This window comes from Bradyrhizobium sp. MI1.10, assembly GCF_055811035.1.
In genome coordinates this window covers 1-55,343 of the sequence record NZ_JBVVPN010000010.1, presented here as the reverse complement: position 1 = coordinate 55,343, position 55,343 = coordinate 1, and the positions used below count along the sequence as shown (strand labels likewise).

Below are 55,343 nucleotides of genomic sequence, written 5' to 3'. Positions count from 1 at the left end.
TCGCGCGATAGCTGCCCCCGCGCCGGCCGACATCGGCCGGATTGACGCCGGAGGCTTCCAGGCGAACACGAACTTCGCCTGGACCTGCGACCGGCGTCGCCATCTCACCATAGGTGAGGACGTCCGCCGCCGGTCCTGTCTCCTCGTACCAGACTGCTCTCACAGCGTTCCTGGGAATGCACCGCCATCGAGCAGAAGGTTCTGCCCGGTGATGAAGCCCGCCTTGGCGCCGCACAGGAAGGCGCAGGCGTAGCCGAACTCGTCGGGGTCGCCGAAGCGGCCCGCGGGATTGAGCTTGGCGCGCTCGGCCAGAACCTGGTCCGGCGTGATGCCGCGCTTCTCGGATTCGCCTTTCGCGGTGCTGCGCAGGCGGTCGGTCTCGAACGGGCCCGGCAGCAGGCCGTTGATGGTGACGTTGTTGATCACGGTCTTGCGCGACAGGCCGGCAATGAAGCCGGTGAGGCCGGCGCGCGCTCCGTTGGAGAGACCGAGAATGTCGATCGGCGCCTTCACCGCGGCCGAGGTGATGTTGACGATGCGGCCGAATTTGCGCGTCATCATGCCGTCCACGGTCGATTTGATCAGCTCGATCGGGGTCAGCATGTTGGCGTCGATCGCCTTGATCCAGTCGTCGCGGGTCCAGTTGCGGAAATCGCCGGGCGGCGGTCCGCCGGCATTGTTGATCAGGATATCCGGCTCGGGGCAGGCCTTCAGCACCGCCTCGCGGCCCGCCGGCGTCGTGATGTCGCCGACGATCTCGGTGACGGTCACATCAGGATAGGCCTTGCGGATGTCGTCGGCCGTCTTCTTCAGGGCCTCGGCGCCGCGCGCGGTCAGCGTGACGTGAACGCCGGCCTCGGCCAGCGAGATGGCGCAGGCGCGTCCGAGGCCTTTGCTGGATGCGCAGACGATGGCGCGGCGACCTTTGATCCCAAGATCCACTGTTTCACTCCCGTAATGTCAGCTAGGTTTTTAGAGCCGCTATTCTAGCCAACCTTGGCGCCGCTGATAAGGGATTGGCTCGCATCAAAATGCATGCGCACTTGCGCGGCGATGCAAATGTGCGGGCATCATCAGATGTGCCGCTCCTGCTTGAGACGGTCGATCGCGGAGGCCGCCTCCGGCGGCAGCGACTTGAAGCCCATCCGGCCGACCGTCGAGAACAGCGGCCGCAGGTGCGAACCGGCGAGAAACGGCGGCTCGCGGTTAGCCGGCACAATCTGGTCGAACACCAGCACCAGGGTGGTGGCGACGAGGCCGACCCTGATGGCGCCGAGCGCTGCGCCGCCAAGCCGGTCGCCGATGCCGGCCTGCCGTATCGTGTCGCTCAGCGCCAGCCGGCCGAGATGTCCAAACAGCATGCCGACTACCACGAAGATGCTGAAGAACCAGAGCCAGTTCTGCAACAGCGGCGCATTCGGATTGCCCGCGACCTGAGGGACGATCAGCGGCATCAACGCGACGGCGATGGGGGCGGCGAGGAGATAGGCCAGGATCGTCATGGCGCTGCCGAGCAGGCCGGTCCTGAAACCGAAGCCGATCGCGATGACGAACGCCGCATAGACGGCGAGATCGAAACTGTTCATGCGCGTGACCCTGCCATGGAACGAGTGAACGCAGAACCGATCATTCCGGTTTCAGATCGTTAAAGTCGTCTGTATTGATGGCTGCAAAGCTCAAGGAAAGCGTCATGTCGGACCTATTCGACGTCAGTCAGGAAACCATCCTCGTCACAGGTGCGAGCCAGGGCTTGGGGCGGCAATTTGCCCGGGTGCTGGCGGCGCATGGCGCGGCCGTCGCGCTCGCGGCGCGGCAGACCGACAAGCTGAAGAGCCTGGAAGAGGAGATCCGCGGCAAGGGCGGCCGTGCCGCAGCCGTCGCGCTCGACGTCACCGACACGGCATCGATCGCCCGAGCCGTCGATGCCGCGGAAGCCGCGCTCGGCCCGGTCACGGTGCTGATCAACAACGCCGGCATCGCGATCGAAAAGCTCGCGACCGAGCAGACCGAGGCCGATTGGGACGCGGTGATCGGCGCCAATCTCAAGGGCGCCTATTTCTTAGCGACCGAGATCGCGCGCCGCATGATCGCGCGCAAGCAGGCAGGCAACATCGTCAACATCGCCTCCGTGCTCGGCACCGGCGTGCTGAAGGCGGTGTCGCCTTACGCGATCTCCAAGGCCGGCATCATCCAGGCGACCAAGGCGATGGCGCTGGAGCTCGCGGGGCAGAACATCCGCATCAACGCGCTGGCACCCGGCTACATCGACACCGAGATGAACCACGCATTCTGGTCGACGCCGTCGGGCGAGCGCCTGACCAAGCGCATCCCGCAGCGCCGCATCGGCGCCGAGTCCGATCTCGACGGCGCGATCCTGCTGCTGGCCTCGAAGGCCTCGCGGTACATGACGGGCAGCGTGGTGACGGTGGACGGCGGGTTCTTGTTGAATTGAGGAGCTGCCGCACGCTCCGCCCTCATCCTGAGGAGCCGCGAAGCGGCGTCTCGAAGGATGAAGATGAGTGCGAGGTGCGTCCTTCGAGACGCGCGCAAGAGCGCGCTCCTCAGGACGAGGTCGGAGCAAGTGGCTGCCGTAGCCCGCGCAATGCTAGTTTACCCGCATCTCGCCCCTGATCATATCGGCCGCCTTCTCTCCGATCATGATCGTCGGCGCATTGGTGTTGCCGCCGATCAGTGTCGGCATGATCGAAGCGTCGACGACGCGCAGACCCTCGACGCCGTGCACCTTCAGCGCCGGATCGACCACGGCCATCGCGTCGGTGCCCATCTTGCAGGTGCCGACGGGATGATAGACGGTGTCGACACGCGCGCGCAGGATGGCGCGGATGTCGTCGTCCGTTCTCACATCGGACGTGAACATGTCCTTCTTCTGCAACGCGCGCATCGCGGGCGTCTCCATCAGCCGCCGCGTGGTCTTGAAGCCGGCGACCATCGTCTCGAGATCCTCCGCCTCGCCCAAGAAATTCGGATCGATCATCGGCGCCGCCAGCGGATCGGCGCTTTTCAGCCAGACGCTGCCACGGCTCTTCGGCCGCAACAGGCAGACGTGGCACGAGAAGCCCGCCTCCTTGTGCTTCTTGCGGCCGTGATCGTCGAGCATCGCGATGATGAAGTGCAGCTGGATGTCGGGCACATCGAGGTCGGCTCGGGTCTTCAGGAAGCCGCCACACTCGGCGAAATTGGTGGTCATCAGGCCGCGCCGGTCCCGGCGATAGCGCTGAATGGCGCGGAGCAGGGATGGCAGCCGACCGAGCGATGAGTGGACGAAGTGCGGATAGTCGGAGGCGTAGACGAACACGAAATCCGGATGATCCTGCAGATTGCGTCCGACGCCCGGCAAATGACGCACGACGGCGATCCCGTGCGCGGCAAGCGCCTCGCCGTCGCCTATGCCTGACAGCATCATCAATTGCGGCGACTGGAAGGCGCCGGCGGCAAGGATCACCTCGCGGCGGGCACGCAGCTGCTTTGTCTGCTTGCCCTGGACATATTCGATGCCGACCGCGCGCCCACCTTCGAACAGGATGCGCGTGGCATGCGCCTGCGTCTCGAGACGCAAATTCGCGCGCTTGTCCAAGTGCGGATTCACATAGGCGCGCGCCGCGCTCCAGCGCTCGCCATTGTGCTGGGTCACCTGGTAGCTGCCGAGCCCTTCGTGGTCCTCTCCGTTGAAGTCCTCGCGGATGCGGAACTGCGCCTCGCGGGCGGCCTGATGGAAGACGTCGTGGATCGGATTGTCGGCGCGCAGTCTGTTGACATGCAGCGGGCCGCCCTTGCCGTGATATTCGCCGTCGAAATCGGCGTTGTTCTCCGAGCGCTTGAAATAGGGCAGCACGTCCGCGTACGACCAGCCGGCATTGCCGAGCGAGGCCCAGTGGTCGTAGTCCCATTTGTTGCCGCGGATATAGACCATGGCATTGATCGCCGAGGAGCCGCCGAGCCCCTTGCCGCGCGGTTGATAGCCGATACGACCGTTCAATCCGTTCTGCGGCACGGTGTCGAAGCCCCAGTTCGCGACCTTGTATGGCAAAGCGAGTCCGAACGGCGTGGTGATCCGCCAATTGTCGTTCCGTCCGCCCGCATCGAGCAGCGCCACGGATGTCCCCGCATCCTCCGACAGCCGCCCCGCAACCGCGCATCCGCCAGAGCCCGCGCCCACGACGACGAAATCGAATGTGTTGGTCACTGATGTTTCCCCCTCTTGCATTTTTTTTCTCGTCATTGCGAGCAAAGCGAAGCAATCCAGAATCCCACCGCGGAGACAGTCTGGATTGCTTCGCTGCGCTCGCAATGACGAGCAATTACGACATGAACCGCATCATCTTCTCCAGCCGCGCGATCTTGCCGCCGTAGGGCGGATAGAGGTCGGCGAGCCGGTTGAATTTCGAGCGATAGAACACCGGCTTCAGCTTGCTGAACGTGCGAAAGCCCCATTCACCGTGATAGGCGCCGGTGCCGGACGCGCCGACGCCGCCCATCGGCTGGTTGATTTGCGCGAAGTGGAACAGGCAGTCGTTGATGGTGACGCCGCCGGAGACGGTGCGCGCCAGCACCTCGTCGCGCGCAATGCGATCCTTGCCGAACCAGTACAGCGCCAGCGGCCGGTCGCGGGCGTTGACGAAGGCGATGGCATCGGCCGGTTCGCGATAGCCGAGCACGGGGAGCACCGGGCCGAAAATCTCCTCCTGCATGACCGCCATGTCTGCGGTTGCGCCCACGATCAGCGTCGGCGGGAATTTGCGGTGTGCCTTCCAGTTGGGATCGTCCGCCTTCGCCGGCTGCAGGATCTTTGCGCCGCGACGTGTCGCATCCGCGACGAGATTTTCCAGCCGCGCATAATGCCGGTCGGAGATCATGGAAGTGTAGTCCTTGTTGGCGGGATCGGTGCCGAACATGCGCCGCATCTGCGCGCGGACTTTTTCGGCGAAGGCCTGCTGCGCGCGCTCGGGCACCAGCACATAATCGGGCGCGATGCAGGTCTGCCCGGCATTGAGCTGCTTGCCGTAGGCGATGCGTTCGGCGGCCTCTTCGAGGTCGGCCGAGACGTCGATGATAACAGGCGACTTGCCGCCGAGCTCAAGCGTGACCGGCGTCAGATTGCGCCCCGCGGCTTCAGCGACCAGTCGTCCCACCCGGGTCGAGCCGGTGAACACCAGATGATCGAACGGCAGCGATGCAAAGGCTTTTGCGATCTCGTCCTCGACCCCGGTGACGAGCACTTCCGCAGCGTCGAACCGCGCGGCGACCGTCTCCTTCAGCAGGCTTGCGAAATGGGCGACGTGTTCGCTCGGCTTGATGATGACGCGGTTGCCGGCGGCAAGCGCGCCGATGGCGGGCGCGAGCGTCAGCTGCAGCGGATAATTCCACGGCGCGATGATGCCGACGACGCCGAGCGGCTGCGGCATCAGCCGGTTGCGCGCGGGCAGGAATTGCAGCGCCGTTGAAACGCGCTGCGGCGCCATCCAGCTCTTGAGGTGCTTGCTGGCATGACGGATCTCGGAGAACACCATCATAGTCTCGGCGATATTGGTCTCGACCGCGCAGCGGTGGCCGAAATCCGCCGAGATCGCCTGCCGGAAGCGCTCCTCGTTGTCGGCGACGACAGTGCGCAGCCGTGCCAGCCGGTCGAGCCGCTCGGCAAGGCCAGCCGCCGGCTCGGCCCGCGACCGCGCGACCATGGCATGGAAGGCGTCTTCGAGGGCCCCAAGCGGGGCGGTCACCGGGGGCTGGTCCAAGGCGTGGTCCATGGCGTTCTCCCCCTCGAAGTGGCGTTTCCGCCTGGTTTTGTTGCCGCAAGCTGGCCCCTTGTGGAACTTCTGGCAAGGGCGGGCCAAACAGGCCGCAAATTCGTCCACCGCGCTGTCATAAAGTCGAAAAAAACGTCCCCGCAGCCCTTTCCAAAGCCACCCCGGGTTGGTACATACCGCCCGCACCCAACGGGCTTTGCCCGGGGTTGCCTTCCAAGGAAGCCTTTGGGACGGACGAAGCAAGCCACGCGAACAGCGCCGGCCCTTCATTCACCGTCCCCGGCACTTTCACGAAGGCAAAGCAACGGTTAACGCGGGGTGGAGCAGCCCGGTAGCTCGTCAGGCTCATAACCTGAAGGTCATAGGTTCAAATCCTATCCCCGCAACCAAGTTCGGACCTTACCGGTCCCGATCCGAAAATGGCCCGCATCACGCGGGCCATTTTTGTTTTGGGGCGTCCTCGATCGTGCATGTCCTGCTTAGCTGAGCTTGGGTTCGTTCGGACCGTGCCGAAGCGCGTCCCGTCGCCGTCGGTGGAGGTGTCAAGCGTAAGAGCGATCCGTCCAGAGCATGCCGTCCGGGAAGGAACCCGGGATGGCGCCCGGCGTCAACACGAGTCACCGGTCCGGTGCTCGCTTGTTGGCTTGCCGTCGTTCGGAAGGAGAGGGCCAATGCAGTTCGAGGATTTCGACGCCGCCGATGTTCAGGCGGACGAGGCCCGGATCTTCATTCGTCGAGCCGGTTCGGGGCCGGCCGTTCTCCTGTTGCACGGATTTCCGCAGACGCATCTGATGTGGCGCGACGTTGCGCCGTTGCTCGCGCAGAACTTCACCGTGGTCTGCGCCGATCTTCGCGGATATGGCCGCAGCGATTGTCCTCCTTCCAGTCCGGACCATGCGCCATATGCAAAACGAGCGATGGCAAATGACATGGTGTCCGTCATGACGAAGCTCGGTTTCGACCGTTTCTCGGTCGCGGGCCATGATCGCGGCGGCCGTGTCGCCTATCGGCTCGCGCTTGATCACCGTGAACGTGTGCAGCGGCTTGCCGTCCTGGACGTCGTTCCGATCGCCGACGCCTGGGAGCGCGCCGACAAGGACCTGACGGTCGGCTATTGGCCGTGGTCATTGCTTGCGCAACCTGAACCTCTTCCCGAGCGGCTATTGTCGGCAGCCCCCGACGCCGTCGTCGACAATGCGCTGCATGGCTGGGGGTCTTCAGCCGGCAGTTTCAGTCCGGCGGTCAGGGCAGCCTATATCGAAGCGTTGAGCGATGAGGCGCATGTTCATGCGATCTGCGAGGAATATCGTGCGGCCGCGACACTCGATCACGCGCACGATCTGGCGGACCGTCGTTCCGGCCGCCGAATTGACTGCCCTGTGCGCGTGCTCTGGAGCGGTCGCGGCCCCCTGAACGCGTGGTATGCGAGCGAGGGCGGCCCCTTGGGGCTCTGGCGGGCGTGGGCAGATGACGTCGACGGAAAGCCGCTTGATGGCGGGCACTTCTTCCCGGAGGAGCTTCCGCAGCAGACTGCGTACGAGCTGAACCGGTTTTTCGGCGGCGGTGGATAGGATCAGCGGCTTGGCCGTGCTGCTTCCTTCGACAGCGCGGTCTTGGCGAGCGCGAGGGCCGTTCTTGGGGCGGGCGGCGATCAGAAGCAAACATTACGCCCGCGCCAGTCGCGCGGGCGTAATGCGTTTTGCGTGCTATCCGAAGATCAGGGTCTGTGCGGACACACCATCGTCAGATAGAGCAGCGTCGGCGCCTTGTCGTCGCCATCGCGATACTCCCACTCCAGCCGAATCTCATGCCGGTGCGCATAGGCGTCGCTCGCCTTGTGCGTGACGATCTTCGTCTTCATCGGGATCGGCGGCTCGGAGTTGAAGCACTTCCGGACGCAAGCATCGAGCAGATCGCATCGCGTCAAGGGGATGACGCCCGGCTCGTCTTTGGACAACGGGATCGTGTTGGGCTGGGTGCTGAGGTCGACGCGAGCCCGGCCCTTTTCCTTGTGCCAGTACGCCCCGCTCCCGGCGGGCCATTTGTCCGCCGGCGTCAGGATCAGGTGATACTGCCCGTATTCCAGGGTCGGCAAGTGGATGTCCGGGGACGCCTTGAGGATGTCCACGCTCCGCTGCATGTTTTCCAGCGGAAAATAATTGTCGTTCATCAAATCTTTGAATGGCTCTTCGCTATATACTCTCGCGCCCATTGTCTTTCCTCCAAATCTGGCGTCGCCGGGCGCAATATTTGGCTGTCCGGCAACACCGACCCACCCAATAGCCCGCCTTGCGCGGAATGAAGTTACCACCCAGCAGCGTACCCCGTCCATCCAAGGACCCTTCGTCAAGTGCGGTCTGTCGATTGTGTGCCGGTGTGCTGATTGCTTGGCAGCCGTCATCGAGTAGTCTTACATTCGTTGCTCGCGGCCTCTTGCACGAGCCAGGCCGCAACCGCTCGAAGGCGCTGGAATGCACTGCTTCACATGCCAGTCTACAATCACCCCAGGCGACAGCTGGTGCGCCAAATGCGGGGCGGCCGTGCGTCACCGCGTCGAACCGGATAGCGAGCGGCGGTTTGTGACGATCCTTCGTGCGGATGTCATCGATTCCACCGGTCTTGTTGCCGAATTGGAGCCGGAGGAAGCGGTCTCTCGCTTGGAGCCCGCACTGGCTGCCATGAGGGGCGCGGTGCGTCAGTTCGGAGGCATCGTCAGCAAGGAGCTTGGCGACGGAGTGGCAGCGGTGTTTGGTGCCCCGATCGCCGATGACAACCATGCCCCGCTGGCGTGCCATGCGGCCATCGAGCTCGTCCGGCGGGTTGCAGGCCTGGGGGATGCCGGGCTTCAGGTCAGGATCGGCCTGCATTCCGGACACGTCGTCGCCTATATGGTCGCCAGCGAATTCTCCAAAGTCTACGAGATCGGCGGCGCCGCCCAACATCTGGCCGCGCGGCTGGAAGCGGCGGCAGAAGCCAACCAGATCTACGTGTCGGAAGCTTGCCAGCAACTCGCGGACGGGCACGTCCGCTTCGATTTTCTGGGCCGCAAGGCATTGCGTGGCTTCGCGGAGCCCCTGCCGGTCTACCGGGTCATGGGCGCGAGCGATCTTTCGAGCTGGAGAGTGCGGCGGGCACGCAGTATTTCCCGATTCGTCGATCGAACTGTCGAGCGCGCCTTGTTGAGACGCACGGCGGAGAATGCTGGGGCGAGCCGACAGACCGTTCTTCTGCTGGGGGACGCTGGCATAGGAAAGTCACGACTCGCGCACGAATTTGCCCAGGACCTGAAGGCCGCGGGTTGGCGCCTGATCGATGCGGAGTGCAGCCCGAATTTGCAGGGAGCACCATTCAGCACGCTCAAACGCGTGCTGCTTTCGATTTTTGAGACGACGGCAAAGGAAATTGGCAACGCACGCGACTCTCGGTCCGATTTGCCGGTGATCGAACAATGCGCTGTCGAAGCTGTGCTGGACCTTCCGATCTCGCATCCGCAGTGGGATGAACTGGAGCCTCACGCGCGAGGACGTGCAATTTCCGACGCGAGCTGCGCCATTGTCGGGAGTGTAGCGCGTCACCAACGCACAGTACTCCTGATCGAGGACCTGCATTGGATCGATCGAGCCAGCGATACTGTGGTGGCTGCTCTGTCGTCACTACAGGCCGCCGGTCTTCTTGTGCTCCTTACAAGCAGGCCGGACGGCATGCCATTCTGGGTCGCGCGCTGCCAGGCCGAAGTCGTTGCGATGCGCCCATTGGACGATGATTCCAGTCGGGACATGCTGGGCGACATGCTCGGGTCATCGGACAATGCCGATCTGAAAGACCGGATCATTTCTCATACGGCCAACGTCCCACTCTTTATCGAAGAGGTTTGTCGTGGCCTCAAGGACAACGGCACGCTTCGGGGCCAGTGGGGCGACCTCGCTTTGGTCCGTCCGATCGACGAGCTTGGAATTCCCACGAGTATCCAAGGGGTCATTGCTGCGCGGCTTGATCGCGTGTCGAGGCCGGAACGCCAAATCTTGCAGATCGCGGCTACTCTGGGGCGACGATCCAGCGAAGCCATATTGCGGAGCGTCGCGGCGCTCCCCGAAGACGTTTTCCAGACCGCCGTGGCGGCTCTTGATCGAGTCGAACTGCTGGTCAGGATCGATAGCGAATTGGAGAGCGTTCTTGAGTTTCGGCACGACATGGTCCGGCAAGTGACCTACGAATCGATGGTCGAAAAAGTGCGTGAAAGCATTCATTCGCGCATTCTAGCGGCGCTAGAGTCTGACGAACGAAAATCCAGCGATTCTGACGAGCTTTGTTATCATGCGACTCGTGCAAAGGATTGGGACAGGTCCTTTCTCCACGGCCGGGCGGCAGCGCAAAAGTGCCTGGCTCGTTCTGCGTTTTCAGATGCTGCCACCTACTTCGAAACCGCGATGAAGTCGTTGGATATGATGCCGACGAGCCCTTCGCGTGAAGCTCGCGCGATAGATATTCGTATCGAGGCACGCTCGGCTTTCATGGCGTCTGGACTGGTGGCCGAATGGTTTGAGCTTGGAAGAGAAGCGGAACGGCGGGCTAATGTTATAGATGATACCGCAAGAAAGATCGCCGCCATGACCGTCAGAGCGGCCGCCCAGAACTTTTACGGTACGCCGATCGAGGCGGTTGCAACCGGTGAACAGATCGTCAGCCTTGCGGAGCACGGGGGAGATCTCGGATGGCTCAACGTTGCGCTGTATGGCTTGGGTCAGGCCTATTTCCTCGCCGGACGCTACCGGGAAGCAGAGCAGACGGTCGCAAGAGCCTGCTATCGACTGGAGGGGCCAAATGCCGACGCCCCCAAGAGCACCATGCCTAAATATGTGCTCCTGCTCTGCTGCATGATGAAAAGCTTCACCCACACCGTCATGGGTGAGTTCGACGCCGCCGAGCAGCTCCAGCAACAGGCTGCCGCGATCGCGGAGGAGACGGGTCGCCCCTACGACCGCGTCGCCGCCGCCTATAGCGGCGGCTGGCTGATGCTCGGCCGCGGCGAGCCGGCGGCGGCCGCGGCCATCCTCGAAGACGGTTTTGTCCTGGCGCAGAAGCACGGCATCCGGCTGTTCGTGCCGGTGCTCGCCTGCCATCTCGGCATGGCCTATCTGGAGCAGGGGCTGTTCGACCGGGCGCGCGGCATGCTGACGGAAGCGCGTGAGGAGGCGAAGGCGGTCGGCTATACCTCGGCGGTGCTGCGCAGCTCGATCTATTTGGCGCTCGCGACCCACCGTCTGGGCGACGTCCAGGCCGCGCAGAACATGCTGCGCGAAGCGCGCAACACCGCGCGGCAACAGGGGTTCTCCGGGCTGGAGGCGGAGGCCCTGTTCGGCGAGGCCGTGGTGACGCCGCCGTCGGATGCGGAGGCCAAGGCGGCCATCCTTGGCGCCCTGCGCGCGACCATCGCGATCGCCGCCGAGAGCGGCGCGCTGCCGCTGCGGCACAAGGCCGAGGCGATGCTCAACGAGATGCAGGCGACCGATGACGAGCTCAGCTGACGGCAGCGGCGGCCGGACCCCCGTCGCGGGCCAAATCTGCCCGACGCGTCAAATAAATTCAGTAGTCGTCGCAAGGACTTAGCTACTGTGCATGGGGTTGTTTTCGCTCTTTTATTTTGAAGGGCCCCCATGGTGCAGCGCGGAGGACCGCACGCTGGTGCGGCCCGCTCCGATGACTAGGCCCTTGCACGCGCAGCAAGGTCGGCTACCGTCGGCCCTGGCCACACGGCCAGGCGACTTTTGATTTCAATTTTTTAGCATCCGATTTTCCGGCGCCGCGACGGCGCGACGCCCACCGAACGAGGCGGGGCCATGATCACACGGGACCAGTCAGCGCTGCTCGCGCCGGTCGAGCGGGATTTGCGGCTCGATCTCTTCCGCGGCATCGGTCTGTGGATGATCTTCCTCGACCACATCCCGCACGACGTCGTGGCCTGGCTGACCTTGCGCAATTACGGCTTCAGCGACGCCGCCGAATTCTTCGTCTTCATCTCCGGTTATCTGGTCGGCTGGATCTACGGGCCGATCGTCGCGGGCGGCTGGTTTGCCGCAGCGCTGAAGCGGCTGTGGCGGCGCGCGGTCGAGATGTATGTCGCCCACATCATGCTGTTCCTGCTGTTCACGGCGCAGATCGCCCGCACCGCGCGCCGCTTCGACAATCCGATGTACGAGCACGAGTTCAACGTCTTCAATTTCCTGTCGCATCCGGACGAGCTGATCGGGCAGGCGATCCTGCTGAAATACAAGCCGGTCAATCTCGACGTACTGCCGCTCTACATCACGCTGGTGTTCGCCTCGCCTTTCATCGTGTGGTGCCTGGTGCGCCGGCCGAACCTGACGCTCGCCGCGTCCGTGGTGCTCTACGTGCTGGCGCGCTGGTTCGACTGGAACGTCGCCTCCTATCCGCCCGGCACGCACTGGTACTTCAACCCGTTCTGCTGGCAGCTGATGTTCGTGTTCGCGGCCTGGTGCGGCATCGGCCAGATCGACAAGATCGCGAGATGGGTGTGGTCCAAGGCGGCAATGACGTTGGCCGCGGCCTGGCTGGCGTTCGCGCTGCTGATCGTGATGACCTGGCACGTCCCCTCGCTCGATGCCCTGATCCCGAAATGGATGATCAAGGCGATCTACCCGATCGACAAGACCGACCTCGACATGCTGCGCTTCACGCATTTCCTGGCGCTGGCAATCTGGGTGACGCACCTCATCTCGCGCAAATGGCGGACCCTGCACGGGGCCTGGCTGCGCCCCGTGATCCTCTGCGGTCAGCATTCGCTGCCGATCTTCTGCCTCGGCGTCTTCCTGTCGTTCTCGGCGCACTGGATCCTGACGCAATACACCAAGGGCGTCTGGGAGCAGCTCGCGGTCTCCGCCGTCGGCATCGTCATCATGATCGCAGCCGCCTGGCTGCTCGACCGGGCCGAGCGGGTGCCGAACCTGTTCGTGAAGGTGACGGAGATCGAGGAGGCCGACACCGTCCTGGAAAGCGCGCCCGCGGACAGGTCTGCCGTGGCGCCCGCGGGTCATTGAGGATCGCCGGCCTGCATTTTCGTGGAGAGATCCAACGGAGAAGTTTATGTCCAGACTTGTGTTGACGATCGCCGGCACCCTCCTGCTTCTAATCTCGGGTGCATCGGCGCAAGCACCCTCGCCGGAGGCGATGAGCGCGGCGCGCAAGCTCGTGGTCACCCTGAAGATCGCGGATCAGTATCGCGCGCTGTTGCCGCAGCTCCTGCTCAAGCTGAGGCCCGTGGTCGCGCAGGACAGGCCGGAGATCGAACGCGACTATGACGCGGTGACGGCACCCGGCTCCGAGATCTACACTCCGGCCCTCACCTCGATGATCGACCAGGTCGCCGCTCTCTACGCCCAGAGCTTCAGCATCGACGAGCTGCGCCAGATCGAGGCCTTCTATGTCCAGCCGGCCGGGAAGAAGCTTCTGGAGAAGTCGGATGCGCTGGCGCAGGCAAGCGCGCAGATCGGCCAGGACGTCGGCCAGAAGACGGCCGACGAATTGAAGCAGCGTCTCATCGAGGCGCTGCGCCAGAAGGGGCACAAGCTCTGAGCTTGCCGCGCTCGCTGGCTGATTTGACGCGGCCAGCGCCCGCGCGGCTCGACGTGTTCTTGGGGCCGCAAATCTATCTCGGCGCCTCCGGCGTGATCACGGGCAAGCCTGCGGCCGACAACATCCTCTCATTGATCCAGGCGCACAAGGTCACGTCGTTCTTCGCGCCGCCGACGATCTGGATCGCGGGCAAGCGCGAGCTGCGCCAGCGCTTCGTCGGCGGTGAACGCTCGACAAGGCGATCCAGAAGAATTTTGGGACTTGACGCATTCCTCTTCTCGCTCTCCCGCAAGAACAGGGAGAGCGAAAAAGGACGCCTCAATACTTCTTCACGTGGGCACCGAACGCGAACCACAGCGCCATCGACGCGAGGCCAAAACCGCCGAGCAGCAGGAACGTCGGGCCGTAGCCGATCCATTGCGCGATCCAGCCACCAAGCGCGGGACTGAGGCTCGCGCCGATGCCCTGCACGGTGATCACGGCACCCTGGCCGAGATTGATGCGGCCGGTGCCGTTGAGCGCGCGCGCGACCATGCCGGGGACGGCAACCGTCTGGAGTCCCGTGCCGATGCCGTCGAGCACCTGCATCGGTACGACGCCCCACCAGCCCGTGACGAAGAAGGCGAGCACGCCGCGGATGGGCAGGAACATGAAGGAGACGAGGATGACAGGCCAGTAGTTGCGCTTGCTCGCCGCTTTCATGGCGATCAGCGACGTGATGATCATGACGCCTTGCGCGATCACCACGGTGGTCGCGACGAAGCTCGGGCCATTGGCTTGGCCTTCCGCGACCGCCGCCAGGCCATAGAGCGGAACGATGGCGGCATTGCCGAGATGAAACAGCGCGAGCGCCAATGCCAGCACCAGCAGCGCGCGGTGCTTGAGCAGCATCGTGAACGCGTCCGGCGCGCTGTCGGGATCGTCCTCCTTGCTGCCGCGCGCGGCGCGATCGTCGATCGCCTCGGCCGGGATCATCATCACGCAGGCGATCGCGATGGCGCCGAACACAGCCGCCAACACGAACACCGAGACGTAGCCGAACTTGTAACCCAGATAGCCCGACAGCGCGGCGCCGACCATGTTGCCGGCGTGGTTGAAGGCCTGGTTGCGGCCGTTGAGTGCGTTGAAGCCCTTCTGCTTGGCGATGCCGAGCGTGATGCCGGTGACCGCTGGCACGATCGCGGCGCTCGCCAGCGATTGTGCGACTTGCGAGAACGTTACTGCCCAGAAATTCTGCGAGATCAGGATGATCGCGGACGCGAGCACCACGCAAATACCGGGAATGACGACCCACATGCGCTTGTTGCGGCTGGCGTCGATGAAGCCGCCGATCGGCGTCGTGATCAGCATGCCCGCGACATTGCCGATCGTCATCGCGGTGCCGATCAAGCCGCTCGCCCAGCCGCGCTCCTGGAGGAAGACGCCGACGAAAGGGCCGATGCCCGACTGCATGTCGGCCATGAAGAAGTTGAGAGCGAACAGGGGCCAGATACGAGACGAGGAGGGGGACCGCGATGTCATCGATACCAAAAATTGGTCTCAGCCGGGATACGGCGGGTGGGACATGATCCTTTCAGCCAATCGTTCTGGCGCGGACGAGAGTTTAACGGGCGCTGATCGGGTTGGTTCCAGGTTTCGCCCGGTCGGCGGGGCTTGCGATCACGGCCAGCAATTCCCTATTGACGTTGGATCGTCTTTGTCGGGAGTACGGCATGCCCCTCTGGACCTGCGAAACCTGCGGCGCGCAATTTCCGGGCGAAAATCCGCCAACGTCCTGTCAAATTTGCGAGGACGACCGGCAATTCGTCGGCTGGAACGGACAGACTTTCCTCACGCGCGAGGCGCTCTCGGAACGTCACCGCATGGTCTGGCGCGACGACCTCGGCCTGACCGGCATCGCGCTCGAGCCAAGCTTTGCCATCGGTCAGCGCGCGCTGCTGGTGCCGCTCGCGGACGGCTGGCTGATGTGGGACTGCATCCCGCTGGCGACGCCGGAGGCGATCGCGCATGTGCGGTCGCTCGGCGGGTTGAAGGCGATTGCGATCTCGCATCCGCATTATTATGGCGCGCTCGCCGACTGGAGCGAGGCGTTCGGGGGCGTGCCGGTCTATTTGCACGCCGATGATCGCCAATGGGTGACGCGTCCGCATTCCTCGATCGTGCACTGGACCGGCGAAAGCCATCGCATCTCCGACGATGTGCTGCTGCTGCGCACCGGCGGTCATTTCGCCGGCGCCACCATGCTGCACCACGCGAGTGGTGCGGACGGCAGGGGTGCGCTGCTCACCGGCGATATCGCGCAGGTGACGATGGATCGCCGCTTCGTCAGCTTCATGTACTCCTATCCGAACTACATGCCGCTCAACGCCGCCGCGGTGCGACGGATTGCGGCTGCCGTCGAGCCGCTGGCCTTCGACCGCGTCTACGGCGCCTGGTGGGATCGCAACATCGCCGCAGGCGCCAAGGCCGCATTCGCGGCCTCTGTCGCGCGCTATCTGGCCGCCATCGCATGAGCCGGCGCGAGACCGCATTTATCTTGCTGGTCCACAATAAATGGACTATAAGTACAGTTATTAAGCGTGACGCGACGATGCGTCTGCGGGACCGGCATGATCGATGCATCGCTGTTTCCGCGGCGCGCTTGCCGCGTGAGCGGGAGTTCGGTCCATGACGGCAGGGCGCGACTACGAGATCTTCGAGGCCGGCGACGTCGCGCTCCGGTCCGGGGTCGTCGTCCCTTCGCTCAAGCTCGCCTACAAGACCTACGGCACGCTCAGTCCGGACAAGGACAACGTGATTCTCTATCCGACCTCGTTCAGCGCGCAGCACGCCGACACCGAGTGGCTGATTGGCCCCGACGGGATGCTCGACCCTACGCGGTACTTCATCATCATCCCGAATCTGTTCGGTAACGGGCTGTCGTCCTCGCCGTCGAATACCGCCGCGCCGTTCCCGATCCTGACCTATCACGATGCCATCGCGGTCCAGCACCGGCTGCTCACCGAGCGGTTCGGCATCTCGAAGCTTGCCCTGGTCTATGGCTGGTCGATGGGCGGCATGCAGGCCTATCACTGGGCGGCGCTGCATCCCGATATGGTCGAGCGGGCGGCCGTCGTCTGCGGCAGTGCCCGCTGCGCGGCCTATAATTACGTCTTCCTGGAAAGCGTGAAGGCCGCGCTGACCGCCGACCCCGCCTTCCGCGACGGCCGCTTCGCCGAGAAGCCCGTCGCAGGCTATCGCGCCATGGGGCGCGTCTACGCGGGTTGGGCGATGTCGCACGGTTTCTATCGCGACGAGATCTGGCGCGAAGCGGGCTTCACCTCGCTGGACGACTATCTCGCCCGCAGCTGGGACGCGGCGTTTGCCCGGCGCGATGCCAACGATCTCCTGGCGCAGATTGGGATCTGGCAGAACGGCGATATCAGTCGCTGCGCCACATTCGACGGCGATTTCGATCGCGCGCTCGGTGCGATCACGGCCCACATGCTGCTGATGCCCGGTGCGACCGACCGCTATTTCGACGTGCGCGACAACGAGGACGAACTCGGCCGGCTGGTCAATGCGCGCTCTGCGGTGCTGCATCCGATCCCGTCGCTGCACGGCCATCGCGCCGGCAACCCCGTCAACAATCCGCGCGATCAGGCCTTCATCAAGGCCGAGATCGCGGAGCTCCTCAGCAAGTAGGACAGGCATCCGATCATGAGCGACGCAACGATTTCAGAGTCCGGCCATCGCTTGAAGCCGCTGGCGCCGACGATGCTGCGGGAATTGTCGGTGCGCTCCAATCTCAGAGGTGCCGCGCAAAGCCTCAGCCATTACGGCCTCGTCGTACTAGTCGGCGCGCTGATCTGGAGGGTCTCTTCGACCTGGGGTGTCTTTTGGGCGCTGCCGCTGATAGCGGTGCAGGGCTATCTCGTCGCCTTCCTGTTCATGGCCGTGCACGAGACCGCGCACAAGACGGCGTTCAAGAGCCGCGGTCTCAACCTCGTGGTCGGATACCTCTCGGGTTTCATCATCGGATTGCCTTACGAATATTATTGCCTGTTTCACTGGGACCATCACCGCTACACCCAGGATCCGGACAAGGACCCTGAACTGGTCGTCGGCGTGAAACCGAAATCCGACACGCAGCTCGCGCTCGCCTATAGCGGCGTGCTTCAGGTCGCCGGACGCCTGCGGCTGATGCTCGGCCATGCCGTCACCGGCAAGGTCGTCGTGCCCTGGATTCCCGAGAACAGGCGCGCCATCATCGTCACCGAGGCGCGCGCTTATGCCGCGCTCTATGCGTTGCTGCTCGTTCTGTCCTTGTGGTTCTCGTCGGCGCTGCTGCTCTGGGTCTGGATCGTCCCGCTGATCATTGGGCAGTTCTTCCTGCGGCCCTATCTCTACGCCGAGCACACCGGCTGCGAGCGTACCCGCAGCGCATTCCAGAACACTCGCACGACCTACACCGGCGCGATCGTCAAATGGATCGCGTGGAACATGCCCTATCATGTCGAGCACCACGCTTATCCCTCGATCCCGTTCCACGCGCTGCCGAAGCTGAACGGGATCGTCGACGGCGAGATCGTCCATCGTGGCCGCGGCTACATCAGGACGACGCGCGAGACGTGGGCCTGGTTTCGGCGACATAGACAGGCCGGCTAGCCGAAGAAAGTTGACGCGCAAAGGCCCCGATCGCGGTGCGATCGGGGCTTTGTCGTGAATACGAGATATCAGTAGATCCCGTACGCGCACACGTTGACGACGCGGACGCGCAGGCCGTGGCGGGTCTGGACGACGCGCTCCTGATAGCAATTGTTGACGCCGCTGTTGACGTAGACGCCGCCAAAGCCCCAGCCGGGACCCCAGTGATGGTGAAAGCCGTGGGCCGACGCGGCAGTGGGGGCGAGAGCGGCAACGCCGAGCGAGCCGGCGGCGATCAGACCAAGTGCAAGCTTACGAAACATCTTCATTCTCCAGTATGGCGCAAAGGGCCGTTGTTGTGTCCCTGCATCTCGGTCGAGCTGAAACGCGGATGCGTTCATGAAGGGAGGGGAGAATCGTGTTTCAGGAGTGTTTCGTCGGTCGCGGCGCATTGCGCCGCCGTCCTGTTTTCCGCGCCGCGCGATAGCGCACGGCCATTGCCTCTGTCAGCTCGGCCATCTTCTCGCGCAGATCGGCCGGGTCCAGTACTTCGGCCTCGGGCCCGAGCCGCAACAATTCGGCGGCGGCATGCCATGACGTCTTGCCGGTCGGCACTCTGGCAATGCGCCAGCCGTCCGCATCCGAGGTCTCTTCGAGCTGCGTACGCGCCCTGACGTAAGGCTGGCTCAGCGCGTCGAGCAGTTTCACGCCGAAGGGCGACAGCCGAACGACCGCGACATTGGGATGCATCTCGGCCTCGAGACGCAGCGTTGCGTCCCGCCAATAGGCGGCGAGATCGAAGCCGGCGGGCCGCTCACAGCGATCGTCAAGCGCGGTGCAATCGAGCACGCGCGCGACGCGATAGGTCCGCACGCTGCCGTCGACCAGACCTGCGAGATACCAACTGCCACCTTTCAGCACGAGACCGAGCGGCGCGACGCGGCGGTGCTTCTCGGCGCGCCAGCTCTGGTAGCGGATCTTGATCAGTGTCCCGCGCAGGGTCGCGGCGGCGATGGTGCGCAGATGCTTGGGTTCTTCCGCCTCGCCGAACCAGCCCGGCGCGTCGAGATGAAAACGCTCCTGCATCCGTCCGGCGTCTTCGCGCAAATTGGCGGGCAGGGCGGCCATCAGCTTATTCTGTGCGGCGATCATCGCCGCATCCAGCCCGAACGCCGCCGCCGGGCCCGGCAATCCCGCCAGGAACAGCGCTTCCGCCTCGCTTTGCGACAAACCGTTCAGCCGCACGCGATAACCGTCGAGCAGGCGATAGCCGCCCTCCGCACCGCGGTCGGCATAGACAGGGACGCCGGACGCCGCGAGCGCGTCGATGTCGCGGTAAATCGTGCGCACCGAGACTTCGCAGGCCTCCGCGAGCTCGGGCGCGGTGACCTGCCCCTTGGCCTGCAGGGTGGTGAGGATCGACAGCATCCGGCTCGCGCGCATGATCCTTTAAACCATACCTGACACAGGATGTCAGGTATGGTCCGCTACAACGCCATCGCCAGCCTGCCAGATGGAGACCGCTATGACCGATCCGAACCGCATCACGTTATATTATTCGCCGCAAACCCGGGCCACCGGCACGCGGGTGCTGCTGGAGGAGCTGGGAGCGCCCTATGATCTTCATGTCCTCAACATGAAGGCCGGCGAGCAGCGCCAGCCGGCCTATCTCGCCATCAACCCGCTCGGCAAGGTGCCGGCGATCCGCCACCACGGGCAGCTTGTGACCGAGCAGGTCGCGATCACCATCTACCTCGCCGATCTGTTTCCGGAGGCGGGGCTGACGCCTGCGCTGAACGATCCGCTGCGCGGCCCCTATCTGCGCTGGATCGCCTATTACGGCTCATCCTTCGAGCCGGCCCTGATCGACAAGTTCATGCAGCGCGAGCCGGCACCGATCACGCAATCGCCGTATGCCGACTATGACATCATGCTCGGCGCGCTCGAGGCGCAGCTGTCGAAGGGACCGTATCTGCTCGGCGAGCGCATGACGGCCGCGGATGTGCTGTGGGGCGTCGCGTTCAGCTGGACCATGATGTTCGGCATCGTGCCGAAGAAGGATGTGTTCGTCCGCTATGCCGAACGGATGACGGCGCGGCCGGCGTTCCAGCGTATCACTGCGGCCGATGCCGAGATGGCTGCGCATCATGCTGCGGCTGCTGGAGCGTGAGCGGCATGCATCGGTGAACGACGGCGCGCACCTCAAATCCGGTGTCGTCCCGGCGAAGGCCGGGACCCATAAGCACAGGATTACGTTTTGCGAAGACCCGGAGTTACCAGTTCGCCCTACAACTCCTTCCTGGGAGTATGGGTCCCGGCCCCCGTGCGCAATTGCGCACTAGGCCGGGACGACACTGAGGGTGTGGCGCGCTGTTGCGAAATAATGTCCATCTCACTCAAAACCGAGGCAGTCGTTTTTCCGCGAACGCCTTGATGCCTTCCTTGATCTCGTCGCCGCGCATGCTGTCGCGGTGACGGTGGTCGGCGGCTTGCTGGTCGAGTTCGCCGCGGGCAAATTCGTTGATCGCGCGCTTCATGCCGCGCATCGCCTGCGGAGCGTTGCCGGCGAGGATGTTGGCGAGCTTGTCGACCTCCTCGTCCAGAAACTCGACCGCCACCATATCGGTGAGGTAGCCGATCCGCAGCATCTCCGGCGCGCTGATCTTTTGCGCGGTCAGGAACAGCTTCTTCGCATTGTCGACGCCGAGCCGCGTCACATAGCGTTTGATGCCGCTGCTGTAATAGTGCAGCCCGAGCCGGGCCGCGGGCATGAACATCTCTGCGGTGTCGACGCCGATGCGGAAGTCGCAAGCGAGCGCGAGGTCGGTCGCGCCGCCATAGACGCCGCCGTTGAGCCGGCAGATCGTGGGCACGCCGAGATCCTCCAGCCGGTTGACGACGACCTCGAACGCCGAGCCCGCGCTCTGCTGCTCGTTGGCACTGACGGCACGCTCGGCAACGGAATTGAGATCGTAGCCCGCGGAGAAGGCCCGTCCCGTGCCGGTCAGCACCAGCACGCGGATGGCGGGATCGGCCTCGACCCGGTCGAACAGTCTGACCAGCTCGCCGAGATCCTCGGCCTGGAGCCGGTTGAGATGTTGGGGCCTGTTGAGGCGAATGGTGGCGCGTGCGCCGGTGATTTCGAGCACGGGGCCAGAGGCCGCGTCGGTGATATCCGACATTCTTGTCTCCATTTATTTGTTTTCGAGCGTGCGCCGCTTCGCCTCTGCATCGATGGTCTCGGCGAGATCGGGATGCCGTGCCATCAGCACGCGGAAGTCGACGAGGTCGAGCACAAGGAGCCGCGACACCTTGGTGGTCGAGACATTGGCGCCGCGCAAATTGTTGCCGAGCAAGGCCATCTCGCCGAAGAAGGCGCCGTCGCCGAGCTGCACCTTCTTGCCGGGCAGGTCGACCTCGACCTCGCCGGCGGCGATGAAATACATGCAGTCGCCCTGCGTACCCTTGCGGATGATCATGGTGCGCGCCGGCAGCTCCATGGTGCGCAGCATGTGGGTGACGTCGGCGATGGCGGCCGGCCCAAGCGCCGCGAAGAACGGCACCTTGCTGACGGATTCCCAGGTCTTGAGGAAGTTGTCACGCCGGGTCTCGGCGGCAAAGCCGGTCGCCAGGATGCCGGTCCAGAGGCCGAACACACCGAGGCCGGAGATCATCACCAGCGCGGCCACCATGCGGCCCAGCGGCGTCACCGGCACGACGTCGCCATAGCCCGTCGTCGTCAGGGTTGCGACGGCCCACCACAGTGCGGCGGGGACGCTGCCGAAAGTCTGGGGCTGCACGTCCCGCTCCAGGAAATATTCCGCGACCGAGGCCAGGAAGACCACCATCAGGAAGATCACGAGCACGCTGACCAGCGGTCCCGATTCCAGCACCAGCACGCGGCGGAGCTGCCGCAGGCCGGGAATGCCGGGCACCACCTTCAGCACCCAGAGCACGCTGAGCAGCCACGCCGTCCTGGGCTCGATCCCGAGAATCAACGCGGCCGGCACAGCCAACGCTCCGACCGTGTCGACCAGCCCGGCGGAGGAGGACATGTAGAGTGCAAGGCGCCCCTGTCGCGCCATATGGCGTAGCCGGACCACCCATTCGAACACGAAGTAGACGAGGCAGGTCCAAAGCAGGGCATCGACCCAGCGATGCGCTGTCTCATAGGCCGGGTTGACCGTCAGCAGCACCATGGCGAGCACGCCGACGGCGACGGCCACGTAGGCCGCCCTGGTCATGTTGCGGCCGGCTGTGGCGGCCGCGAACTGGGCCATAGCGGAGATCAGCGGCTTGGACATGCGGGACGGCGGCTCGGTTTTGTCTTTGCGGTCCCCGGCTGGAACCTCGGTGCCAAAGTGCCTGCCCGGGCCGAGGTCGTCAACGACGGGCGCGTCCGCCGGCCACGCGCCGCTACTTGAAATGCGGCGGTTCGTCGTAGCCGCGACGGCTGCTGAAGAACAGCAGCACCATCAAGCCGATGCCGACAACAACGGAAAACCCGGCCCCCAGCGCCAGCGCCACATAGCCTTCCGTCGGGATCGGCTCGCCCTCGACCGTCATCGCGGAATAAGCGAAATAGCCAACCGCCGCCAACATTCCCAGCAGGAAGATGATGAGGAGTGCACGCATGGCGCGGTCTCCGGTTGATCCGAGAACAAACGGTTGTGGACGGGGACGGTTCCCCGGACTAGGGCCCCCCGGTCGCTCGGCCCGCCGCAGGCGGGCGTCTCGAAGGATGGCCGCAGTCGAGCTTCGATAGGTCAGGCACTCTGAGCTGTCTTCACCACCACGACATTGCTCTCGTCGTGGTGGGGAGGGGCCACATCCTGAGCTGCCTTCTCGCTCTCGCCGGCATGGCGCTTGAGGTAGTCGCGGCGCATGCCGATCTCGTCGCGGACGAATTCGTAGCCGAGCTTGAACGTGTCGAGCCCGTCGGTACTGATCGTGCCGTCTCTGAGGCCGATGACGGCGCCGCGTAAAATGCCTTCCAGCTCGTCCTGGAGACATTCGAGCTGGTCCAGCGAATGAGCGTGTTCGATCCGCTCACCGATGTCGAGAATGGCGGTGGAGAGCTCGCTCGCCTTCTCCGGCGCGATCCGGGTGATCTTGGCGTAGATCGCGGCGAAGATCGAGCCGATGACGCTGAGCGCGGCAGCGCCCAGATACATCAGGTCGCTGTACTTATCCATGAACGACTTGGTGTCGTCGTTGATGTAGTCGGCCGCCCCTTGATGCGCCATCACGAAGGCGTCCTTCTCGACGGAGGCGGGCTCGATTCTGCTGGCAAAGCCGCTGTCGAGCCCGAGCGCGGACTTGTTCTCGTAGACGGTGCGCGCGAGTTCCCCGGCCGCCGTCGGCGACATCCTGGATTGGGCGACCAGCAACCATTCGAGACCGATCGTGTCGAGATCGTCGTCGGGAATTTCCGGCGATGCAGACAGCGTCCCCGCCGTCAGCGTCTCGCTGGAAATGCCGGGGATCCTGCGCGCCAGCGCTTTCGCCTCGTCGATCGCGTTCAGTGTGAAGCCGCCACGCCTGGCGACCTGCTCATACGCCTTGTCCCGCACCGCCCGCGAGGCGTGAACGATGGCGACGACCGCGCCAAAGCCGCTCGCCGGCGCGAACAGCTTGTCGAGCGTTGCGCCCTGCGGCGCCATCTGGATCTTCGCCGCGTCCGGACCGTCGGGAATGTCGAGGATGCCGCGGACGAAGGCGAGCGAGGATTCGCTGTCAGCGAGGACGGCGACCTTCTTCTTCTTCAGCTCGGCGAGCGACTTGATCTTTTTGTTGCCGGGCCCGAGCAGCAGCACGAGATCGTGCTCGAGGATCGCGAGCGTGCGTGCCCGCAGCGGCACCTTGGCGTCGGTGCGGAGCACCGCGAGGTCGGCCTGCTTGCGGTCGAACTGGGCGATCGCCTTGGCGTTGTCGGCGTTGTTGACGATCTTGATCCGGAAGCGCGAGGCGTTGTTCTTCAGGACGGCGGCGAGCTTGGCTGCGAACAGCGCCTCATCGCTGTTGGGCGCGCCGACGGCAAAGGTCAGCGTTTCCGAATTGTGCACCAGCATGCGGCCGCCCCAGACGGTGGCAAGCGACAACAGCAGGGTCAGCACGACGTAGAGGAAGACCTGCTGCTGGTTGGTCTTGATCACCTTGGGTCGCCGGGGCGGTGGCTCGATCGGCGATGAGGTCGGGCCCTCAGTACTCATGGCAGCACTCTGGCCTTATGCTTCCGGTGGCGGGCGGCTCGCGGATGTGATCGCTGCGGTCGCCCTGCAATTCGTAAACGTCTGAAAAAAGAACGATATTCTCTACCGGCGATGATAGCGCGCAGCCCGCGGAATGCAAATTCCGAGCCGAAGGTAACCTTACTCAAGTCGGCCGCGGCGATTGGCCATCCTATCACCAGTTAGCCACAGTTGGCGATTTTCCGGTTCCCCCCGGCTGCATTCCGCCGCGGGAGGTGTCATAAATCGCAAGTCCCGGCGATTTGACCGGTCCAGGAAGAGATTGCGCTGAACGCTCCAATTCTTCTTGTCACGTCAACGAGGGCGCCTTGTCGTTTCCACCCCTGTCATCGGCGGTTCCGGTCGAAGCCCTCATTGGCTGGATGTTGCTGCTGACGTTCAAGCACATCATCGCCGATTTCGTCCTCCAGACCGCCTGGATGGCGCACGGCAAGGACCAGAAGCACGGCTGGGCCCTGCCGCTCCTGGTACACTGCCTGGTTCACCTCGCGGTTGCGCTGCCGCTGATCCTGATCGTGGCGCCGAAATTCTGGTTCGTGGCGTTGATCGACTTCGTGATCCACATCACGATCGACCGCGCCAAGGGCCTCGTCTCGGCCAATTTCGGCGTCGACCTTGCGCATCCCTGGTTCTGGACCCTGATCGGTGTCGACCAGGCCCTGCACCATCTGACCGGCTTCGGCCTCTCCATCTTCATGGCGGCGAACTGACGGACGATGGCCCTCTGAAGTGGCTGTCGGGCCTGCATGGTTCGAGACGGCGCTTCGCGCCTCCTCACCATGAGGGTGAGAATCTTTCAGCAGAAAACAGACCTCACCCTGAGGGCACGCCGAAGGCGGGCGTCTCGAAGGATGGCCACAGAGAAACCCTTTCCAGCCCATTGATTCGCTGCCCACGCGCAAGCACCCCGGGCGACTACCGGGCAGCGTGGTTAACCTTTCATTAGAGAATTGCACTGCATCTTCGCCCACGAGGGAGAACTGCAATGTTTTCAAGCCGCGATACCTTTGAAGGCGATTCGTGCCCGGTCCGCGACGAGCTCCTTGGCGAGATGTACCGCGCCAGCGAGAGTGGCCTGCCGAGGTTGGTTGAAAGTGTTTCCCCAGACGCGCGCGCCAGGCTGGCGCTGTTCTGCTATCGCCGCAGCCATTTGCACTCGCTGGCGGTCGCGATCGCCGGCAGCTGTAACGAGCGCGACCTGATCGAGAACGGCGGCCGTGTCGGTTCGACGCTCTACGCGCTCGCGCGCGAAGGCGCGGCGAAATCCTCGCCGTCGCTGTCCGGTGGCCGCAAGCCGATCACGCTGTCGACCAAGCCGCTCTCGGTGCTCGCGCCGCTGGACGACGAGATCGACGACGAGATCAGTGAAGCCGTCCCGGCCTAAACGCTCGCGATAATTGGCAGCCCGAATTTCCGTCGCGCCATCGCGCATTCGGCATCACCCGGCATGCATGTGCGGCACACCTCCGGCCGCACTGCGTAGATGCCGCACGCGGTCGCTTTTCCAATTTCTCCCTGCAACGCCGAACAGCGATCGCCTTCGCAGCGCATGCCGGATTGACGCGCGTTGACGAGCGCTTCGGGAATCGCGGCGAGCTCCTCGTCGCTCTCGATCGAGAAGCGAGGCCAGTTCGCCGAATAGCCGCAGCAGGCGCCGCAACTCTGGCAACAGCTCGACAGGTCGACGGGGGCGTTCTCGTCCATCGTCACGTGTCCTTCACGTATCCTTGGGCGGGCCCCAGACCAGGCTTTGCCGCCATTTCGCGCGCAGCACGTCGCGCCTTTCAGGATATCTCTCGTCGGGATAGCTCGCATCCACCACGCGGTCAGTGCGGAAGCTGCGGAAGTCGCCGCGCAGCTCGCACCAGGCCGCGAGCAGGCGCACGGCTTCGAGATAGCCGATCGAAATCGGCCAGATCATGCGCTCGCTGGCGCGGCCCTGCTCGTCGCGATAGCGCAGCATGATCTTCTTGCCTTCGTGGATCTGGGTGCGCGTGCGTGCCATGTCGAGGCGGTCCGGCTCCCTGTTCCAGCTCGGCCGGGCCCGGCTTGCCGGCTCCAGCACGAAGGGGCGCAGGCGCTCGGGGACAGTGTCGGCGATCTTGGCCATCAAATCTTCAGCCGCGCGCGCCAGCGCGGGATCGGCATGGCCGGCGACCCATTGCGCGCCCAGCACCGCCGCCTCGATTTCGTCGGGTGTCAGCATCAAAGGCGGCAGGTCAAAACCCTTTTCCAGGATGTAGCCCATGCCGGCTTCACCGCGGATCGGCACGCGCTGGCCGATCAGCGTCGCGATGTCGCGATAGATCGTGCGCTTCGAGGTCTCGAGCTCGGCCGCGATGGCGTCCGCCGTCAACGGCTTACGCGTGCGCCTCAGCACCTGGATGATTTGAAACAGCCGGTCGGCGCGTCTCATGACGGGTCTCTTGTCGGTGGTTTTTCAGAAGGTGGCGCGCGGCTGCTGACAGGATGTTGGCAGCAGGGGAGTTCTATACCGGGACAACACGTCGACTGAAGAGGATTTGTCCATGATCATTCCAACTCATTTCGGCCCGGCCGCTGCGCTGTGGCGGACCCAGCCTCTACGGGTCCAGCTTTTGCAAGTCCTGCGTTTGCAAGTCCGAGCCTGGTACGCATGGGCGTTCGGCCGCCTCGTATCGCTTGATCTCATGGTCCTCGACCTCCGCCTTGCGCTCGCGACCGTGGTGGCTCGCTTCCTGGTCCAGGCCGCGGACGCGCTGGTCCGTCATGTCATGGCCCGCGCCTGGCGGGGGGCCCGTTTCGCAGAAGATATCACGGCTGCTGCCACCATGGTGGCAGCAGCCCGCGGCTAAGTTCCCTCAACTCTTTCGGTCGTTTCAGGAGAGCCTTCATGATCACGCTTTACGGCTTTGGCGCCGGTTTCGGCCTGCCGGAAATCAGCCCCTTCGTCACCAAGACGGAGGTGCAGCTCAAGATGGCGGGACTGCCCTACCGGAAGGAGCGGGCGATGCCGCCCGCCTCTCCCAAGGGGCAGCTGCCTTTCATCGACGATGGCGGCGAGGCGGTGGCCGATTCCACCTTCATCTGCGCCCATATCGAGCGCCGCTACGGCTTCGATTTCGACGCCGGGCTGTCGCTTGCCGAGCGCGCACAGGCTTGGGCATTCGAGCGCATGATCGAGCATCACGTTTATTTTGCGCTGGTCGGGGCGCGCTGGGTCGACCCAGTCAATTTCGCCAAGGGGCCTGCGCATTTCTTCGACGGCGCGCCGGAGCACAATCGCGAGAAGTTGCGCGAGGACGCGCAATTCCGTGTCGCCGAGAACTATTTGCTCTCCGGATTAGGCCGTCACGCGCCCGATGACGACGTCGATCTCGCCGTGCGCTCGCTGTTTGCGCTCTCGGTGCAGCTCGGCGACAAGTCCTATCTGATGGGCAACAAGCCCTGCGGCGTCGATGCCACCGCCTTCGGTGCACTCGCCGGGATCCTGACGCCGTTCTTCGAATCCGCCCTACGCCGTCGCGCCGAAGGATTTCCGAACCTCACCGCTTATGTCGACCGGATGATGGACACTTACTATCCGGAGTTCGCCTGGACCCCGCTGCGGCAGGCGGCTTAAGCACGCGCCCTCTCCGCGCGCTCGCTGCAACCTCGCCCGCTTGCGGGAGAGGTCGGCGCGAAGCGCCGAGTGAGGGTTCTCTCCTCTAGGGGATTTTTCCGCGAGCTTCGGACTGTCCCTCTGCGGAGGCACCCTCTCCCCCAAGCGGGAGAGGGGGCGCAGCGACACCGGAGGTGCAGCTCGCCCATGCAGCCAAAAGAAAAAGCCGGCCTATTGGGCCGGCTCTCGTCGTATCAATCCTGCCGCTGCGTCTATTTCACCAGCATGTACTTGCCATTCTTCACCGTGAGCAAAATCCGCGAACGGTCGTCGAGGCCGTAGCGGTCCTTTTCGGTGAAATTGTAGACGCCCTGACTTGCGGCCAGCTCCTTCTCCGACAGCAAGGCCTGGCGAATCGCTTCGCGGAATTCCGGCGTGCCGGGTTTCGCCGTCTTGAGTGCCGCCGGGATTATGCGCTTGAGAATCTCGAACGCATCGTAAGAGTGACCGGCGAACTGGCTGCGGCTGTTCGGGCCGTACTTGGCTTCATAGGCCGAGTTGAGCGCGAGGCCCGGCTTCTTGGTGGCGGCCTCGTCAGGTTGATCTTCCGGGTCCATCACTGGGCCGGAAGCCATCAGAACGCCTTCCGCCGCTTTGCCGGCGATGCGGATGAAGTCCATGCTGGCGGCACCATGGGTCTGGTAGATCAGGCCCTGATAGCCACGCTCGCGCAGCTCGGTCTGCGGCAGCGCGGCTGCGGTGCCGGAAGCGCCGACCAGAATGGCGTCGGGATTCGCAGCCACGAGCTTCAGCACCTGTCCGGTCACCGAGGTGTCGGGGCGAGCGAAGCGCTCCTCGTCGGCGATGGTTATGCCCATTGGCACGGCCTGCGCCTTCAAATCGTTGAACCAGAGGTCACCATAGGAGTCGGAATAGCCGATATAGCCGATGGTCTTCACGCCCTTGGCCTTCATGTGATCGTACAACACCTTGCCCACGATCGGGATCGGCTGCGGCATCGCGACCGACCACTTCATGCGCTCCGGCGTGATCGGGAACGGCGCCAGGCCGAAATGCGGAATGCCGGCTTCGTTGGCGACGTTCGACACCGCGATGGTCGGCGGCGTCAGCGCCGAGCCCATGATGATATCGGCCTTGGATTCGGTCACGAAGCGGCGGGCGTTGGTGGTCGCGGTGGTGGGATCGCCGCCGTCGTCGAGTACGATCACCTTCAGCGGCACGCCGCCGATCTCCTTCGGCACGAACTCCAGCGCATTGCGCTCGGGAATGCCCAGCGCTGCGCCCGGGCCGGTCGTGGTGGTGGTGATGCCGATGGTGACCTCGGCGGTCTGGGCCAGCGCGGGCACGGCCGGCAGCGCAAGCGCGGCCGCGGTGACGGCGGCGGTCAGGTAAAAGCGTTTCATCTATTCCTCCCTTTATGTGTTTCTTTGAAAGCAGAAATCGGGGGGTAATTCAGCCCCCTCTTTTGGTGATGTGGCGATTTAGCTCCGGGCCTCGCTCCCCGTGAATTTGGCTACCATTTCCGCGGGAAACGGTGCCGATTTCAGTTTGTCGGGGTTAACGGGGTCGCGGCCGACCAGCACGCGCGTCTCGAAACCTTCGATCGCCAGAGCTTCGCCCTTGAAGACGCTGTGCTTCACCTCGAAGCTCGAGCGCTTGATGCTCTCGACCTTGGTTTCGATGGTGATCCAGTCACCATAAGTCGAGGGGATGTAGAACTTGGCGCGGGTGTCGACCATGGGAATGCCCACCAGGCCGTATTTGCGGACCAGGTCCTGCTTGGAGAACCCGGCGACTTCGAACAGGGTCGAGGTCGAATCGTCGAACATCGCGAAATAGCGCGGGTAATAGACGATGTTGGCGGGGTCGCAATCACCCCACTGGATCTGGACGTCGCGCCGGTTCACGAACATATGTCGCGCCCTATTTCGGTGCCATGCGCAGCGAGCCGTCGAGGCGTACGACTTCGCCGTTCAGGTACGAATTCTCGACCATGTGCAGGGCGAGCGCCGCGAACTCGTCGGCGTGGCCGAGCCGGCGCGGGAACGGGATTGCGGCGGCGAGTGAGTCCTGGGCTTCCTGCGGCAGGTTGGCGAGCAGCGGCGTGAGGAACAGGCCGGGCGCGATCGTCAGCACGCGGACACCGAACTGCGCCAGCTCGCGCGCGATCGGCAGCGTCATGCCGACGATGCCGCCTTTCGATGCCGAATAGGCCGATTGCCCGATCTGGCCGTCATAAGCGGCAACCGACGCCGTGTTGATGATGACGCCGCGCTCGCCGGTTGCCTGCGGCTCGAGCTTGGACATCTCGTTCGCGGCAAGGCGAAGCATGTTGAAGGTGCCGATCAGGTTGACCTTGATCACCTTGTCGAAATCCGCGAGCGCCATCGGGCCGTCGCGGCCGACGACGCGCTTGGCAACGCCGATGCCGGCGCAATTGACCAGCACGCGCGCGGGTCCATGGGCCTTGGTCGCCTGGGCGATCGCAGCTTCCGCGGAGGCCGCATCGGAAACATCGCAGGTCACCGCGACGCCCTTGATCTCGGCGGCCACGGTTTCCGCGAGCTTGGCATTGAGGTCGCACACCGCCACCCGGGCGCCCTGCGCCGCCAGCTTACGCGCGGTCGCCGCGCCCAGTCCCGATGCGCCGCCGGTGACGATGACTGCCTGATCCTTCAACAACATGGCGTTCTCCCTGTAGCGATGTTTTCTTAGCCGACCGATATCACACGGTCCGATGGATTGGCAGCGTAGAGCTCCTCGATCAGCAGGCTGCGATGCTCGAGCACCGCGCGCTGGTTGATGGACCCCTTGTCGGTGACTTCGCCCTTGTCGATCGAGAGCGGCGTGTCCATGAGGATCGCGCGCGTGATCCGCGTCGAGGATCCCGTGGCCGCGCCGAGAAAGCGGGTCAGCCGTTCGCGAAATGCCTCGCGCACCAGCCGGTCGCGGGTCGCGACGACGAGATCGTCGGTCGGCAGCGTCGGGTTGATCAGCCGGCAGCCGTCGAGATCGAGTACGACGAGCGCGGAAACCTCGTCACGGTTGATGCCGGCGATGACGACGTCGCGCACCAGCGGTGCGCAGGCCGCAACGAAGCGCGCGCGCAACGGGCCGACGCTTACCCAGGTGCCGCTGCCGAGCTTGAAATCCTCACCGATGCGGCCGTCGAAATCGAAGCCGGCGTTGAGATCGTCGGGATCGACAGGCTTGAGCGCATCGCCCAGTTTGTAGAAGCCTTCTTCGTCGAACGAATTTGCGGTGATGTCGGGCTGGCGCCAGTAGCCGGGCATCACGTTCGGCCCCTTGCAACGAACTTCCATCTTGCCGTTGTTCGGCACCAGCTTGGCGTCGTTGCCGGATACGGGAAGCCCGACATGGCCGGAGCGGCTGGTGCGCGGGTTGACCGACATGAAGAACGGCGCGGTCTCGGTTGCACCGAGGCCGGTCAGCATCGGAACGCGGTAGCCTTTTTCCTTCACCGCGAGCTCGTCGAGGCTGTTCCAGACGAACGGTGACAGGGCCGCGCCCGAGAAGAACATCGCGTGCAGCCGGTCGAAGAATTTAGCGCGCAGGCCCTGGTCGTCGCGCAGATAAGGAAGCAGCGACTCGTAGCCCTTGGGGACGTTGAAATAGACCGTCGGCGATATCTCCTGGAGATTGCGCACGGTCTCCTCGATGCCTCCAGGCACCGGCTTGCCGGCATCGAGATACATCGAGCCGCCATTGTAGAGCGTCAGTCCGATATTGTGGTTGCCGCCAAACGTGTGATTCCAGGGCAGCCAGTCGATGATGACGGGCGGCTCGTCCTTGAGGAAGGCGAGCGTCTCGCGCAGCATCACCTGGTTGGCGCAGATCATGCGCTGGGTGTTGATGACCGCCTTGGGGTTGCCGGTCGAGCCCGAGGTCAGCAGGAATTTCGCGATGGTGTCGGGACCGATCCTGCCGTGGACTTCGTCCAGATCGCCGCGGATCGGGGTTGCCATGAGGTCGGCGAGCGAGGTGACGTCGCGGCCCGGCACGTGGCCGTAGGACGCGGCGATTTCGGTGCCGAGCGAGACGTTGGCCGCGAGCGCGTCGGCGAACTTGTCGGCGTCCTCGGCGAAGACGAGGCCGGGCGTCAGGAGCTTCATCAGGTAGGAGAGCTTGCCGTAATCCTTCGAAACCAACGAATAGGCCGGCGACACCGGGCAGAACGGAATGCCGGCATAGAACGCGCCGAACGCCAGCAATGCATGGTCGATCGAATTGCCGGAGAGGATGACGACCGGCCGCTCCGCCGACAGCCCGCGCGCAATGAGTCCTGAGGCGATGTGCCGGCTCGCGGCGAGCAGCTCGGCGTAACTGATCTTGCGCCAGCCGCGACCGCCTTCGCGCTCGGCCATGAAGATGCGATCCGGCGTCGTATTCGCCCAGTGATGCAGGCGGTCGGTGATGCGGGCCGGATAGTCTCCGAGCGGCTGTTTGGGCCGCAGGTAAATCGTGCCGTCGTCGCGCCGCTCGATATTCACGACGGGATCGCCGAATGAAATGGGCCGCAGCGGGGAAGTGCTCGCGCCGCGCTCCATGCTGGAAGAGGACGGCTGCGCGCTCATGATTTCGGCTTCACCTTTGCGGTCTTGTGCTCGAGGAATTCGCGGATCCTGCGCTTGGCTTCCTTGTCGCTCTGCGCCACCGTCGCCATCAGCGATTCCATCAACAGGCCGGTCTGCGGATTGGCCTCCGCGATCATCGGCAGCGCCTGGAGCACGGCGAAGTTGGTCAGCGGCGCGTTGGAGGCGACCTTGGTCGCAAGCTCCATCGCCTTGCCGAGGCCGTTGCCGGCTTCCGTGACATATTGCGCAAAGCCGTAGGAGGTGCCTTCGGTCGCGGAATAGACGCGGCCGGTCAGCATCATGTCCATCATCCTGGCGACGCCGATCAGGCGCGGCAGGCGCACCGAACCGCCGCCACCGACGAAGATGCCGCGCTGTCCCTCCGGCAGCGCGAAATAGGTCGACGGTTCGGCGACACGGATATGCGCCGCGCAGGCGAGCTCCAGCCCGCCGCCGATCACGGCGCCCCTGAGCGCCGCGATCACGGGCACGCGGCTGTACTGGATGCGGTCGAACACCCGGTGCCACATCTGGGAATGGAGAAGGCCGCCGGTGGCATCATGGTCGGTCAGTTCGGAGAGGTCGAGACCGCTGGAAAAATGGTCGCCGATGCCGTGGATGACGACCGCGCCGATATCCTCGGGAAGGGACGCAAAACACTCGCCGATTTCCAGGATGATGCCGTCGTTGAGCGCATTGCGCTTGGCCGGCCGATTGAGGCCGACGGTCAAAACCCGGTCCGCCCGCTCGATCTTCAAAAGCCCGGAGGCGCCCGCGTCGGCGGTCTCGGCGTTTCCCTGTGTCATTTGCGTCCTTGTCAGAATAGTTATGTTGTATAACGAATTCAGGGGGAGTCAATACGGCTGGCAGCGGGGAAGCCGATGCATCGTCCGGAAATGGGACGACAGTCCGGGTACAGAGCCCGTACCCGAATGCCCGATGCGCAAGATTGGGATGAATATCACCGACGCCGATGCTATCCGGCCGCTACGCCGCCTTGGTTCCGCTTTGGGGTTGCGCCACAAGATTGATACCCATGGCGTGGAGAACCTTTATCACAGTGCCGAATTCGGGTTTGGCCTCGCCGCCAAGCGAGCGATACAAGTTCTCACGGGATAGACCGGCTTTTTCGGCAATGGCGCCCATGCCCTGAGAGCGCGCTACGGCGCCGATTGCCATCGTTATTGCGGACGGATCGTCGGATTCAAAGGCTTCGGTGAGATAGGCCGCAACCATCTCCGGACTGTCGAGGTACTCCGCAGTATCAAAGGATTTCACTTTTGCCATTGCTCAGACCTCCAATTCGCTCGCGATCTTCTTTGCCAACGCTATGTCCCCTGGCTGAGAGCCTTTATCGCCACCGCAAAGAAGAATGATGATCTCCTCGCCTCAGGCAACGTAGTAGATCCGGTATCCAGCGCCCTCGTGAACTCTCATTTCGCTGATGCCGCCTCCGACCGGAGCAACGTCTCCGGGATTGCCGAGCGCCAGCCGATCGATCCGGGCCAGGATTTTTGCCTTCGCTCTCCGGTCTCGCAGGTTTCTAAGCCAGTCAGAGAATTCGTCGGTTCTCTTGATCGTCGGCATCTGTAGCGTATACGCTACATAAGTGGCAATGTCAATGGACCAGCCGGCCCTTGGTGCGGCGCCACGCGTTCACATCACCTGATGCACGTCGATCACGACGCGGTCCGCATGCCGCGCTGCTGAACCGACAAAAATGTGCTGCATCAGCCAGCGGTACTTCTCATGCCCGGTCTCGAACTTCGGCACGGTGCGGAAATAGATCAGTTTAGGATCCACCGGCTCGCCGCGCTTGAGCTTTTGTAACAGCTCGACCGGGCCGAAGCGCATGCCCTTGTTCTCGACATAGACGATGGCGCCGTCGTTGGTTTGGAAAGCGTACTTCGCTTCGAGATCAATCAGCTCGTTGGGGCGGATGGTCTGGAAGTCGGCGCCGAACGGCAGCACCTTGCCGGTGATCGCGCCCGAGACCTCGCCGCCGATGATCGGGATGATGCGGCGAACGCCGATGCCGGTCTCGCCGGCGGTGACGACGTCGCCGATACGTGCAGTGACGGTGAAGACGTATCTGGTTTCGAGCGCCGGCGTGGTCATCGCTTCACCTCCTCAATGCGCCATCATCCGCGTCGGCAGCCATGTCGCCAGCAGCGGGAAGGCGATCAGGATCACGAGGCGCACGAGGTCTGTCGCCACGAACGGAATCACCCCCTTGAAGATGGTGGAGAAAGAAACGTCCTTCACCACGCTCTTGATGACGAAGACGTTCATGCCCACCGGCGGGTGAATCAGGCCGAGCTCGACCGTCATGACGATGATGACGCCGAACCAGATCGGGTCGAAGCCGAGATGCATGATCACGGGGAAAATGATCGGCACGGTGAGGATGATCATCGCCATGGCGTCCATCAGGCAGCCGAGCACGAGATACATCACCATGATCAGCGCCAGCACGCCGTAGGGGCCGAGGCCAAGGCCGGTGAGGAATTCCGTCACCTTCTGCGGGGTCTGCGTCACCGTGAGGAAATAGCCGAAGATCAAGGCGCCGATCAGCACGGTGAACACGGCGGCCGCCGTGCGCGTCGCCTGCAGCAGCGAGGCCAGAATTTTCTCGCGGTCGAGGCGGCCCGTCGCCACGCCGATGATGAAGGCGCCGGCAGCGCCGACGCCGCCGGCTTCCGTCGGCGTGAAGCGCGGCAAATAGGGCAAACCGTAAAGGCCGCCGATCACGAACACGAACAGCAGCACCGGCGCCCAGATGTCCTTCAGGCCGGCGAAGCGATCGCGCCACGGCAGCACCTTGCCCTTGGGCAGAAAGTCCGGCCGGAAATAGCCGATCAGGAAGATCGTGATCATGTACATGGTCATCGCCAGAATGCCCGGGATGATGCCGGCGATGAACAGCTTGCCGATGTCCTGCTCGGTGATGATGCCGTAGACGGCGAGCACGGTGGAGGGCGGCAGCATCGCGCCCAGCGTGCCGCCGGCCGCGATCACGCCGGTGGCAAACGACTGCGGGTAGCCGAAACGGCGCATCTCGGGGTAAGCGACCGCCGAGAAGGTCGCTGCGGTCGCGACCGAGGAGCCGCAGATCGCGGCAAAGCCGCCGCAGGCACCGACTGTGGCGATGCCGAGCCCGCCGCGCAAATGGCCGACAAAGCCGTTGGCGGCGCGGAATAGCTCGCGGCTCATGCCGGAATTGCTGACGAAGGAGCCCATCAGCAAAAACATCGGAATGACGCCGAAAGTGTAGTCGGTCACCGTGCGCATCGAGGTCTGGCCGACCAGCTTCAGCGCCGGCGTGGCGCCGACGAGATAGGAGAAGCCGGAGACGCCGACGAGGCCCATGGCCATGCCGACGGGCACGCGCAGCAGCATCAGGGCGAACAGGGAAACGAAGCCGATAACGGCGACGGCATCGGTGCTCATGATTACTCCGTCGCCTTCAGCTTGGGGTCGTGCATCTCTTCGGGATGGAAGATCAACCGGTAGGTGCGGATCGCGATCAGCAGCACGGCGGAGACGTCGCCGATCCAGGCGATCGCGAAGAACGGCCAGGTCGGCATGTGCATGTCGAAGGTCTGGACGTTGTCGTTGTAGGTGCCGCGGACCTTGTCGAACAGCGTCCAGGTCTGCACCGTCACGACGAACAGCAGCACCAGTGTCGCGAACACGTCGATCCAGCGCTGGTAGCGCGGCCCGACATTGCCCCAGACCAGATCGACCGTGATGTGGGTGCCGCGATAGGAGGTCGCGGCGATGCCCCAGAAGATGAGGATGCCGAGCAGCATGCGGCCGATGTCGAAACTGTCGGGGATCGAATAGTTCAGCGTGTTGCGCAGCAGCACCGACAGGAAGATGTCGAGTGCGACAATGCCGACGAAGGCGGCTGCGATCCACTCGATCGAATCGATAACGCGATCCATCCAGCTGCGCTTCATGGGAGCTTCCTGCTCGAGGTGACTGCGAGTTGCATCAACAGCGATGCTGCACTCTCTCTCCCGCTTGCGGGGGAGGGCTGGGGTGGGGGTGTCGCCGCAATGAACGGACCCCGAGTGGAGAGAGCCCCCACCCGGCGCTTCGCGCCGACCTCCCCTGCAAGCGGGAGAGGTGCAGCGAGTCTGCGGCTCCGATTCAGCGTCACTCCGCCAGCGCGTTGTACTTCTTCAGCGAGGCCTTCAGCTCGCTAAGCGCCGCATCCGGATCCGCGCCGGCCTTCTTTGCGCCGTCGCTCCAGGTTTTCACCAGGGGCTCGGCGGCTTTCTTCCAGGCGGCGGTCTGCTCGGGCGTCAGCTTGTAGACCTCGTGGCTGGACTCCGCCTTGACCTTGTCGATGCCGGCATCCTCGAACTTGCCCCAGTGCTCGCCGACCACACCGGCCATCTCGACCGTGCAATTCTTGTCGATCGCGGCCTTCTGCTTGTCGGACATCGCATTGTACTTGTCCTTGTTCATGACGAACACGAAGGTCGTGGTGTAGAGCGGCGCCTCCATGTCGTACTTTGTCACCTTGTCGATGCCGAACAGCACGAGGGAGCCCCAGGGAAAGGTGACGCCGTCGGCGACGCCGCGCTCGATGATGTCGCGCACTTCAGGCGCGGAGGACTGCACATTGGTGCCGCCGAGCGAGGTGACGAAGTTCGCCATGGTGGCGTGGGCGGGGCGGATCTTCAGGCCCTTCACATCCTCCGGCATCACGATCTTCTTGGTCTTGGAATGGAACGAGGAGGGTGAGTGGACGAAGGCGAGGCAGTATTTAACGTCCTTCATCTCCTTTTCGGCGTATTTGCGGTACCAGGCGTCGAGCCCCATCGAGCCGCCCTTGGCATCCGAGATCAGGAACGGCAATTCGCCGGCGCCGATGATCGGGAAGCGCCCGGGCTGGTAGCCGGGATTGACATAGGTGACATCGGCGATGCCGTCGCGCGCCATGTCGTAATGGTCGAAGGCCTTGCCCATCTGCTGGGCCGGAAACACCTTACCCTTGATGGTGCCGCCGGAATCCTTCTCGACCGCGGCGGCCCAATCCTCGAGCGATTTCTGCAGCGGATGCGAGGCCGGCACCCAATGCGAGATCTTCAAATCGAAGGTCTTGTCCTGCGCGAACGCAGGGCTCACGCTTGCTGCCAGCAGCAACGCCAGACAGGCTTTCCTCATCACGCGTCTCTCCCTCTTTTGACGGCGGGCTTCGATGGCCCGGTCTCGTTATTTAACATGTTATCTAATTGGCCGGCGCGTTCAAGCCGGAACTGGCGTGACGTGCCGCCGCGCACTCCCTTTTTGCCCAACCGTTATATGATATAATTATCGTGTGCGGACAGCTGCGACAAGCGAGCCACGCCGAAAGCCTACCGGATCGGGAGGAGCAAGTATTGCGGACAAAAGTCGCAATCATCGGGGCAGGGCCGGCTGGATTGTTGCTTGGGCAACTGCTGCACCGCTATGGCATCGACAATGTCATTCTGGAGCGGCAGAGCCCGGACTATGTGCTCGGCCGCATCCGTGCCGGACTGCTGGAGGAGGGAACAGTCGCGCTGCTCGACCAGATCGGCGCCGGCGCACGGGCCCATGCCGAAGGGCTGGTGCATGAAGGGATCGAGCTCGCCTTTTCGGGGCGCCGGCACCGCATCGACATGAAGGCTGCGACCGGCAAGAAGGTCATGATCTACGGCCAGACCGAGGTCACGCTCGACCTGATGGATGCGCGCAACGCCGCCGGTCTCACCTCGGTCTACGAGGCCAAGGACGTACAACCGCACGATTTCGACGGCGGTCACCCGCGCGTAACCTACATGAAAGATGGCGTCACCCACACGATCGATTGCGACTTCGTCGCCGGCTGCGACGGGTTTCACGGCGTCAGCCGCGCCAGCGTTCCGGCTTCGGCCATCGAGGAGTTCGAGCGCATCTATCCGTTCGGCTGGCTCGGCATCCTCTCCGAGACGCCGCCGGTCAGCCACGAGCTGATCTATTCCAACCACGTCCGCGGCTTTGCGCTGTGCACCATGCGTTCGACCAGGCGCAGCCGCTACTATGTGCAGTGCGCGCTCGACGACCATGTCGACCAGTGGCCGGACGATCGATTCTGGGACGAGCTCAAGCGCCGCCTCGACCGGGACGCCGCCGACAGCCTGATCACGGGCCCCTCGATCGAGAAGAGCATTGCGCCGCTGCGCAGCTTCGTCGCCGAGCCGATGCGTTTCGGCAGGTTGTTCCTGTGCGGTGATGCCGCCCATATCGTGCCGCCGACCGGCGCCAAGGGGCTGAATCTGGCCGCGAGCGATGCGCATTATCTGTCGAGCGCATTTCGCGAGTTCTACGACGAAAAATCCAGCGCCGGCATTGGCGCCTATTCGGCGAAGGCACTGGCGCGGGTCTGGAAAGCCGTGCGGTTCTCCTGGTGGATGACCTCGATGCTGCACAAATTTCCGGACACCGGTACGATTGGGGCGCGCATCCAGCTCGCCGAGCTCGACTACGTCACGCAGTCCCAAGCCGCGATGACATCACTGTCGGAGAACTATGTGGGGCTGCCGTTTTAGGACGGTGCTGTAGGGTGGGCAAAGCGAAGCGTGCCCACCAGCGTTGTCTTCGCGCGAGATGGTGGGCACGGCGCTGCGCACCTTTGCCCACCCTACGAGTGCTCGCGCCGGCGCCACTTCTTTCAAACACCCGCGCAAATTCCGTTTAAAACTTTGTAGGTGGTGCAACCGTCACGTCCCTCGCGTTCAATGGCGGCAGCCACCAACGCGAGACGGACATGACCAGCACCGACATCCCCGCCGGCTTCGAGCCGCATTTCCGCAAAGCCCCGCTCACCGACCCCTGGGAGCCGCTTTACTCCAGGAAGACCGACAACGGCGTCACCGTGGGATTGCGGCTCGCAACACCGCACACCAACGCGCGCGGGCTGATCCATGGCGGATTGATCGCAGCGCTGGCCGATGCCGCCATGGGCTACAGCTGCGCGCAGGCGACCGGCTGGACCACCTCGTTGGTCACGATCTCGCTGTCGGTCGACTATGTCGGCGCCGGCGAGATCGGCCAATGGCTCGCGGTCGAGGGCGAGGCGATCAAGACCGGCAGCACGATCTGTTTCGCGCAGTGCCTCGCGAAGGCCGACGGCGCCGTGATCGCGCGCGCCAGCGGCACCTTTCGCGTCGTGCCGAAAAAGGGGTGAGGGCGTCACCCGAATTTCCACTCCGCGGTCTCCACCACGAGATCGACGAAGGCGCGCACCTTGGCGGAGAGCAGGCGCGAGGTTGGGTAGACGATGTGGATCGGCAGCGCCGGCTGCTCGTAGTTCGCCAACACGATTCTGAGCCGCCCGCGCCGCAAGCCCTCGGCGGCCTGATAGGCCAGCACCCGGGTCACGCCGCCGCCGGCCTCGGCATATTGCAGGGCGGCGTCGGCGCTGTTGCTGGCGAAGCGTGGGTTCGGCGCCACCTCGATGTCGCGGCCGTCCTGCACGAAGCGCCAGTTGGCGGATGGACCGAACGCGATGGTCTGGTGCGTAAGCAGTGCCTCCGGCGTCTTCGGTTCGCCATGGCGCTTCAGATAGCCCGACGTCGCCACCACGATCCGACGCATCTCGCCGACCTGGCGCGCGACGAGCGAGGAGTCGGCGAGATGGCCGATCCGCACCGCGACGTCGACGGCGTCTTCCACGAGATTGACGAGGTTGTCGGACAGCCGCAATTCGCAGGCGACCTCGGGATAGCGCTTGAGGTAGGCGGTCATGACAGACCCGACATGGAGCCGGCCGAAGCCGACCGGCGCCGACACCACCAGCCGCCCGCTCGGCCGGTTGCGCTCCTCCCGTGCCGAGCCGTCGGCCTCCTCGACATCGGCCAGGATGCGACGCGCACGCTCCAGATAGCGCGTGCCGACGTCGGTCAGGGTCACTTGACGGGTGGTCCGCTGCAACAGCCGCGCGCCGAGATGCTCCTCCAGCGCCGCGATCAGCCGCGTCACCGCGGAGGGGGACAACCGCAGTTTTCGTGCCGCCGGCGCGAAGCCGTGCAGGTCAGCGACGGTGACGAAAACATGCATGGCCTCGAGGCGATCCATGGTATTGTTGCATATACCGCAATGATGAAGTGTCAAGCGGGCCGATTGTTTTAGCCGGCGAAAAGTCCATTTTAGGTGGCGAAGACGCAGGGATGCGCCGGGATTTCAGGAGATGGTCCGATGACGGCAACTCACACCTATGCCAGCGACGTCGCATTCACGCCGGCGGTGAAGTCGATCCAGACCCGAAAGGGATCCCGCGAAGGCTATGCGCATGCCGAGCAGCGCGGCTGGCGCACCGAGGTCGATGAAAACCTCGCGGCGTTCCTGGCCGACGCCAACAGCTTTTATCTTGCCACGGCCTCGGCCGACGGACAGCCCTACATCCAGCATCGCGGCGGCCCGAAGGGCTTCTTGAAGGTGCTGGACAAGCAGACGCTGGCTTTCACGGACTACGCCGGCAATCGGCAATACATCACGCAGGGAAATCTGTCCGAAAATCCCAAGGCCTACATCTTCGTGATGGACTACGCCCATCGCCGCCGGGTGAAGATCTGGGGCGAGGCGCGGGTGGTCGAGGACGACGAGGCGCTGACGACATCGCTGATGCCGAAAGGCTATCGCGCCCGGCCGGAGCAGGTGATCCTGTTCAAGATCGAAGCGTGGGACACGAACTGCCCGCAGCACATCCCGCAGAAGTTCGACGCGACGGATGTGGCAGCGGCGCTGGCGGCAAGAGATGCGAAAATCACGGAGCTGGAGGCGGAGGTCGCGGCGCTGAAGGGGGAGAAGGCCGCGAGTTGAGCTTACCTGCCAATGAAAGCTAGAGCGACTTGCGGCGTGCACCCTCTCCCCTTGCGGGAGAGGGTGGCTCGTCGCGGAGCGACGAGACGGGTGAGGGGTCTCTCTCCACGAATGAAGCACTTTCCGTTAGATAGATACCCCTCATCCGGCGCTTCGCGCCACCTTCTCCCGCAAGGGGAGAAGGGAAGAAGACAGCGCGTGCGGCGTCAGCAATTTCTCGAACTTACAGCCCGCTCGCGCCTTCGTGCTGGAAGCCGAGATAGCTGGCGGCGACGCGCTCGTTCGCCGCAATGTCGCTGGCCTTACCGCTGAGCACGAACTCGCCGAGCTCCATGACATAGGCCTGATCCGCGATCTTCAATGCGGCCTGCGCGTTCTGCTCGACCAGCAGTACGGAGACGCCGGCGGCGCGCAGTTCGGTGACGATGCGGAAAATGTCGGCGACGATGATCGGGGCGAGGCCGAGGCTCGGCTCGTCCAGCATCAGGAGCTTGGGCTCGCCCATCAGGGCGCGGCCCATTGCGAGCATCTGCTGCTCGCCGCCGGAGAGCGTGCCGGCGAGCTGCTTGCGCCGTTCCTTGAGCCGCGGAAACAGCGCGTAGACCCGCTCCATCGAGGCTTTCGCCTTGCTTCTCTCGATGCGGAAGGCCCCCAACTCGAGATTGTCCTCGACATTCATGGTCACGAACAATTCGCGGTGCTCGGGAACGAGGCCAAGTCCCATGGCGACGCGGTCCTCGATGTCGAGTCGCGACAGATCCTGACCTGCGAATGCCACGCGCCCCTTCAGCGGAAAGATGCCCATGATGGCGGAGAGCAGCGTGGTCTTGCCGGCGCCATTGGCGCCGACGATGGTGACGATCTGGTTCTGGCCGACTTCGAGCGAGACCGAGCGCACGGCCTCGACCTTGCCATAGGCGACATGGGCGTCGGCGACAGACAACAGCGCGGTCATGCCGCCACTCCGAGATAGGCCTTGATCACTTCGGGATTGGTCTTGATCGTGGCCGGCGTTCCTTCTGCGATCTTGGTGCCGAAATCGAGCACCACGATGCGGTCGGCGAGGTTCATGACGAAGCCCATGTCGTGCTCGACAAGCAGCACGCTCATGCCGCCGTCGCGCAGCTCCCGCAGGAGGCTCGCGAGCCGCTGCTTCTCCATGTGGCGCAGGCCGGCGGCCGGCTCGTCGAGCAGCAGCAGCATCGGATCGACGCACAACGCACGGGCGATCTCGACGATCCGTTGCTGTCCCAGCGAAAGCGAGCCTGCGAGCTGATGCATCTGCTCGCCAAGTCCGACCCGCTCGATCTGGCGGGCGGCTTCGGCGAGCAGCTTTGCCTCATCAGTGCGGTCGAGCCGCAGCATCGAGGAGATCGGCCCCGAATGGCCGCGCAGATGGGCGCCGATCGCGACGTTTTCCAGCACGGTCATGTCAGGCACCAGCTTGACGTGCTGGAAGGTGCGGGAGATGCCGAGCTTGACGATCTCCTGCGGCGGTGCCCTGTCGACCTTGTTGCCGAGCACGGAGATCGAGCCTGAGGTGGCCGACAGCACGCCGGTGATCAGGTTGAAGGTGGTGCTCTTGCCGGCGCCGTTGGGGCCGATCAGCGCGACGATCTCGCGGGCCAGGACGTCGAAGGAGACGTTGTTCACCGCGACCACGCCGCCAAATTGCTTCCGGGCCTTCTCGACCTGAAGCAGGACGCTGGATTGGCCGGGGGAGCGGGTGCGCTGCTCCAGCTTGAGCGAGGTGTCTGGCTTTTTGCCACCGGTGCGCTGGGGCAGGAACGACATCAGCCAGGGCCAGACGCCGCCGGGTGCGAGCTGAAGCAGCGCCACCAGCATGATGCCGAACACGATGGTCTCGACCTGGCCGGAGCCGGGCAGGATCAGCGGCAGGTAGCTCTGCAGCACTTCCTTGAGGACAACGACGAGCGCCGCGCCCAGGACGCCGCCCCAGACATAGCCGGCGCCGCCGACCACGGCGATGAAGAGATACTCGATGCCGGCCTGCGCGCCGAACGGCGTCGGGTTCACCGCGCGCTGAAGATGGGCGTAAAGCCAGCCGGAGAGGCCGGCGAGCACGGCGGCATGGATGAACACCAGCATTTTCGCCCGCGGCGTGTGCACGCCGAACGCCTCGGCCGCGACATGGCCGCGCCGGAGCGCGCGGATGGCGCGGCCGGTGCGGGAGTCCAGCAGGTTCATCGTGAGCAGCGCCGAGAGGATCACGGCAACCCAGATCGCGTAGTAGATCGAGCCGGGCGAGAGCATTTTGAACGAGCCGATCGACAGCGGCGGGATCGCCGAGATGCCGTCGTTTCTTCCCAGGAATTCGAGCTTGCTGAAGAGATAGAACAAGCCGAGCCCCCAGGCGAGCGTGCCGAGCGGCAGATAATGGCCGGAGAGACGGACCGTGACGAGGCCGAGCAGCACCGCCAGCAATCCGCTGACCAGCAGCGACAATGGGAGCGTTAGCCAGGGCGACATGCCGTAGGTCGTTGACAGCACCGCGGTGGTGTAGGCGCCGAAGCCAACGAAGGCCGCTTGTCCGAACGAGGTCAGGCCGCCGACGCCGGTCAGCAGCACGAGGCCCATCGCGACCAGGGCGGTGAGGCCGACATTGTCGAGCAGCACGATCCAGAACGGGGGCATGCCCGGAACAAAGGGGATCGCCGCCATAATCAGCGCGAAGATGAGGATAGGGAGCCGGCTCTGCATTTTGGCGTCAGTCCTTCTCTTCCTCGACCGCAGGCGCCGCGAGCGATCGCAGCAGCAGCACGGGAATCAAGAGCATGAAAACGATCACCTCCTTGTAGTTGGAGGCATAGAAGGACGAGAACGCCTCGACGATGCCGACGACCAGCGCCGCGACCGCGGTGAGGGGGTAGCTGACAAGCCCGCCGATGATCGCGGCGACAAAGCCCTTCAGGCCGATCAGGAAGCCCGAGTCGTAATAGAGCGTCGTGATCGGCACGATCATGATGCCCGACAGTGCGCCGATGACGGACGCCAGTAGGAAGGCGATCTGCCCGGATAGCGTGGTGCGGATGCCGACGAGCCGGGCACCGAGCCGGTTCACGGCGGTCGCGCGCAGCGCCTTGCCGTAGAGTGTCAGCCCGAAGAACAGCCACAGCCCGACGATGAAGGCGATGGTAATGCCGTAGACCGTGATGCTCTGGCCTGTGAAGCGCAGCGCGCCGGTGGTGAAAGATCCCGACAGTACGGCAGGTCCGCGCTGGCCTTCGGCGCCGAAGAACAATAGGCCCAAACCCTGAAGTGCGAGGTGGACGCCCACCGAGGCGATCAGCAGCACCAGCACGGAGGTGTGCGCCAGCGGCTGGAATGCGATGCGGTAGAGAAACAGGCCGATCATCGCCACGATCACCAGCGACAGCGCGATGCAGACCGCAACCGGCGGCTTCTGAGCGGCGTAGTAGACAGTCAGCGCCAGCACGATGGCCGGCAGCACGATGTTGGTCAGGATGCTGCGCAGCACCAGGCGCCCGTGCAGCGCCTTGCGCGCGGCGAACAGGTCGAACGCGAAGGCGCCAAGGCCCAGGGCGAGCGCGAGTTTCGCCGTACCCGGCATCTGGCCCGCGGCCAGCGAGGCATAGGTCAGCGCGCCATAGGTGACGAATTCGCCCTGCGGGATGAGGATGACGCGGGTGACGGCGAACACCAGCACCAGCGCCAGGCCGAGCAGCGCATAAATCGCGCCATTGGTGATGCCGTCCTGCAGCAGGAACAGCACGATGGTGGTATTCAAGACCGGACGCTCCCCCTCAAAGATTCAGGACCGGTCCCCTGATTGTGGTGGACGGTCCGCTCACAGCCATTGAACAGCGCTGACGATATTTGATATGGTCCATAACAATTATCAAATATAACATCAAGAGTGGCGAACGATCCTCCCGAACTTAACGGGATTGCGAGCATGAGGCGATGACCGTTTCCAAAACCGCTGAAAAGTCCTCTGAAAAACCCGCCGAGACCGCCAAGGGCCGCAAGGACGCGGCCGACGGGCCTGGCGAAGCCCTCCAGCTCGGCGAGCTCTCGGAGCAGCTCGGCTATGTCCTGAAGCGGGCACAGCTCAAGGTGTTCGAGAACTTCCTGCGCTGCATGGCCTCGCTCCAGCTCACGCCGGCGCAGTTCTCCGTGCTGCTGCTGGTCGAGAAAAACCCCGGCCGTAACCAGACCGAGATCGCCTCCACCCTCGGCATCCTGCGCCCGAACTTCGTGGCGATGCTCGACAATCTCGAGAGCCGCGACCTTTGCGCGCGGATCCGCTCCACCAACGACCGCCGCTCGCACATTTTGGTGCTGACCGACAAGGGCAAGGCCGTGCTGGCCCGCGCCAAGAAGCTCGTCGCCACCAAGCACGAGGCGCGGCTGAACGAGGTGCTCGGGCCGTCCAACCGCGCAGCCCTGCTCGGGATGCTCTCGAAGATCGCCAACGAGTTTTGACGGTTGATTGCCCCGGCGACCGGGCATCAAACCCGGAAGCGCGGGCGGGCTGGCCGCGGTTATGCCGCAGCGAACCGGTCGGGCATGGCAGGTGCTTCCGCGGACAGGAAACGGCGCTCGATTTCCGCGGCGGGCAAGGGCGGGCTGAACAGATAGCCCTGCATTTCGGTGCAGCCCTCCGCTGCGATCCGATCCCTTTGCTCCTCGGTCTCCACGCCCTCCGCCGTCGTCGTCATGCCCATCCCGCGCGCCAGTGCCGCCACCGCGCGCACGATGCTGAGGGATGCCGCATTGTTTTCCACGCCGCTGACGAACGACCGGTCGATCTTGATCTTGTCGAAGGGGAAGCATTGCAGATAGGTCAGTGACGAATAACCGGTGCCGAAATCGTCCATGGCGACCTTGATGCCGAGCGCCCGGAGCTGGTGCAGCGTCGTCAGCGTCCCATGCCTGTCCTGCAGCAAAACGCTTTCCGTGATCTCGATCTCCAGCCGCCGCGGATCGAGGCCAGAGGCCGCCAGGGTGCCGACGATCACCTCGGTCAGGCCCGGCTGGCGGAATTGCACCGCCGAGATATTGACGGCGACGTGCAGATGGTCCGGCCACCGGCTTGCAGTGGCACAGGCCTGCCGGATCACCCACTCACCGATCGGCACGATCAGGCCGATCTCTTCCGCAAGCGGGATAAAGCTGTTCGGCGCCACCAGTCCGCGTCGTGGATGTCGCCAGCGGATCAAGGCTTCGAAGCCGCTGATCTCGCCGCCGTCGGTCTTCACGACCGGCTGGTAGTGCAGTTCGAACTCGCCGGCGGCAAGGCCGTTGTGCAGGTCCTGCTCCAGCGCGCGGCGGCTTTGCGCCGCTTCGCCCATGGCCGGTTCGAAGAAGCAGTGCATGCCGCGGCCGTCGCTTTTCGCGCGATACAGGGCTAGATCGGCATTGTGCAGGAGTTGCTCGGGCGTCGAGCCGTCGCCGGGCGCAATGGCGATCCCGATGCTCGCGCCCACAATAGCCTGGTGTCCGTCGAGCCCGAACGGAGCACTCAGCGTGCTGACCACATCGCGGGCCAGCAGGTCCGCTTCGCTCGAATCGGAAATCGGCGTCTGGAGGATGACGAATTCATCACCACCCATACGCGCGACGGTATCGCTGTCGCGGGCGAGCTGCTTGAGGCGGCGGCTGACATCCTGCAGCAGGATGTCGCCGGCCTGATGGCCCAGAGTGTCGTTGACGGCCTTGAACTTGTCGAGATCGATGTGGTGGATCGCGAACATCCCACCCTGTTCGAGCGCCTGCTTGAGGCGCTGACCGAGCAGGGCGCGATTGACGAGGTCCGTCAGCGCGTCGTGGTGCGCCATATGCGCGATCTGCAATTCCGCCTTGCGCTGCTCGGTGATGTCTTCGTGGGTCGCGACCCATCCGAGATCGGGCATCGGTCGGTGCCTGATCTTGAAGGTCCGCCCGTTCCGCATCTCGACGATGCTGTCCATGGCCTCGGCCGACGTGGCGACATCGGTCCGCCATGTGGCGTATTCCTCCCGCGTCATTGTCGGCACGCTGCCGGCTTCGAAGCGCAGGTCGAGGATCTCCTGGAGCGGCGTGCCCGGACGAACGCGGTCGGGCGGCAGGCCGTACATTTCGATATAGTGCGTGTTGCAGACCAGCAGCCGATGGTCGGCGCTGAAGAAGCAAAGTCCCTGCGACATGTTGTTGATCGCGATGTCGAACTGGAAATTGCGTTCCTGTAGCCGCGCACTGAGCTCTTCGCGCTCTGTAATGTCCTCGTGCGTCGCCATGCCGCCGCCGTCGGGCAGGGGATGGATGGTGTAGGCGATGATTCTTCCGTCGGCGAACTGCTGAACCGTCTGCTCGCTGACGACCGAACCCTCGGTGCGGGCACGGACATAGGCGCCGGCTTCTCCGCCGATGTTCAGGCCCAGTTCGAGCCGATGCTGGATCAGGTCCTTGATCGGCGTGCCCGGATGCACCTGCTCGGGCGAGAGCGCGTACATCTCGCGGTAGCGCGGATTGCAGAAAATGACCCTGCGGTCGCTGCCGAACAGGATGATCCCGAGCCACAGATTATTGGCGGCGCACTTGAGCAGCTCGCCGAGCACGAGCGGATCAATGCTTGCGACCTCCTGATCATTCTCCGCCATGCGCCTTGCCCCCGAAACGACGCGATTAGAGCAGGCGGTGGTGAATCAGCCCAACAATTCGCCCAGTTTCGGGACATGTTCCTGAAACTGCGGCGAACGCGAGGTTAAGGGCGGCGATGCCCGCCCCCTGGAAAAGAGGACGCCGACAAGAATTCAGAGATCGTTAACCATGTCGTCCCGCCGAACCGCGCGCGGTGCCGGCGGGATGGCGATGCCGCCCGATCAGTCGACCAGGATCACCCGGATATCGTTCACATTGGTCAGCGTGGGACCCGGCAGCAACAGGTCGCCCGTCGCCTCGAAGAACGTCGTCGCATCGTTGTTGTCGAGATAGGCCTGCGGCTGCAGCCCCTGCGCCGTCATCTTCGCGAACGTCGCCGCGTCGATCAGCGCGCCGGCGGGGTCGGTGGGGTGGCCGGCGCCGCCATCGGCGCCGTCGGTGTCGCCGGCGAGCGCGGAGATGTCAGGCGTGTCCTTCAAGAGGTCGGCGAGCGCCAGCGCGTATTCCTGGTTCGGGCCGCCGCGGCCCTGGCCGCGCACGGTGACCGTGAGCTCGCCGCCGGAGAGGATCGCCACGCGCTTGCCTTCCGCGCGGACCTGAAGCGCCAGCCTGGCATGATCGGCGGCGACGTCGCGGGCCTCGCCTTCGAGGTCGGCGCCGAGATCGATCGTCTCGTAACCGGCCTCCTGCGCGAGCCTCACCGCGGCGTCGAGCGATTGCTTCGGGCGTGCGATCAGTTCGAAATGCGCGCGCGCGAACGCGGCATCACCGGGCTTGCAGCTCTCGTTGGCGGGGTCGTCCAGCGCGCGGCGGACGGCATCGTCGATGTCGAGCTTGTATTTGGCGACGATGGCGCGCGCATCATTGAGCGTGGTCGGATCGGGCACGGTCGGACCCGAGGCGATCGCCGAGGGGTCGTCATGCGGCACGTCGGAGATCGCAAGCGTCACGATCTCGGCGGCATTTTTGCCGGCGCGCGCCAGCCGCCCGCCCTTGATCCGCGACAGATGCTTGCGCACGACATTCATCTCGCCGATCGGCGCGCCGGAGCGCAGCAGCGCCTTGTTGACCGCCTGCTTCTGCGCGAAGCTGATGCCGTTGACGGGTGCGATCCAGTTCGCCGAGCCGCCGCCGGTGAGCAAGACCAAAAGCAAATCGTCGGGCCCGGCCTCGGCTGCGAGCGCGAGCGTGTCGGCCGCGCCCTTCAGGCCGGCTTCGTCAGGCACGGGATGACCGGCCTCGACCACGCGGATGCGGCGCGTCGGCACGCCGTAGCCGTGTCGCGTGGTGGCGATGCCGACGAGACGTTCCGGCGCGAGCCCGAGCGCGTCGAGATAATGCCGCTCGGCGGCGGCGGCCATCGCGGCCGCGCCCTTGCCGGCGGCGAGACAGATCACGCGTCCCCTTGGCGCGGGCCGCAGGTGCGGCGCCAGAATCGTGCTCGGATGAGCGGCGGCAACGGCGGCGTCGTAGAGCGCGCGGAGCAGGGGGCGTCGATCGGACATGACGAAGGGCCTTGAGCGGACAGGAAAGACTGGCGGCAAACGCGCCGCTCACCTGCCTACCGCATCATGCGCCAAAGCGTAAGCGGGCTTTGCCATCATTCGATTGTGCAATCGCGTGATCACAATCGACGCGCAAGCAAAAACCCCCTGCGATGGTTCGCAGGGGGTTTTCATGGTCGTGTGAGGCGGTTAGCCGCCGACGTCGGCGCTGATCACGTCACCGAACAGCTCCCACTTGTCGCCCTTGAACTTCTCGAGCTGGAGCTGGCTGATCGGCGCGAAGTCGGTCGGAGAGGTGTTGATCTGCACGCCCGGCAGCAGCACTTCGGTGCGGAAGTTCTTCAGGCTGGCGGCCTGCTTCATGACGTTCGCGCGCGTGAGATCGTCGCCGCACTGCTTGAGGACTTGGACCAGGGTCTGCGCCACGCCGTAGCCGACGATGGTGCCGTGGTCGAGCTTGTCGCCGTCCGGAAAGTACTTGTTCATGAACGCGACGAAGTCCTTCATGCCGGGATCGCTGTTCCACGCCGGATCCGAAATGTCCTTCAAATAGTCGGCGGAGATGATGTCCTGCGAGTTCTCGAACCCGGCGGGCTTGAGCACGCTGCCGACGGAGGCCGAGACGTTGTTGAGGAAGTGTAGCGGCTTCCAGCCGATCTCGGCATTCTTCTTGATTGCTTGCGCCGCGAATTTCGGCGTCGTGATATTCATGAAGACGTCGGCGCCGGTCGACTTCAGCTTGACGATGTGGTTGTCGATGGTCGGCTCGGAGGTCTCGTAGCTCTCCTCCATGACGATCATCGACGCGGCCTTGGCGCCGAGGCCGTCCTTCAGGCCCTTGAGATAATCCTTGCCGTAATCGTCGTTTTGGAACAGCACGGCAATCTTGGCATCCGGCTTGTTCTTGAGCAGCCATTTCGCGTAGATCTGCGTCTCGCTCTGGTAATTGGGCTGCCAGCCCATGGTCCAGGGGAAATCCTTCGGGTCGTTCCACTTGGTGGCGCCGGTCGCGACGAAGAGCTGCGGCACCTTCTTCGAGTTCATGTATTTGTGAATCGCGGAGTTCGGCGGCGTGCCGAGCGAGTTGAAGATGAACAGCACCTCGTCGCTCTCGACCAGCTTGCGCGCCTGCTCCACCGTCTTCGGCGGCGAGTAGGCGTCATCGTAGCTGATGAAGTTGATCTTGCGGCCGTTGATGCCGCCTTCGTCGTTGATCTTCTTGAAATAGGCCGCTTCCGTCCGTCCGATGATGCCGTAGGCGGAGGCCGGTCCGCTGTAGGGCATGATGTTGCCGATCTTGATCTCGGTATCGGTCGCGCCGGTATCGTATTTCTTCTGGGCCGATGCAGTGGAGGCCGAGGCCGCAATGAGCGCGAGCGCGAGTGACGCGGCCGCAAGTTTGCCGGTGACAGCGGGCATTCCTATCTCCCTATTTTCTTGGTGTGTGCGCGTCCCTTTTCTTGTGTTGCCTGTTTTTGGTGACGCAGCCGCAATTCAATACGATTTACCGGACGCCTTCAACAGAAAGCCCCTGCGGCGGGGGCGCAGGGGCTGCTTCTTTAGTAGTCACGGACCGGCGCGCGCTCGTGTGCGACTGCGAGAAGGTGCATCCGCCTGAGTTGACGAACCGATCTGGAGCGAGTTTGAGTTGCGTGGCTTCAGTGGCCGAGCTCGCTCGAGATGATGTCCCCGAACAGCTCCCATTTCCGGCCTTTGAACCGCATCATCTGGAGCTGCTCGATCGGGGCGAAATTATCGGCTGCGGTGTTGATCTTGATGCCGGGCAACAGGGTGTCGGGCTCGAAATCCTTCAGGCTTGCCGCCTGCTTCATGACGTTGTCGCGGGTGAGGTCGTCGCCGCACATTTGCAGCACCTTCACCATGGTCTGCGCGGCGGCATAGCCGAACACCACGCCGGCATCGAGCTTGTTGGCCTTGGGATCGTATTTGGCGAGGAAGTTGTAGAACTTCTTCATGCCGTCATCGGCATTCCATTGCGGGTCGGAGCCGTCCTTGGTGTAGCTCGCCGACAGGATGCCTTGCGAGATCTCGAGCCCCGCCGGCTCGAGCACGCCGCCGACCGAAGCCGAGACGTTGGAGATGATGTGGACCGGATGCCAGCCGATCTCGGCCGCTTTCTTGATCGCTTGCGCTGCAAATTTCGGCGTGGTGATGCTGACGAAGATGTCGGCGCCGGAGGCCTTCAATTTCACGACGTGCTCGTCGATCGCCGGCTCCGAAGTGTCGTAACCGTCTTCCAGCACGATCATCGAGGCCTTGGGCCCAAGGCCGTCCTTCAGCCCCTTGAGATAGTCCTTGCCGAAATCGTCGTTCTGGTAGAGCACGCCGATCTTGCCGTCCGGCTTCTCCTTCATGATGTACTTGGCGTAGATGCGCGCCTCGCTCGCGTAGCTCGGCTGCCAGCCCATGGTCCAGGGATATTGCTTCGGATCGTTCCACTTCGAAGCGCCGCTCGCCACGAACAATTGCGGCACCTTCTTCTCGTTCATGTATTTGCGAATGGCGCCGTTGGTGGAGGTGCCGAGCGAGCCGAAGATCAGCAGCACCCCGTCGCTCTCGACCAGCTTGCGGGCCTGCTCCACCGTCTTCGGCGGCGAATAGCCGTCGTCGTAGGAGATGAACTTGATCTTGCGGCCGGCGATGCCGCCCTCGGCATTGATCTTGTTGAAATAGGCTTCCTCGGCTTTGCCGATCGCCGCATAGGCGGAGGCCGGGCCGCTATAGGGCATGATGTTGCCGATCTTGATCTCGGTATCGGAAGCGCCGCTGTCGTATTTCTTCTGCGCCAGGGCTGGGCCGCTCATCGCAGTGCACAACGCGAATGCGGCCAGTACGCCCGCAACCTGAAATCGAACGGCAGTCATCTTTCTCCACCCGGAACGGATCGCCGCCGCATTGAACAAGATTGATGCGGGACGTCAACAAAAAGCCCCCGCGATCGTTCGCGGGGGCTTCTCGAGGTGTCGGACTATTGCGTCAGAGGGTCACTCGGTGGCGATGTCGCCGCTGATGATCTCGCCGAAGAGTTCCCACTTCTCGCCCTTGAAGCGCTGCATCTGGAGCTGCGCGATCGGGGCGAAGTCGGTGGGGCCGGTGTTGATCTTGACGCCGGGCAGCAAGGTGTCCGGTGCGAAATCCTTCAACGAGGCCGCCTGCTTCATGATGTTGGCCCGGGTCAGATCGTCGCCGCACATCTCCAGGACCTTGGCCAGCGTCGACGCTGCGCCGTAGCCATAGACCATGCTGGTGTCGGACTTGTCGGCACCCGGCATGTACTTGTCGACGAACTCGTTCCACTTCTTCATGCCGGGGTCGTTGGCCCACTGCGGGTCCGTGGAGTCCTTGGCATAGGCGGCCGACAGCACGCCCTGTGAGGCCTCGAAGCCGGCCGGCTTCATCACGCTGCCGACCGAGATCGACACGTTGGTGAGGATCTGCAGCGGCTTCCAGCTCAGCTCCGCGGTCTTCTTGATGGTCTGGGCCGCGAACTTCGGCGTCGCGTAGATCAGGAGCACGTCGGGATTGGCCGCCTTAATCTTGACGATGTGACCGTCGATCGAGGGCTCGGACACCTCGTAGCTTTCTTCCATGATGATCATGGACGCGCCCTTGGCGCCCAAGCCGTCCTTGGTGCCCTTGAGGTAGTCTTTGCCGAAATCGTCGTTCTGATAGAGGATCGCGATCTTGGCGTCGGGCTTTTCCTTCAACAGCCATTTCGCGTAGATCTGCGCTTCGCTCTGGTAGGAGGGCTGCCAGCCCATGGTCCAGGGGAAGTTCTTCGGGTCGTTCCACTTGGTGGCGCCGGTGGCGACGAACAGCTGCGGGATCTTCTTGGCGTTCAAATACTTCTGGATCGCGCTGTTCGAGGGCGTGCCGAGCGGGTTGAACACGACGATCACTTCGTCGCTCTCGACCAGCTTGCGGACCTGCTCCACGGCCTTCGGCGGCGAATAGCCGTCGTCATAGGTGACGAAGTTGATCTTGCGGCCGTTGATGCCGCCCTTGTCGTTGATCATCTTGAAATAGGCTTCTTCGGTCTTGCCGATGATGCCATAGGCCGACGCCGGACCGCTGTACGGCATGATGTTGCCGATCTTGATCTCGGTATCGGACGCGCCGGTGTCGTATTTTTTCTGGGCAAAAGCGGCGCCGGAGGTGAGAGTGATGACCGCCGTTGCCGTTACCAGCGCAGCGGTTCGCAGTGTTCTTTCAAAAAACAATTCGGGTCTCCTTGGCTTAATCAACGGGTTGTCAGTTCTTTCTGAGCCGGCCGACGAGTTGCTGGCCCATGATCGCGATCTGCCTCGCGCCGTGCGGCACCAGGTAGATGACGGCGAACAGGAGTACGCCGAATACGGCGCCGGAGAGGCCCTTGGAGATGCCCTCTGCCATGTTCGGCACGAAGATGATGAAGGCTGCGCCGACGAACGAGCCGGGCAGCCAGCCGACGCCACCGACGACCATGCCGAGGAACAGCGAGATCGCCAGCGTGATCGTGTAGCTGTCGGGCGCGACGAACTGCACGGCGATGGCGCCAAGCGAGCCGGCAACGCCGGTGATGCCGGCGGACACGCCGAAGGCCAGTGTCTTGTACAGTGCGACGTTGACGCCCATCGAGGAGGCCGCGATCTCGTTGTCGCGGATCGCCATGAAGGCGCGGCCCGAGCGGGAGCGCAGCAGGTTGACAGAGAAGATGTAGATCGCGAGCACGACCGCGAGCGAGAAGTAGTAGAGCCATGTGTCCTGCGACATCGGCAACCCGAACGGCGCGTCGGGCTTGGTGACGACGAGGCCCTGCACGCCGCCCGTCCAGTGCTCGAGGAAGTTCAGCTTCAGCAGCTGCGGCATCGCGGTGGCAAGCGCAAAGGTCGCGAGCGCGAGATAGACGCCCGACAGCCGCAGTGCCGGCTTGCCGAACAGGTAGCCGAAGGCGAAGCAGACCGCGGCGGAAACCGGAATTGTCAGCGCATAGTTGACGTTGAAGTACTCCATCAGCACCGCCGACGTATAAGCGCCCACGGCATAGAAGGCGCTCTGGCCGAGCGAGAACTGGCCGGAGCCGCCCGTCAGAATGTTCAAGGCCAGCACCGCGAGCCCGTAGATCAGGAGCATCGTCATCTGGAAGATGATGAAGTTCTTGACGAACATCGGCACGATCAACAGCACCGCCAGCACTAACAGGGAGGTGCCCGTGCCCAGCGTCATCGCCCGCTTCGGAACCGCCTCGACGGCCGGGGCTTCCGTGACGACGTCTTCTGCAGCGCTCATGATCAAACTCGCTTGACGATTTGCCGGCCGAACAGGCCAGCGGGTTTGACGACCAGGACGGAAATGATCAGCGCGAGCGCGATCGGAAGCTTCAGCTCGTTGCCGACGCCGGGAATGTAGGTGCCGGCGAGGTTTTCGAAGACACCGACCAGGAAGCCGCCGACCACGGCGCCGAACGGGCTGGTCAGTCCGCCGAGCACCGCCGCGGCGAAGCCGTAGATCAGCACGCCGCCCATCATGTTGGGCTCGAGGAACACGACTGGTGCGATCAGCATGCCGGCGATCGCACCGATCGCGGACGCCATGCCCCAGCCCAGCGCAATCATCCAGCTGGTGTTGATGCCGACCAGCCGGGCCGATTCAGGCACGGAGGCGGCCGCGCGCATGGCGAGGCCGATCTTGGTGTACTGGAAGAAGAAGTAGAGGCCGAGCAGCAGCAGCACCGTGACGCCGATCATGCCGGCCTGGTGAGTCGAGATCAGCTGGCTACCGAGGAACGGCGAGGAGCCGAACGGGGTCGGATACTGCTTGATGGTGAAGTCCCAGATCAGACCGGCCGAGGAGTTGATGATCGCGAACAGCGCGATGAAGCCGGCGACGTTGGTCAGCACCGGCGCCTTGGCGAGCGGCTTGAACAGGATGCGCTCGATCGCGATGCCGCC

Annotated in this window: 53 protein-coding genes, 1 tRNA gene and 1 pseudogene (1 of these 55 running past the window's edge); 18 read left to right on the top strand and 37 right to left on the bottom strand. The window is 64.0% G+C overall.

The genetic code is table 11. From position 1 onward, the window contains the following. The 3 genes from AC0L3K_RS12810 to AC0L3K_RS12800 form a co-directional block, all read right to left on the bottom strand. Positions 1-163, bottom strand: partial view of an NADPH:quinone reductase gene (locus AC0L3K_RS12810; protein WP_473366179.1) — the start only. The gene continues 827 nt to the left of window position 1, outside the view; the window shows 163 of its 990 coding nt (coding positions 1-163); its start codon is at positions 161-163; the stop codon falls past the left edge of the window. Beyond that, complete coding sequence (locus tag AC0L3K_RS12805; RefSeq protein ID WP_007599602.1) at positions 160-942, bottom strand: SDR family oxidoreductase; 783 nt, start codon at positions 940-942, stop codon at positions 160-162. The genes AC0L3K_RS12810 and AC0L3K_RS12805 overlap by 4 nt, the downstream gene beginning before the upstream one ends. Before the next feature lie 131 nt (positions 943-1,073). Beyond that, positions 1,074-1,586, bottom strand: coding sequence for a CvpA family protein (locus tag AC0L3K_RS12800; RefSeq protein WP_219682958.1), 513 nt, complete (start codon positions 1,584-1,586; stop codon positions 1,074-1,076). A gap of 104 nt (positions 1,587-1,690) precedes the next feature. On the opposite strand from AC0L3K_RS12800, the gene AC0L3K_RS12795 reads away from it, so the two are divergent. Then, positions 1,691-2,452, top strand: coding sequence for an SDR family oxidoreductase (locus tag AC0L3K_RS12795; protein WP_354159575.1), 762 nt, complete (start codon positions 1,691-1,693; stop codon positions 2,450-2,452). A 153-nt stretch (positions 2,453-2,605) separates the two neighbouring features. Here AC0L3K_RS12795 and AC0L3K_RS12790 read toward each other — a convergent pair whose 3' ends face one another. Both AC0L3K_RS12790 and AC0L3K_RS12785 read right to left on the bottom strand, forming a co-directional pair. Further along, on the bottom strand, positions 2,606-4,204 hold the full coding sequence (locus tag AC0L3K_RS12790) for a GMC family oxidoreductase (protein ID WP_473366178.1): 1,599 nt from the start codon (positions 4,202-4,204) through the stop codon (positions 2,606-2,608). A gap of 115 nt (positions 4,205-4,319) precedes the next feature. Next, positions 4,320-5,765 (bottom strand): coniferyl aldehyde dehydrogenase, encoded by a 1,446-nt coding sequence (locus AC0L3K_RS12785; protein WP_473366177.1) that lies wholly within the window; start codon positions 5,763-5,765, stop codon positions 4,320-4,322. Positions 5,766-6,077: 312 nt separating this feature from the next. Here AC0L3K_RS12785 and AC0L3K_RS12780 point away from each other — a divergent pair. Continuing rightward, positions 6,078-6,154, top strand: a tRNA-Met gene (locus AC0L3K_RS12780). Between the two features lie 282 nt (positions 6,155-6,436). Beyond that, on the top strand, positions 6,437-7,336 hold the full coding sequence (locus AC0L3K_RS12775) for an alpha/beta fold hydrolase (protein WP_007599612.1): 900 nt from the start codon (positions 6,437-6,439) through the stop codon (positions 7,334-7,336). A gap of 146 nt (positions 7,337-7,482) precedes the next feature. Here AC0L3K_RS12775 and AC0L3K_RS12770 read toward each other — a convergent pair whose 3' ends face one another. Then, positions 7,483-7,977 (bottom strand): hypothetical protein, encoded by a 495-nt coding sequence (locus AC0L3K_RS12770; protein ID WP_007599614.1) that lies wholly within the window; start codon positions 7,975-7,977, stop codon positions 7,483-7,485. Between the two features lie 259 nt (positions 7,978-8,236). Here AC0L3K_RS12770 and AC0L3K_RS12765 point away from each other — a divergent pair, with 259 nt between their 5' ends. From AC0L3K_RS12765 to AC0L3K_RS12755, 3 genes are all read left to right on the top strand, one after another. Then, positions 8,237-11,290 carry an ATP-binding protein gene (locus tag AC0L3K_RS12765; RefSeq protein WP_473366176.1) on the top strand — a complete coding sequence of 1,018 codons (3,054 nt, stop codon included), beginning with the start codon at positions 8,237-8,239 and terminating at the stop codon, positions 11,288-11,290. Positions 11,291-11,602: 312 nt separating this feature from the next. Then, positions 11,603-12,820: an OpgC domain-containing protein gene (locus tag AC0L3K_RS12760; protein WP_473366175.1), complete on the top strand. Its 1,218-nt coding sequence runs from the start codon at positions 11,603-11,605 to the stop codon at positions 12,818-12,820. A gap of 46 nt (positions 12,821-12,866) precedes the next feature. Then, positions 12,867-13,355 carry a DUF2059 domain-containing protein gene (locus AC0L3K_RS12755; protein ID WP_219682953.1) on the top strand — a complete coding sequence of 163 codons (489 nt, stop codon included), beginning with the start codon at positions 12,867-12,869 and terminating at the stop codon, positions 13,353-13,355. A 318-nt stretch (positions 13,356-13,673) separates the two neighbouring features. Here the strand turns inward: AC0L3K_RS12755 and AC0L3K_RS12750 are convergent, their stop codons facing one another. Then, positions 13,674-14,876 carry an MFS transporter gene (locus tag AC0L3K_RS12750; protein WP_473366174.1) on the bottom strand — a complete coding sequence of 401 codons (1,203 nt, stop codon included), beginning with the start codon at positions 14,874-14,876 and terminating at the stop codon, positions 13,674-13,676. A gap of 191 nt (positions 14,877-15,067) precedes the next feature. Between AC0L3K_RS12750 and AC0L3K_RS12745 the strand changes: the two genes are divergently transcribed. From AC0L3K_RS12745 to AC0L3K_RS12735, 3 genes are all read left to right on the top strand, one after another. Beyond that, a complete protein-coding gene (locus AC0L3K_RS12745) occupies positions 15,068-15,868 on the top strand; it encodes an MBL fold metallo-hydrolase (protein ID WP_473366173.1) in 801 nt (266 codons plus the stop codon). Between the two features lie 154 nt (positions 15,869-16,022). Further along, positions 16,023-17,039, top strand: a complete 1,017-nt coding sequence (locus tag AC0L3K_RS12740; protein ID WP_473366172.1) for an alpha/beta fold hydrolase — start codon at positions 16,023-16,025, stop codon at positions 17,037-17,039. Between the two features lie 15 nt (positions 17,040-17,054). Then, positions 17,055-18,002: a fatty acid desaturase gene (locus AC0L3K_RS12735; RefSeq protein WP_007599627.1), complete on the top strand. Its 948-nt coding sequence runs from the start codon at positions 17,055-17,057 to the stop codon at positions 18,000-18,002. 68 nt (positions 18,003-18,070) lie between these two features. Here the strand turns inward: AC0L3K_RS12735 and AC0L3K_RS12730 are convergent, their stop codons facing one another. Together AC0L3K_RS12730 and AC0L3K_RS12725 are read right to left on the bottom strand one after the other, a co-directional pair. Next, on the bottom strand, positions 18,071-18,304 hold the full coding sequence (locus tag AC0L3K_RS12730) for a hypothetical protein (protein WP_027570136.1): 234 nt from the start codon (positions 18,302-18,304) through the stop codon (positions 18,071-18,073). Between the two features lie 100 nt (positions 18,305-18,404). Beyond that, positions 18,405-19,424, bottom strand: a complete 1,020-nt coding sequence (locus tag AC0L3K_RS12725) for a helix-turn-helix transcriptional regulator (protein WP_219682950.1) — start codon at positions 19,422-19,424, stop codon at positions 18,405-18,407. A gap of 82 nt (positions 19,425-19,506) precedes the next feature. Here AC0L3K_RS12725 and AC0L3K_RS12720 point away from each other — a divergent pair, with 82 nt between their 5' ends. Then, entirely contained in the window at positions 19,507-20,151 is a 645-nt protein-coding gene (locus AC0L3K_RS12720) for a glutathione S-transferase family protein (RefSeq protein WP_473366171.1), read from the top strand. A gap of 226 nt (positions 20,152-20,377) precedes the next feature. Here AC0L3K_RS12720 and AC0L3K_RS12715 read toward each other — a convergent pair whose 3' ends face one another. The 4 genes from AC0L3K_RS12715 to AC0L3K_RS12700 all read right to left on the bottom strand — a co-directional run bounded on the left by AC0L3K_RS12715 (position 20,378) and on the right by AC0L3K_RS12700 (position 24,193). Then, positions 20,378-21,163: an enoyl-CoA hydratase/isomerase family protein gene (locus tag AC0L3K_RS12715; protein WP_354200462.1), complete on the bottom strand. Its 786-nt coding sequence runs from the start codon at positions 21,161-21,163 to the stop codon at positions 20,378-20,380. Between the two features lie 12 nt (positions 21,164-21,175). Continuing rightward, positions 21,176-22,285 carry a cyclic nucleotide-gated ion channel gene (locus AC0L3K_RS12710; protein WP_007599633.1) on the bottom strand — a complete coding sequence of 370 codons (1,110 nt, stop codon included), beginning with the start codon at positions 22,283-22,285 and terminating at the stop codon, positions 21,176-21,178. Between the two features lie 112 nt (positions 22,286-22,397). After that, positions 22,398-22,616, bottom strand: coding sequence for a hypothetical protein (locus tag AC0L3K_RS12705; RefSeq protein ID WP_007599638.1), 219 nt, complete (start codon positions 22,614-22,616; stop codon positions 22,398-22,400). 131 nt (positions 22,617-22,747) lie between these two features. After that, positions 22,748-24,193, bottom strand: coding sequence for a TAXI family TRAP transporter solute-binding subunit (locus AC0L3K_RS12700; RefSeq protein ID WP_007599640.1), 1,446 nt, complete (start codon positions 24,191-24,193; stop codon positions 22,748-22,750). 401 nt (positions 24,194-24,594) lie between these two features. Between AC0L3K_RS12700 and AC0L3K_RS12695 the strand changes: the two genes are divergently transcribed. Together AC0L3K_RS12695 and AC0L3K_RS12690 are read left to right on the top strand one after the other, a co-directional pair. Beyond that, positions 24,595-24,942: a DUF3307 domain-containing protein gene (locus AC0L3K_RS12695; RefSeq protein ID WP_018458457.1), complete on the top strand. Its 348-nt coding sequence runs from the start codon at positions 24,595-24,597 to the stop codon at positions 24,940-24,942. A gap of 275 nt (positions 24,943-25,217) precedes the next feature. Continuing rightward, the gene (locus AC0L3K_RS12690; RefSeq protein ID WP_007599645.1) at positions 25,218-25,616 is read left to right on the top strand and encodes a hypothetical protein; all 399 of its coding nucleotides are present in this window, start codon (positions 25,218-25,220) and stop codon (positions 25,614-25,616) included. On the opposite strand, the gene AC0L3K_RS12685 is transcribed toward AC0L3K_RS12690, so the two are convergent. Further along, positions 25,613-25,936 carry a YkgJ family cysteine cluster protein gene (locus AC0L3K_RS12685; protein WP_007599647.1) on the bottom strand — a complete coding sequence of 108 codons (324 nt, stop codon included), beginning with the start codon at positions 25,934-25,936 and terminating at the stop codon, positions 25,613-25,615. The two genes, AC0L3K_RS12690 and AC0L3K_RS12685, sit on opposite strands and share 4 nt — an antisense overlap. 13 nt (positions 25,937-25,949) lie before the next feature. Next, positions 25,950-26,648: a helix-turn-helix transcriptional regulator gene (locus AC0L3K_RS12680; RefSeq protein ID WP_007599649.1), complete on the bottom strand. Its 699-nt coding sequence runs from the start codon at positions 26,646-26,648 to the stop codon at positions 25,950-25,952. A gap of 112 nt (positions 26,649-26,760) precedes the next feature. Between AC0L3K_RS12680 and AC0L3K_RS12675 the strand changes: the two genes are divergently transcribed. Together AC0L3K_RS12675 and AC0L3K_RS12670 are read left to right on the top strand one after the other, a co-directional pair. After that, a complete protein-coding gene (locus tag AC0L3K_RS12675; RefSeq protein ID WP_473366170.1) occupies positions 26,761-27,066 on the top strand; it encodes a hypothetical protein in 306 nt (101 codons plus the stop codon). A 38-nt stretch (positions 27,067-27,104) separates the two neighbouring features. Continuing rightward, a complete protein-coding gene (locus AC0L3K_RS12670) occupies positions 27,105-27,833 on the top strand; it encodes a glutathione S-transferase family protein (RefSeq protein WP_473366169.1) in 729 nt (242 codons plus the stop codon). A 251-nt stretch (positions 27,834-28,084) separates the two neighbouring features. On the opposite strand, the gene AC0L3K_RS12665 is transcribed toward AC0L3K_RS12670, so the two are convergent. The 11 genes and pseudogenes from AC0L3K_RS12665 to AC0L3K_RS12615 form a co-directional block, all read right to left on the bottom strand. Beyond that, entirely contained in the window at positions 28,085-29,236 is a 1,152-nt protein-coding gene (locus AC0L3K_RS12665) for an ABC transporter substrate-binding protein (protein ID WP_473256280.1), read from the bottom strand. A 78-nt stretch (positions 29,237-29,314) separates the two neighbouring features. Further along, a complete protein-coding gene (locus AC0L3K_RS12660) occupies positions 29,315-29,746 on the bottom strand; it encodes an acyl-CoA thioesterase (RefSeq protein WP_007599654.1) in 432 nt (143 codons plus the stop codon). A 10-nt stretch (positions 29,747-29,756) separates the two neighbouring features. Next, on the bottom strand, positions 29,757-30,518 hold the full coding sequence (locus tag AC0L3K_RS12655; RefSeq protein WP_219682940.1) for an SDR family NAD(P)-dependent oxidoreductase: 762 nt from the start codon (positions 30,516-30,518) through the stop codon (positions 29,757-29,759). 26 nt (positions 30,519-30,544) lie between these two features. Continuing rightward, on the bottom strand, positions 30,545-32,428 hold the full coding sequence (locus AC0L3K_RS12650; RefSeq protein WP_473366168.1) for a feruloyl-CoA synthase: 1,884 nt from the start codon (positions 32,426-32,428) through the stop codon (positions 30,545-30,547). After that, on the bottom strand, positions 32,425-33,234 hold the full coding sequence (locus tag AC0L3K_RS12645) for a crotonase/enoyl-CoA hydratase family protein (protein WP_007605285.1): 810 nt from the start codon (positions 33,232-33,234) through the stop codon (positions 32,425-32,427). Before AC0L3K_RS12645 ends, AC0L3K_RS12650 begins: the two co-directional genes overlap by 4 nt. Before the next feature lie 181 nt (positions 33,235-33,415). Then, entirely contained in the window at positions 33,416-33,715 is a 300-nt protein-coding gene (locus tag AC0L3K_RS12640; RefSeq protein WP_007599661.1) for an addiction module antidote protein, read from the bottom strand. Between the two features lie 3 nt (positions 33,716-33,718). Then, positions 33,719-34,015, bottom strand: a pseudogene (locus AC0L3K_RS12635) (type II toxin-antitoxin system RelE/ParE family toxin). A 69-nt stretch (positions 34,016-34,084) separates the two neighbouring features. Then, a complete protein-coding gene (locus AC0L3K_RS12630; RefSeq protein ID WP_007599665.1) occupies positions 34,085-34,546 on the bottom strand; it encodes a DUF3237 domain-containing protein in 462 nt (153 codons plus the stop codon). 12 nt (positions 34,547-34,558) lie between these two features. After that, positions 34,559-35,878 (bottom strand): TRAP transporter large permease, encoded by a 1,320-nt coding sequence (locus AC0L3K_RS12625; protein WP_354159524.1) that lies wholly within the window; start codon positions 35,876-35,878, stop codon positions 34,559-34,561. Between the two features lie 2 nt (positions 35,879-35,880). After that, complete coding sequence (locus tag AC0L3K_RS12620; protein ID WP_007605289.1) at positions 35,881-36,390, bottom strand: TRAP transporter small permease; 510 nt, start codon at positions 36,388-36,390, stop codon at positions 35,881-35,883. A gap of 199 nt (positions 36,391-36,589) precedes the next feature. Continuing rightward, positions 36,590-37,606 (bottom strand): TRAP transporter substrate-binding protein, encoded by a 1,017-nt coding sequence (locus AC0L3K_RS12615; RefSeq protein WP_473366167.1) that lies wholly within the window; start codon positions 37,604-37,606, stop codon positions 36,590-36,592. Between the two features lie 215 nt (positions 37,607-37,821). Between AC0L3K_RS12615 and pobA the strand changes: the two genes are divergently transcribed. Continuing rightward, a complete protein-coding gene (gene pobA, locus AC0L3K_RS12610) occupies positions 37,822-38,991 on the top strand; it encodes a 4-hydroxybenzoate 3-monooxygenase (RefSeq protein WP_473366166.1) in 1,170 nt (389 codons plus the stop codon). A 218-nt stretch (positions 38,992-39,209) separates the two neighbouring features. Beyond that, a complete protein-coding gene (locus tag AC0L3K_RS12605; RefSeq protein ID WP_007599679.1) occupies positions 39,210-39,629 on the top strand; it encodes a PaaI family thioesterase in 420 nt (139 codons plus the stop codon). A 5-nt stretch (positions 39,630-39,634) separates the two neighbouring features. Here AC0L3K_RS12605 and AC0L3K_RS12600 read toward each other — a convergent pair whose 3' ends face one another. Continuing rightward, positions 39,635-40,519, bottom strand: coding sequence for a LysR family transcriptional regulator (locus AC0L3K_RS12600; protein WP_473366165.1), 885 nt, complete (start codon positions 40,517-40,519; stop codon positions 39,635-39,637). Between the two features lie 120 nt (positions 40,520-40,639). Between AC0L3K_RS12600 and AC0L3K_RS12595 the strand changes: the two genes are divergently transcribed. Then, positions 40,640-41,263: a pyridoxamine 5'-phosphate oxidase family protein gene (locus AC0L3K_RS12595; protein ID WP_007599689.1), complete on the top strand. Its 624-nt coding sequence runs from the start codon at positions 40,640-40,642 to the stop codon at positions 41,261-41,263. A 223-nt stretch (positions 41,264-41,486) separates the two neighbouring features. Here the strand turns inward: AC0L3K_RS12595 and AC0L3K_RS12590 are convergent, their stop codons facing one another. Genes AC0L3K_RS12590 through AC0L3K_RS12580 form a run of 3 tightly spaced genes read right to left on the bottom strand, consistent with a single transcriptional unit; the run spans position 41,487 to position 45,032 of the window. Further along, a complete protein-coding gene (locus AC0L3K_RS12590; RefSeq protein WP_007599691.1) occupies positions 41,487-42,218 on the bottom strand; it encodes an ABC transporter ATP-binding protein in 732 nt (243 codons plus the stop codon). Continuing rightward, positions 42,215-43,984 carry a branched-chain amino acid ABC transporter ATP-binding protein/permease gene (locus AC0L3K_RS12585; protein ID WP_007599692.1) on the bottom strand — a complete coding sequence of 590 codons (1,770 nt, stop codon included), beginning with the start codon at positions 43,982-43,984 and terminating at the stop codon, positions 42,215-42,217. Before AC0L3K_RS12585 ends, AC0L3K_RS12590 begins: the two co-directional genes overlap by 4 nt. 7 nt (positions 43,985-43,991) lie before the next feature. Then, positions 43,992-45,032 (bottom strand): branched-chain amino acid ABC transporter permease, encoded by a 1,041-nt coding sequence (locus AC0L3K_RS12580; protein ID WP_473366164.1) that lies wholly within the window; start codon positions 45,030-45,032, stop codon positions 43,992-43,994. Between the two features lie 176 nt (positions 45,033-45,208). Here AC0L3K_RS12580 and AC0L3K_RS12575 point away from each other — a divergent pair, with 176 nt between their 5' ends. Then, positions 45,209-45,730, top strand: a complete 522-nt coding sequence (locus tag AC0L3K_RS12575; RefSeq protein WP_219682933.1) for a MarR family winged helix-turn-helix transcriptional regulator — start codon at positions 45,209-45,211, stop codon at positions 45,728-45,730. 59 nt (positions 45,731-45,789) lie between these two features. Here the strand turns inward: AC0L3K_RS12575 and AC0L3K_RS12570 are convergent, their stop codons facing one another. The 7 genes from AC0L3K_RS12570 to AC0L3K_RS12540 all read right to left on the bottom strand — a co-directional run. Then, positions 45,790-47,886 carry a putative bifunctional diguanylate cyclase/phosphodiesterase gene (locus AC0L3K_RS12570; RefSeq protein WP_473366163.1) on the bottom strand — a complete coding sequence of 699 codons (2,097 nt, stop codon included), beginning with the start codon at positions 47,884-47,886 and terminating at the stop codon, positions 45,790-45,792. A 222-nt stretch (positions 47,887-48,108) separates the two neighbouring features. Next, positions 48,109-49,392, bottom strand: a complete 1,284-nt coding sequence (locus AC0L3K_RS12565) for a glycerate kinase type-2 family protein (RefSeq protein WP_473366162.1) — start codon at positions 49,390-49,392, stop codon at positions 48,109-48,111. Positions 49,393-49,581: 189 nt separating this feature from the next. Further along, positions 49,582-50,811, bottom strand: coding sequence for an ABC transporter substrate-binding protein (locus AC0L3K_RS12560; protein ID WP_007599704.1), 1,230 nt, complete (start codon positions 50,809-50,811; stop codon positions 49,582-49,584). 239 nt (positions 50,812-51,050) lie between these two features. Continuing rightward, a complete protein-coding gene (locus AC0L3K_RS12555) occupies positions 51,051-52,277 on the bottom strand; it encodes an ABC transporter substrate-binding protein (RefSeq protein WP_354200447.1) in 1,227 nt (408 codons plus the stop codon). 120 nt (positions 52,278-52,397) lie between these two features. After that, complete coding sequence (locus AC0L3K_RS12550) at positions 52,398-53,633, bottom strand: ABC transporter substrate-binding protein (protein ID WP_007599706.1); 1,236 nt, start codon at positions 53,631-53,633, stop codon at positions 52,398-52,400. Between the two features lie 31 nt (positions 53,634-53,664). Continuing rightward, entirely contained in the window at positions 53,665-54,681 is a 1,017-nt protein-coding gene (locus tag AC0L3K_RS12545; protein ID WP_007599707.1) for a branched-chain amino acid ABC transporter permease, read from the bottom strand. A gap of 2 nt (positions 54,682-54,683) precedes the next feature. Continuing rightward, positions 54,684-55,343, bottom strand: a 660-nt coding sequence (locus tag AC0L3K_RS12540; RefSeq protein ID WP_473366161.1) for a branched-chain amino acid ABC transporter permease, incomplete at its 5' end; no start/stop codon positions are given.

Bases quoted from the DNA above. Each gene is read 5' to 3' on its own strand.
- AC0L3K_RS12800 (WP_219682958.1), bottom strand. From the start codon at position 1,586: ATGAACAGTTTCGATCTCGCCGTCTATGCGGCGTTCGTCATCGCGATC.
- AC0L3K_RS12795 (WP_354159575.1), top strand. From the start codon at position 1,691: ATGTCGGACCTATTCGACGTCAGTCAGGAAACCATCCTCGTCACAGGT.
- AC0L3K_RS12785 (WP_473366177.1), bottom strand. From the start codon at position 5,765: ATGGACCACGCCTTGGACCAGCCCCCGGTGACCGCCCCGCTTGGGGCC.
- AC0L3K_RS12775 (WP_007599612.1), top strand. From the start codon at position 6,437: ATGCAGTTCGAGGATTTCGACGCCGCCGATGTTCAGGCGGACGAGGCC.
- AC0L3K_RS12770 (WP_007599614.1), bottom strand. From the start codon at position 7,977: ATGGGCGCGAGAGTATATAGCGAAGAGCCATTCAAAGATTTGATGAAC.
- AC0L3K_RS12765 (WP_473366176.1), top strand. From the start codon at position 8,237: ATGCACTGCTTCACATGCCAGTCTACAATCACCCCAGGCGACAGCTGG.
- AC0L3K_RS12760 (WP_473366175.1), top strand. From the start codon at position 11,603: ATGATCACACGGGACCAGTCAGCGCTGCTCGCGCCGGTCGAGCGGGAT.
- AC0L3K_RS12755 (WP_219682953.1), top strand. From the start codon at position 12,867: ATGTCCAGACTTGTGTTGACGATCGCCGGCACCCTCCTGCTTCTAATC.
- AC0L3K_RS12750 (WP_473366174.1), bottom strand. From the start codon at position 14,876: ATGACATCGCGGTCCCCCTCCTCGTCTCGTATCTGGCCCCTGTTCGCT.
- AC0L3K_RS12745 (WP_473366173.1), top strand. From the start codon at position 15,068: ATGCCCCTCTGGACCTGCGAAACCTGCGGCGCGCAATTTCCGGGCGAA.
- AC0L3K_RS12740 (WP_473366172.1), top strand. From the start codon at position 16,023: ATGACGGCAGGGCGCGACTACGAGATCTTCGAGGCCGGCGACGTCGCG.
- AC0L3K_RS12735 (WP_007599627.1), top strand. From the start codon at position 17,055: ATGAGCGACGCAACGATTTCAGAGTCCGGCCATCGCTTGAAGCCGCTG.
- AC0L3K_RS12730 (WP_027570136.1), bottom strand. From the start codon at position 18,304: ATGTTTCGTAAGCTTGCACTTGGTCTGATCGCCGCCGGCTCGCTCGGC.
- AC0L3K_RS12725 (WP_219682950.1), bottom strand. From the start codon at position 19,424: ATGCGCGCGAGCCGGATGCTGTCGATCCTCACCACCCTGCAGGCCAAG.
- AC0L3K_RS12720 (WP_473366171.1), top strand. From the start codon at position 19,507: ATGACCGATCCGAACCGCATCACGTTATATTATTCGCCGCAAACCCGG.
- AC0L3K_RS12715 (WP_354200462.1), bottom strand. From the start codon at position 21,163: ATGTCGGATATCACCGACGCGGCCTCTGGCCCCGTGCTCGAAATCACC.
- AC0L3K_RS12710 (WP_007599633.1), bottom strand. From the start codon at position 22,285: ATGTCCAAGCCGCTGATCTCCGCTATGGCCCAGTTCGCGGCCGCCACA.
- AC0L3K_RS12705 (WP_007599638.1), bottom strand. From the start codon at position 22,616: ATGCGTGCACTCCTCATCATCTTCCTGCTGGGAATGTTGGCGGCGGTT.
- AC0L3K_RS12700 (WP_007599640.1), bottom strand. From the start codon at position 24,193: ATGAGTACTGAGGGCCCGACCTCATCGCCGATCGAGCCACCGCCCCGG.
- AC0L3K_RS12695 (WP_018458457.1), top strand. From the start codon at position 24,595: ATGTTGCTGCTGACGTTCAAGCACATCATCGCCGATTTCGTCCTCCAG.
- AC0L3K_RS12690 (WP_007599645.1), top strand. From the start codon at position 25,218: ATGTTTTCAAGCCGCGATACCTTTGAAGGCGATTCGTGCCCGGTCCGC.
- AC0L3K_RS12685 (WP_007599647.1), bottom strand. From the start codon at position 25,936: ATGGACGAGAACGCCCCCGTCGACCTGTCGAGCTGTTGCCAGAGTTGC.
- AC0L3K_RS12680 (WP_007599649.1), bottom strand. From the start codon at position 26,648: ATGAGACGCGCCGACCGGCTGTTTCAAATCATCCAGGTGCTGAGGCGC.
- AC0L3K_RS12675 (WP_473366170.1), top strand. From the start codon at position 26,761: ATGATCATTCCAACTCATTTCGGCCCGGCCGCTGCGCTGTGGCGGACC.
- AC0L3K_RS12670 (WP_473366169.1), top strand. From the start codon at position 27,105: ATGATCACGCTTTACGGCTTTGGCGCCGGTTTCGGCCTGCCGGAAATC.
- AC0L3K_RS12665 (WP_473256280.1), bottom strand. From the start codon at position 29,236: ATGAAACGCTTTTACCTGACCGCCGCCGTCACCGCGGCCGCGCTTGCG.
- AC0L3K_RS12660 (WP_007599654.1), bottom strand. From the start codon at position 29,746: ATGTTCGTGAACCGGCGCGACGTCCAGATCCAGTGGGGTGATTGCGAC.
- AC0L3K_RS12655 (WP_219682940.1), bottom strand. From the start codon at position 30,518: ATGTTGTTGAAGGATCAGGCAGTCATCGTCACCGGCGGCGCATCGGGA.
- AC0L3K_RS12650 (WP_473366168.1), bottom strand. From the start codon at position 32,428: ATGAGCGCGCAGCCGTCCTCTTCCAGCATGGAGCGCGGCGCGAGCACT.
- AC0L3K_RS12645 (WP_007605285.1), bottom strand. From the start codon at position 33,234: ATGACACAGGGAAACGCCGAGACCGCCGACGCGGGCGCCTCCGGGCTT.
- AC0L3K_RS12640 (WP_007599661.1), bottom strand. From the start codon at position 33,715: ATGGCAAAAGTGAAATCCTTTGATACTGCGGAGTACCTCGACAGTCCG.
- AC0L3K_RS12630 (WP_007599665.1), bottom strand. From the start codon at position 34,546: ATGACCACGCCGGCGCTCGAAACCAGATACGTCTTCACCGTCACTGCA.
- AC0L3K_RS12625 (WP_354159524.1), bottom strand. From the start codon at position 35,878: ATGAGCACCGATGCCGTCGCCGTTATCGGCTTCGTTTCCCTGTTCGCC.
- AC0L3K_RS12620 (WP_007605289.1), bottom strand. From the start codon at position 36,390: ATGAAGCGCAGCTGGATGGATCGCGTTATCGATTCGATCGAGTGGATC.
- AC0L3K_RS12615 (WP_473366167.1), bottom strand. From the start codon at position 37,606: ATGAGGAAAGCCTGTCTGGCGTTGCTGCTGGCAGCAAGCGTGAGCCCT.
- AC0L3K_RS12605 (WP_007599679.1), top strand. From the start codon at position 39,210: ATGACCAGCACCGACATCCCCGCCGGCTTCGAGCCGCATTTCCGCAAA.
- AC0L3K_RS12600 (WP_473366165.1), bottom strand. From the start codon at position 40,519: ATGGATCGCCTCGAGGCCATGCATGTTTTCGTCACCGTCGCTGACCTG.
- AC0L3K_RS12595 (WP_007599689.1), top strand. From the start codon at position 40,640: ATGACGGCAACTCACACCTATGCCAGCGACGTCGCATTCACGCCGGCG.
- AC0L3K_RS12590 (WP_007599691.1), bottom strand. From the start codon at position 42,218: ATGACCGCGCTGTTGTCTGTCGCCGACGCCCATGTCGCCTATGGCAAG.
- AC0L3K_RS12585 (WP_007599692.1), bottom strand. From the start codon at position 43,984: ATGCAGAGCCGGCTCCCTATCCTCATCTTCGCGCTGATTATGGCGGCG.
- AC0L3K_RS12575 (WP_219682933.1), top strand. From the start codon at position 45,209: ATGACCGTTTCCAAAACCGCTGAAAAGTCCTCTGAAAAACCCGCCGAG.
- AC0L3K_RS12570 (WP_473366163.1), bottom strand. From the start codon at position 47,886: ATGGCGGAGAATGATCAGGAGGTCGCAAGCATTGATCCGCTCGTGCTC.
- AC0L3K_RS12565 (WP_473366162.1), bottom strand. From the start codon at position 49,392: ATGTCCGATCGACGCCCCCTGCTCCGCGCGCTCTACGACGCCGCCGTT.
- AC0L3K_RS12560 (WP_007599704.1), bottom strand. From the start codon at position 50,811: ATGCCCGCTGTCACCGGCAAACTTGCGGCCGCGTCACTCGCGCTCGCG.
- AC0L3K_RS12555 (WP_354200447.1), bottom strand. From the start codon at position 52,277: ATGACTGCCGTTCGATTTCAGGTTGCGGGCGTACTGGCCGCATTCGCG.
- AC0L3K_RS12545 (WP_007599707.1), bottom strand. From the start codon at position 54,681: ATGAGCGCTGCAGAAGACGTCGTCACGGAAGCCCCGGCCGTCGAGGCG.